56 protein-coding genes and 1 riboswitch (2 of these 57 running past the window's edge) are annotated in these 54,849 nt (G+C 72.5%); of the genes, 29 read left to right on the top strand and 27 right to left on the bottom strand.

Annotation, left to right across the window (positions count from 1 at the left end; genetic code table 11):
- Positions 1–67, top strand: the end of a protein-coding gene (locus ACFC0Z_RS31145) for a FecCD family ABC transporter permease (protein WP_376445046.1). Its footprint begins 986 nt before the window's first position; 67 of the gene's 1,053 nt are visible here — the last part of the coding sequence; the start codon falls outside the window, past its left edge; it ends in the stop codon at positions 65–67.
- Between the two features lie 2 nt (positions 68–69).
- Positions 70–867: an ABC transporter ATP-binding protein gene (locus ACFC0Z_RS31140; RefSeq protein ID WP_376445043.1), complete on the top strand. Its 798-nt coding sequence runs from the start codon at positions 70–72 to the stop codon at positions 865–867.
- A 428-nt stretch (positions 868–1,295) separates the two neighbouring features.
- Here ACFC0Z_RS31140 and ACFC0Z_RS31135 read toward each other — a convergent pair whose 3' ends face one another.
- Positions 1,296–2,156 (bottom strand): hypothetical protein, encoded by an 861-nt coding sequence (locus ACFC0Z_RS31135; protein WP_376445040.1) that lies wholly within the window; start codon positions 2,154–2,156, stop codon positions 1,296–1,298.
- Positions 2,157–2,229: 73 nt separating this feature from the next.
- Between ACFC0Z_RS31135 and ACFC0Z_RS31130 the strand changes: the two genes are divergently transcribed.
- Positions 2,230–4,767 carry a helicase-associated domain-containing protein gene (locus ACFC0Z_RS31130; RefSeq protein ID WP_376445037.1) on the top strand — a complete coding sequence of 846 codons (2,538 nt, stop codon included), beginning with the start codon at positions 2,230–2,232 and terminating at the stop codon, positions 4,765–4,767.
- A gap of 18 nt (positions 4,768–4,785) precedes the next feature.
- Here the strand turns inward: ACFC0Z_RS31130 and ACFC0Z_RS31125 are convergent, their stop codons facing one another.
- Both ACFC0Z_RS31125 and ACFC0Z_RS31120 read right to left on the bottom strand, forming a co-directional pair.
- Positions 4,786–5,130 (bottom strand): type II toxin-antitoxin system PemK/MazF family toxin, encoded by a 345-nt coding sequence (locus tag ACFC0Z_RS31125; RefSeq protein ID WP_376445035.1) that lies wholly within the window; start codon positions 5,128–5,130, stop codon positions 4,786–4,788.
- 2 nt (positions 5,131–5,132) lie between these two features.
- The gene (locus ACFC0Z_RS31120; RefSeq protein ID WP_376445032.1) at positions 5,133–5,369 is read right to left on the bottom strand and encodes a hypothetical protein; all 237 of its coding nucleotides are present in this window, start codon (positions 5,367–5,369) and stop codon (positions 5,133–5,135) included.
- 236 nt (positions 5,370–5,605) lie between these two features.
- On the opposite strand from ACFC0Z_RS31120, the gene ACFC0Z_RS31115 reads away from it, so the two are divergent.
- A complete protein-coding gene (locus tag ACFC0Z_RS31115) occupies positions 5,606–7,246 on the top strand; it encodes a DNA repair helicase XPB (RefSeq protein WP_376445029.1) in 1,641 nt (546 codons plus the stop codon).
- Here ACFC0Z_RS31115 and ACFC0Z_RS31110 read toward each other — a convergent pair.
- Positions 7,243–7,428, bottom strand: a complete 186-nt coding sequence (locus tag ACFC0Z_RS31110; protein ID WP_376445026.1) for a hypothetical protein — start codon at positions 7,426–7,428, stop codon at positions 7,243–7,245. The genes ACFC0Z_RS31115 and ACFC0Z_RS31110 overlap by 4 nt on opposite strands.
- A 339-nt stretch (positions 7,429–7,767) precedes the next feature.
- On the opposite strand from ACFC0Z_RS31110, the gene ACFC0Z_RS31105 reads away from it, so the two are divergent.
- The 5 genes from ACFC0Z_RS31105 (at position 7,768) to ACFC0Z_RS31085 (ending at position 12,590) form a co-directional block, all read left to right on the top strand.
- Complete coding sequence (locus ACFC0Z_RS31105; RefSeq protein WP_376445096.1) at positions 7,768–9,789, top strand: HelD family protein; 2,022 nt, start codon at positions 7,768–7,770, stop codon at positions 9,787–9,789.
- Positions 9,786–10,193 (top strand): VOC family protein, encoded by a 408-nt coding sequence (locus ACFC0Z_RS31100; protein ID WP_376445023.1) that lies wholly within the window; start codon positions 9,786–9,788, stop codon positions 10,191–10,193. Before ACFC0Z_RS31105 ends, ACFC0Z_RS31100 begins: the two co-directional genes overlap by 4 nt.
- Before the next feature lie 188 nt (positions 10,194–10,381).
- Positions 10,382–10,852: a hypothetical protein gene (locus tag ACFC0Z_RS31095; protein ID WP_376445020.1), complete on the top strand. Its 471-nt coding sequence runs from the start codon at positions 10,382–10,384 to the stop codon at positions 10,850–10,852.
- Positions 10,853–10,854: 2 nt separating this feature from the next.
- Positions 10,855–11,583, top strand: coding sequence for a hypothetical protein (locus ACFC0Z_RS31090; RefSeq protein ID WP_376445017.1), 729 nt, complete (start codon positions 10,855–10,857; stop codon positions 11,581–11,583).
- Positions 11,584–11,600: 17 nt separating this feature from the next.
- Positions 11,601–12,590: a transporter substrate-binding domain-containing protein gene (locus ACFC0Z_RS31085; RefSeq protein WP_376445015.1), complete on the top strand. Its 990-nt coding sequence runs from the start codon at positions 11,601–11,603 to the stop codon at positions 12,588–12,590.
- Here the strand turns inward: ACFC0Z_RS31085 and ACFC0Z_RS31080 are convergent.
- From ACFC0Z_RS31080 to ACFC0Z_RS31070, 3 genes are all read right to left on the bottom strand, one after another.
- Positions 12,587–13,492, bottom strand: a complete 906-nt coding sequence (locus ACFC0Z_RS31080) for a phosphotransferase (protein ID WP_376445012.1) — start codon at positions 13,490–13,492, stop codon at positions 12,587–12,589. The genes ACFC0Z_RS31085 and ACFC0Z_RS31080 overlap by 4 nt on opposite strands.
- Positions 13,493–13,630: 138 nt before the next feature.
- On the bottom strand, positions 13,631–14,329 hold the full coding sequence (locus tag ACFC0Z_RS31075; RefSeq protein ID WP_376445009.1) for a copper homeostasis protein CutC: 699 nt from the start codon (positions 14,327–14,329) through the stop codon (positions 13,631–13,633).
- A gap of 70 nt (positions 14,330–14,399) precedes the next feature.
- Positions 14,400–15,392: a hypothetical protein gene (locus ACFC0Z_RS31070; RefSeq protein WP_376445007.1), complete on the bottom strand. Its 993-nt coding sequence runs from the start codon at positions 15,390–15,392 to the stop codon at positions 14,400–14,402.
- 166 nt (positions 15,393–15,558) lie between these two features.
- Here ACFC0Z_RS31070 and ACFC0Z_RS31065 point away from each other — a divergent pair, with 166 nt between their 5' ends.
- The 4 genes from ACFC0Z_RS31065 (at position 15,559) to ACFC0Z_RS31050 (ending at position 19,567) form a co-directional block, all read left to right on the top strand.
- The gene (locus ACFC0Z_RS31065; protein ID WP_376445004.1) at positions 15,559–15,846 is read left to right on the top strand and encodes a cation transporter; all 288 of its coding nucleotides are present in this window, start codon (positions 15,559–15,561) and stop codon (positions 15,844–15,846) included.
- A 43-nt stretch (positions 15,847–15,889) separates the two neighbouring features.
- Positions 15,890–18,172 (top strand): heavy metal translocating P-type ATPase, encoded by a 2,283-nt coding sequence (locus ACFC0Z_RS31060; protein ID WP_376445002.1) that lies wholly within the window; start codon positions 15,890–15,892, stop codon positions 18,170–18,172.
- 119 nt (positions 18,173–18,291) lie between these two features.
- On the top strand, positions 18,292–19,248 hold the full coding sequence (locus tag ACFC0Z_RS31055; RefSeq protein WP_376445000.1) for a hypothetical protein: 957 nt from the start codon (positions 18,292–18,294) through the stop codon (positions 19,246–19,248).
- A 13-nt stretch (positions 19,249–19,261) separates the two neighbouring features.
- A complete protein-coding gene (locus tag ACFC0Z_RS31050; protein ID WP_376444998.1) occupies positions 19,262–19,567 on the top strand; it encodes a hypothetical protein in 306 nt (101 codons plus the stop codon).
- 13 nt (positions 19,568–19,580) lie between these two features.
- Here the strand turns inward: ACFC0Z_RS31050 and ACFC0Z_RS31045 are convergent, their stop codons facing one another.
- Both ACFC0Z_RS31045 and ACFC0Z_RS31040 read right to left on the bottom strand, forming a co-directional pair.
- A complete protein-coding gene (locus ACFC0Z_RS31045) occupies positions 19,581–20,363 on the bottom strand; it encodes an MBL fold metallo-hydrolase (protein ID WP_376444995.1) in 783 nt (260 codons plus the stop codon).
- Positions 20,360–20,953, bottom strand: a complete 594-nt coding sequence (locus ACFC0Z_RS31040) for an NADPH-dependent FMN reductase (RefSeq protein ID WP_376444992.1) — start codon at positions 20,951–20,953, stop codon at positions 20,360–20,362. Before ACFC0Z_RS31040 ends, ACFC0Z_RS31045 begins: the two co-directional genes overlap by 4 nt.
- A 128-nt stretch (positions 20,954–21,081) precedes the next feature.
- On the opposite strand from ACFC0Z_RS31040, the gene ACFC0Z_RS31035 reads away from it, so the two are divergent.
- The 3 genes from ACFC0Z_RS31035 (at position 21,082) to ACFC0Z_RS31025 (ending at position 23,520) form a co-directional block, all read left to right on the top strand.
- A complete protein-coding gene (locus ACFC0Z_RS31035) occupies positions 21,082–22,185 on the top strand; it encodes an MFS transporter (protein ID WP_376444989.1) in 1,104 nt (367 codons plus the stop codon).
- 71 nt (positions 22,186–22,256) lie between these two features.
- Positions 22,257–22,772 (top strand): cupin domain-containing protein, encoded by a 516-nt coding sequence (locus tag ACFC0Z_RS31030; RefSeq protein ID WP_376444988.1) that lies wholly within the window; start codon positions 22,257–22,259, stop codon positions 22,770–22,772.
- 85 nt (positions 22,773–22,857) lie between these two features.
- A complete protein-coding gene (locus ACFC0Z_RS31025; protein ID WP_376444985.1) occupies positions 22,858–23,520 on the top strand; it encodes a TetR/AcrR family transcriptional regulator in 663 nt (220 codons plus the stop codon).
- On the opposite strand, the gene ACFC0Z_RS31020 is transcribed toward ACFC0Z_RS31025, so the two are convergent.
- From ACFC0Z_RS31020 to ACFC0Z_RS31000, 5 genes are all read right to left on the bottom strand, one after another.
- On the bottom strand, positions 23,471–24,760 hold the full coding sequence (locus ACFC0Z_RS31020; RefSeq protein WP_376445094.1) for an amino acid permease: 1,290 nt from the start codon (positions 24,758–24,760) through the stop codon (positions 23,471–23,473). The genes ACFC0Z_RS31025 and ACFC0Z_RS31020 overlap by 50 nt on opposite strands.
- A gap of 135 nt (positions 24,761–24,895) precedes the next feature.
- Positions 24,896–25,543: a LysE family transporter gene (locus ACFC0Z_RS31015; protein WP_376444983.1), complete on the bottom strand. Its 648-nt coding sequence runs from the start codon at positions 25,541–25,543 to the stop codon at positions 24,896–24,898.
- Positions 25,540–25,854 (bottom strand): DUF2087 domain-containing protein, encoded by a 315-nt coding sequence (locus ACFC0Z_RS31010; protein ID WP_376444980.1) that lies wholly within the window; start codon positions 25,852–25,854, stop codon positions 25,540–25,542. The genes ACFC0Z_RS31015 and ACFC0Z_RS31010 overlap by 4 nt, the downstream gene beginning before the upstream one ends.
- Before the next feature lie 80 nt (positions 25,855–25,934).
- Complete coding sequence (locus tag ACFC0Z_RS31005; protein ID WP_376444977.1) at positions 25,935–26,219, bottom strand: antibiotic biosynthesis monooxygenase; 285 nt, start codon at positions 26,217–26,219, stop codon at positions 25,935–25,937.
- A gap of 164 nt (positions 26,220–26,383) precedes the next feature.
- Entirely contained in the window at positions 26,384–27,829 is a 1,446-nt protein-coding gene (locus tag ACFC0Z_RS31000) for an MFS transporter (protein ID WP_376444974.1), read from the bottom strand.
- A gap of 163 nt (positions 27,830–27,992) precedes the next feature.
- Here ACFC0Z_RS31000 and ACFC0Z_RS30995 point away from each other — a divergent pair, with 163 nt between their 5' ends.
- The 4 genes from ACFC0Z_RS30995 to ACFC0Z_RS30980 all read left to right on the top strand — a co-directional run bounded on the left by ACFC0Z_RS30995 (position 27,993) and on the right by ACFC0Z_RS30980 (position 32,728).
- Positions 27,993–28,670 carry a hypothetical protein gene (locus ACFC0Z_RS30995; protein ID WP_376444972.1) on the top strand — a complete coding sequence of 226 codons (678 nt, stop codon included), beginning with the start codon at positions 27,993–27,995 and terminating at the stop codon, positions 28,668–28,670.
- A 176-nt stretch (positions 28,671–28,846) separates the two neighbouring features.
- Positions 28,847–30,085, top strand: coding sequence for a Cmx/CmrA family chloramphenicol efflux MFS transporter (locus tag ACFC0Z_RS30990; RefSeq protein ID WP_376444969.1), 1,239 nt, complete (start codon positions 28,847–28,849; stop codon positions 30,083–30,085).
- Positions 30,086–30,307: 222 nt separating this feature from the next.
- Positions 30,308–30,721: a DUF3052 domain-containing protein gene (locus ACFC0Z_RS30985; protein WP_376444967.1), complete on the top strand. Its 414-nt coding sequence runs from the start codon at positions 30,308–30,310 to the stop codon at positions 30,719–30,721.
- Positions 30,722–30,823: 102 nt separating this feature from the next.
- Complete coding sequence (locus ACFC0Z_RS30980; protein ID WP_376444964.1) at positions 30,824–32,728, top strand: MFS transporter; 1,905 nt, start codon at positions 30,824–30,826, stop codon at positions 32,726–32,728.
- A gap of 404 nt (positions 32,729–33,132) precedes the next feature.
- On the opposite strand, the gene ACFC0Z_RS30975 is transcribed toward ACFC0Z_RS30980, so the two are convergent.
- The 3 genes from ACFC0Z_RS30975 to ACFC0Z_RS30965 form a co-directional block, all read right to left on the bottom strand.
- Positions 33,133–33,330 carry a hypothetical protein gene (locus ACFC0Z_RS30975; RefSeq protein ID WP_376444961.1) on the bottom strand — a complete coding sequence of 66 codons (198 nt, stop codon included), beginning with the start codon at positions 33,328–33,330 and terminating at the stop codon, positions 33,133–33,135.
- 517 nt (positions 33,331–33,847) lie between these two features.
- A complete protein-coding gene (locus ACFC0Z_RS30970; RefSeq protein ID WP_376444958.1) occupies positions 33,848–34,147 on the bottom strand; it encodes a DUF4031 domain-containing protein in 300 nt (99 codons plus the stop codon).
- Positions 34,148–34,166: 19 nt separating this feature from the next.
- On the bottom strand, positions 34,167–34,523 hold the full coding sequence (locus tag ACFC0Z_RS30965) for a hypothetical protein (RefSeq protein WP_376444956.1): 357 nt from the start codon (positions 34,521–34,523) through the stop codon (positions 34,167–34,169).
- A gap of 113 nt (positions 34,524–34,636) precedes the next feature.
- Here ACFC0Z_RS30965 and ACFC0Z_RS30960 point away from each other — a divergent pair, with 113 nt between their 5' ends.
- From ACFC0Z_RS30960 to ACFC0Z_RS30950, 3 genes are all read left to right on the top strand, one after another.
- A complete protein-coding gene (locus ACFC0Z_RS30960) occupies positions 34,637–35,554 on the top strand; it encodes a MurR/RpiR family transcriptional regulator (protein WP_376444954.1) in 918 nt (305 codons plus the stop codon).
- Positions 35,555–35,698: 144 nt separating this feature from the next.
- Positions 35,699–36,637, top strand: a complete 939-nt coding sequence (gene murQ, locus ACFC0Z_RS30955; RefSeq protein WP_376444951.1) for an N-acetylmuramic acid 6-phosphate etherase — start codon at positions 35,699–35,701, stop codon at positions 36,635–36,637.
- A gap of 47 nt (positions 36,638–36,684) precedes the next feature.
- Entirely contained in the window at positions 36,685–38,226 is a 1,542-nt protein-coding gene (locus tag ACFC0Z_RS30950; protein ID WP_376444949.1) for a PTS transporter subunit EIIC, read from the top strand.
- A gap of 90 nt (positions 38,227–38,316) precedes the next feature.
- Here the strand turns inward: ACFC0Z_RS30950 and ACFC0Z_RS30945 are convergent, their stop codons facing one another.
- Positions 38,317–39,837 carry an alpha/beta hydrolase gene (locus ACFC0Z_RS30945; protein ID WP_376444947.1) on the bottom strand — a complete coding sequence of 507 codons (1,521 nt, stop codon included), beginning with the start codon at positions 39,835–39,837 and terminating at the stop codon, positions 38,317–38,319.
- A gap of 139 nt (positions 39,838–39,976) precedes the next feature.
- On the opposite strand from ACFC0Z_RS30945, the gene ACFC0Z_RS30940 reads away from it, so the two are divergent.
- The 3 genes from ACFC0Z_RS30940 (at position 39,977) to ACFC0Z_RS30930 (ending at position 42,410) form a co-directional block, all read left to right on the top strand.
- The gene (locus tag ACFC0Z_RS30940; RefSeq protein WP_376444945.1) at positions 39,977–40,753 is read left to right on the top strand and encodes a transporter substrate-binding domain-containing protein; all 777 of its coding nucleotides are present in this window, start codon (positions 39,977–39,979) and stop codon (positions 40,751–40,753) included.
- A 225-nt stretch (positions 40,754–40,978) separates the two neighbouring features.
- The gene (locus ACFC0Z_RS30935) at positions 40,979–41,740 is read left to right on the top strand and encodes a class I SAM-dependent methyltransferase (RefSeq protein ID WP_376444942.1); all 762 of its coding nucleotides are present in this window, start codon (positions 40,979–40,981) and stop codon (positions 41,738–41,740) included.
- Positions 41,741–41,783: 43 nt separating this feature from the next.
- A complete protein-coding gene (locus ACFC0Z_RS30930) occupies positions 41,784–42,410 on the top strand; it encodes a GNAT family N-acetyltransferase (RefSeq protein ID WP_376444940.1) in 627 nt (208 codons plus the stop codon).
- Here the strand turns inward: ACFC0Z_RS30930 and ACFC0Z_RS30925 are convergent.
- The 5 genes from ACFC0Z_RS30925 to thrC all read right to left on the bottom strand — a co-directional run bounded on the left by ACFC0Z_RS30925 (position 42,407) and on the right by thrC (position 47,185).
- Complete coding sequence (locus ACFC0Z_RS30925; RefSeq protein WP_376444937.1) at positions 42,407–42,877, bottom strand: SRPBCC domain-containing protein; 471 nt, start codon at positions 42,875–42,877, stop codon at positions 42,407–42,409. The two genes, ACFC0Z_RS30930 and ACFC0Z_RS30925, sit on opposite strands and share 4 nt — an antisense overlap.
- A 123-nt stretch (positions 42,878–43,000) precedes the next feature.
- Positions 43,001–44,623: a chaperonin GroEL gene (gene groL, locus ACFC0Z_RS30920; protein ID WP_376444935.1), complete on the bottom strand. Its 1,623-nt coding sequence runs from the start codon at positions 44,621–44,623 to the stop codon at positions 43,001–43,003.
- Positions 44,624–44,945: 322 nt separating this feature from the next.
- Complete coding sequence (locus tag ACFC0Z_RS30915) at positions 44,946–45,149, bottom strand: cold-shock protein (RefSeq protein WP_015035246.1); 204 nt, start codon at positions 45,147–45,149, stop codon at positions 44,946–44,948.
- 400 nt (positions 45,150–45,549) lie between these two features.
- Entirely contained in the window at positions 45,550–45,825 is a 276-nt protein-coding gene (locus ACFC0Z_RS30910; protein WP_376444932.1) for a MoaD/ThiS family protein, read from the bottom strand.
- A gap of 52 nt (positions 45,826–45,877) precedes the next feature.
- Positions 45,878–47,185: a threonine synthase gene (thrC, locus tag ACFC0Z_RS30905; protein WP_376444929.1), complete on the bottom strand. Its 1,308-nt coding sequence runs from the start codon at positions 47,183–47,185 to the stop codon at positions 45,878–45,880.
- A gap of 17 nt (positions 47,186–47,202) precedes the next feature.
- Positions 47,203–47,347: riboswitch (SAM riboswitch) on the bottom strand.
- A gap of 120 nt (positions 47,348–47,467) precedes the next feature.
- Here thrC and ACFC0Z_RS30900 point away from each other — a divergent pair.
- From ACFC0Z_RS30900 to ACFC0Z_RS30890, 3 genes are all read left to right on the top strand, one after another.
- A complete protein-coding gene (locus ACFC0Z_RS30900; RefSeq protein WP_376444926.1) occupies positions 47,468–48,409 on the top strand; it encodes a glucosyl-3-phosphoglycerate synthase in 942 nt (313 codons plus the stop codon).
- Positions 48,410–48,564: 155 nt separating this feature from the next.
- Positions 48,565–50,478, top strand: a complete 1,914-nt coding sequence (locus ACFC0Z_RS30895) for a hypothetical protein (protein WP_376444924.1) — start codon at positions 48,565–48,567, stop codon at positions 50,476–50,478.
- 96 nt (positions 50,479–50,574) lie between these two features.
- Positions 50,575–51,936 (top strand): trehalose-6-phosphate synthase, encoded by a 1,362-nt coding sequence (locus tag ACFC0Z_RS30890; RefSeq protein ID WP_376444921.1) that lies wholly within the window; start codon positions 50,575–50,577, stop codon positions 51,934–51,936.
- Between the two features lie 142 nt (positions 51,937–52,078).
- Here the strand turns inward: ACFC0Z_RS30890 and ACFC0Z_RS30885 are convergent, their stop codons facing one another.
- The 4 genes from ACFC0Z_RS30885 to ACFC0Z_RS30870 form a co-directional block, all read right to left on the bottom strand.
- On the bottom strand, positions 52,079–53,137 hold the full coding sequence (locus ACFC0Z_RS30885; protein WP_376444919.1) for a hypothetical protein: 1,059 nt from the start codon (positions 53,135–53,137) through the stop codon (positions 52,079–52,081).
- 131 nt (positions 53,138–53,268) lie between these two features.
- The gene (gene otsB / locus ACFC0Z_RS30880) at positions 53,269–54,120 is read right to left on the bottom strand and encodes a trehalose-phosphatase (protein ID WP_376444916.1); all 852 of its coding nucleotides are present in this window, start codon (positions 54,118–54,120) and stop codon (positions 53,269–53,271) included.
- Positions 54,121–54,191: 71 nt separating this feature from the next.
- The gene (locus ACFC0Z_RS30875) at positions 54,192–54,446 is read right to left on the bottom strand and encodes a DUF3263 domain-containing protein (RefSeq protein ID WP_376444913.1); all 255 of its coding nucleotides are present in this window, start codon (positions 54,444–54,446) and stop codon (positions 54,192–54,194) included.
- A 12-nt stretch (positions 54,447–54,458) separates the two neighbouring features.
- Positions 54,459–54,849 carry the end of an extracellular solute-binding protein gene (locus ACFC0Z_RS30870; protein WP_376444910.1) on the bottom strand. Its footprint extends 881 nt past the window's final position, so the window shows 391 of its 1,272 coding nt (coding positions 882–1,272); its start codon lies beyond the right edge, outside the window; its stop codon occupies positions 54,459–54,461.

The raw sequence follows: 54,849 nt of genomic DNA, 5'->3' as shown, positions 1-54,849 counted from the left end.
CGTCGGCGCCCCGTATCTGATCTGGCTCATCGTGCGGAGCCGAGCTGTTGGTGGAGGTAAGGCGTGACCATGACCAGGTTGACCGCGAACCGGCTGACTCTCGCGTACGAGGACCGGACCGTCGTCGAATCCCTCGACCTCGCCGTCCCCGACGGCAAGGTCACGGTCATCGTCGGACCGAACGCCTGCGGCAAATCGACCACCCTGCGGGCGCTCGGACGACTGCTCAAGCCGGCGGGCGGGGCGGTCCTCCTCGACGGGGAATCCCTCGCGAAACTGCCGACGAAACGGATCGCCCAGTCGATCGGCCTGCTCCCGCAGACCCCCGTCGCCCCCGAGGCGATCACCGTCGCCGACCTCGTCTCGCGCGGCCGCCAGCCGCACCAGGCCTGGTGGAAGCAGTGGTCCGAGGAGGACGAACGGGCCGTCGTCGACGCCATGGCCCGAACGGACGTCACGGCGCTCGCGGACCGGTCCGTGGACGAGCTGTCCGGGGGGCAGCGGCAGCGGGTCTGGATCGCGATGGCGCTCGCGCAGGAAACGGACCTGCTGCTCCTCGACGAACCGACGACCTACCTGGACATCGCGCACCAGGTCGAAGTCCTGGACCTCGTGCGCCGCCTCAACCGGCTGCGCGGCCGGACGATCGTGCTCGTCCTCCACGACCTCAACCAGGCCGCCCGGTACGCCGACCACCTCGTCGCGATGAAGGCGGGGCGGGTGGTGGCGGAGGGCGCGCCGGGGGATGTCGTGACGGCGGAACTGGTGCGGGACGTGTTCGGACTGGAGTCGGTGGTGGTTCCGGATCCGGTGACGGGGTCGCCGCTGGTGGTGCCGGGGGTGCCGTGGGAGGTGGGTGGGGAGTAGGGGGTGGGGGGCGCCTGCGGGTCCGGGGCGCCTGCGGGTCCGGGGGCCGCTGCGCGGGGCCTTCACCCCACCCCGCCCCTTCCCGAAACCGGGGGCAAGCCCCCGGACCCCCGTACGGCCTGACGGCCGTGCCCTCAAACGCCGGGCAGGCTGAGATTTCCCGCCCTGCGGGCGGAAATCCAGCCGCGCTGGCGCTTGATGCGCACTTCAGCCCCGCCGGCGTTTGAGGCGCGGGGTCCGGGGCGGAGCCCCGAGTGCTTCAGCCCGTCGGGCATCAGCGGACCCGGGCCCGGGGCGGAGGCCCTAACGCTTCAGCCCGTCCGGCGTTTGAGGACCGGGGTCCGGGGCAGCGCCCCGGTTTCGGGAAGGGGCGGGGTGGGGTGGAGGCCCCGCGCAGCGGCCCCCCGCCAACCCGCCCGCCCGCACCCTCACCGTCTCCGCGACCTCCACACCAAGAACAGCGCCGACGCCACCGCCGCCCCCCGCAGCACCCACGGCCACGTCTCCGCGATCGCCGCGCTCATCGCCGGGCCGCCCGCCGCCACCGGTTCGCCCCAGCGGCCGCCTACGCGGCCCCAGATCCAGGCGATGCCGGCCGTCGCCGACAGGCCGGGGAGGACGAGGACGGCGGTCTTGATCTCGGCGGGGGTCAGGCGGCGGGAGGCGTACGCCAGGATCCAGCCCGCCGCCAGGGCGATCAGGGAGCCGTAGATCGCTCCGCCCAGGAGCAGCAGGGCGGCCAGGAGGACGAAGGGGTTCGAGAAGCGGGGCAGGCGGCGGCCGCCGGTGGGGAGGGGGAGGGGGGAGGGGTCCTCGTGGTCCTCGTACTCCTCCTCGTCCTCGGGCTCCTGCTGGGGGTTCCCGCGGCGCAGTCTCGTCCTCAGGCGCCTCCACGCGCTCCGCCGTTCGGCGGAACCTTCCTCCTCCTGTGACTCGTCCTCCTCCGGCTCCGGCTCCGGCGCGAAGAACAGGTCCGGGCGTTCGATCCCGCCCTCGAAGCCGAGCTTCTCCTCGCCCTCCGTGCTCCACCAGTCCGGCTGGCGCGGGGCCGGGACCGATGTCGGGGCGCGGTCCACCACCTCGTCCGGTGTTCCCAGCTCGCCGAGGATTCCCCGTACCGTCTCCTCCGATTCCGAGGAGTCCGCCGCGCCCGCCCGCCTCCGGTCGATCTCGCTCCGCAGCGTCGACACCAGCCGCATCCGGTCGCTCTCCGGCAGCTCCCGCTGCTGCGCCAGGTCGCCGACCCTGCTCAGGTAGTCGTAGACCAACTGGTCGTTCTCGAACCCCACGGTGCCCCTCCCCAGCCGGTTCGCCCGGTACGGACCCGACGGTAGCGCGCGGGCAGGGGCTAACGTGGTGCGGATGGGGATCGGTGAGCTCGACCGGGAGGCGCACGTGCCCGAAGCAACTGGCGCCGCAGCCGCGGCCGCGCCGCGCACGCTCGCGGAGGCGCTGCGCGCGCGGGGCGACGAGGGGCTCGCCGCGCTGCTGCGCGCCCGGCCGGATCTGCTGAGTCCCGTGCCGAACGATCTGACGCAGTTGGCGACCCGTGCCGGCACGCGCGGTTCGGTCGTGCGGGCGGTCGAGCGGCTGGACCGGTTCGCGCTCCAGACGGCCGAGGCGCTCGCGGTGGCCCCGGACCCGACCCCGTACCCCGTACTCCTCGCCCTGCTCACCGGCGACGAGCCCGAGCCGGCGATCGAGGCCGCGCTGCCCGGCGCCGTCGCCCTGCTCCGCGAGCAGGCGCTCGTGTGGGGTGACGACGAGCGGCTGCGGCTCGTGCGGACGGCGCGGGAGCTGCTCGCGCCGTCGGCGCAGCACCCGTCCCCGACCGGTCTGGGGCCGACCGTCGCCGAGGCGACTTCCGGGATGTCCCCGGGCCGTGTGCAGGAGATCATCGAGGCGGCCGGGCTGCCCGCGACGCACGACCCGGTGTCGGCCGTCGCCGCGCTGACCGCGCTCTTCACGGACCGCGTCCGCATGGGCGCGCTTCTCGACACCGCGCCGCCGGAGGCCCTGGGCGTCGTCGACCGGCTGGTCTGGGGACCGCCGTACGGCGAGGTCACGGCCAATCCGGCGCCGCCCGTGCGCTGGCTGCGGGACCGTGGCCTGCTCCTGCCCGTGTCGGCGCGGACGATGGTCCTGCCGCGTGAGGTGGCGCTGCACCTGCGCGGGGGGCGGGCGCACCGCGCGCCCGAGCCGGTGGCTCCGGAGCCGCTGGTCTCGCGCGAGTACCGTCCCCAGGTTGTGGACAGTGCCGCCGCCGGTCAGGCGCACGTCGCCCTCGCGACCGTCGAGGAGCTCCTGAAGTCCTGGGATCTCGGCGGCCCGCCGGTCCTGCGGGCGGGCGGCATGGCCGTACGGGACCTGAAGCGGGTCGCGGCCGAGCTCGACGTGTCCGAGCGGATCGCCGCGTTCTGGATGGAGCTGGGGTACGGGGCGGGGCTGCTCGCCTCCGACGGCGAGGCCGACGAGCGGTACGCGCCGACGCCCGCCTACGACGACTGGCTCGACCTCCCGCCCGCCGAGCGGTGGGCCGCGCTCGTCACGCCCTGGCTAACCGCGACCCGCACCGCCGGGCTCGTCGGCGGCCAGGACGCGAAGGGGCGGACGCTGTCCGCGCTCGGCCCCGACCTGGACCGGTCCGCCGCGCCCGAGGTACGCCACCGGGTGCTGCTGCTCCTCGCGACCCTGCCGCCCGGCTCCGCCGCCGATCCGGAGTCGCTGCTCGCGCGGCTGCGGTGGGAGCGGCCGCTGCGCGGAGCAGGGGACGCGGGAGGGGCGGATCTGCGGTCGGATCTGCGGTCGCTCGTCGCCGGCTGGACCCTCGAAGAGGCCGAGCTGCTCGGGCTCACCGGGCGCGGCGCGCTCTCCGGACCCGCCCGCGCCCTGCTGAACCTGCCGCTCGCCGAGGCCGCCTCGGCCACCGACGAGGGCGGCGGCGTCGAACCGTCGGTCGCCGCGACCCGGGCGGCGACGCTGCTCGCGCCGCTGCTTCCCGAGGCCGTCGACCACGTCCTCCTCCAGGCCGACCTGACGGCCGTCGCGCCCGGGCCGCTGCGGCGGCCCCTCGCCGACGCGCTCGGCGTCCTCGCGGACGTGGAGTCGAAGGGCGGTGCGACGGTCTACCGCTTCACTCCCGGTTCCGTGCGGCGCGCGCTCGACTCCGGGCAGACCGCGACCGACCTGCACGCCTTCCTCGCCGCGCACTCCCGGACGCCCGTCCCGCAGCCGCTGGCCTATCTCATCGACGACGTGGCCCGGCGGCACGGCCACCTGAAGGTGGGGGCGGCCTCGGCGTACGTGCGCTGCGACGACGACACCGTCCTCGGCGAGATCCTCGCCGACCGGCGCTCGGCCCACCTGGGCCTGCGGCGGCTCGCGCCAACGGTCCTCGCGGCGCAGGCCGACCCGGTGACGCTGCTCGACGGGCTGCGGGCCCTCGGCTACGCGCCGGCGGCCGAGTCCGCCGAGGGCGACCTCCTGATCGCCCGCGCCGACGCGTACCGCACCTCGGCCCGTACGGCCCCGGTGCCCGTCCCCGACGGCCCGCCCACGCCGGACGCGACCCTGCTCGGCGCGGCGGTGAAGGCGATCCGGGCGGGCGACCGGGCGGCGACGGCGGTACGCAAGGAGCCGGCCGCCCCCACGACCTCCGGCGGCCTGCCCCGCACGTCCGCGGCCGAGACCCTGGCGACGGTCCAGATGGCGGCGATGACGGGCACGGCGGTCTGGATCGGGTACGTCAACGCGGAGGGCGCGGCGAGCCAGCGGGTCATCGCCCCCGTACGGGTGGAAGGCGGCTTCGTGACGGGCTACGACCACACGGCCGACGAGGTCCGCACGTATCCGCTGCACCGGATCACGGGGGTGGCGGAGCTGGCGGACGACCAGGTCTGAGGGCGACCGGGTTTGGGCTCAGTCCAGTTCGAGGACGACGCGCACCCTCGCCTCGACGGCGGCGAGTTCCGAGGGCGCGAGCAGCCCGAGCATGCGGCGCAGTCGCGGCTTGCCGACAGTGTGCAGTTCGGTGCAGTCGACGTACGACTCCGCGTACTTCTTGAGGCCGCTCTCCGGGCCGACGGCGACGTGCGTCTCCTCCGGCCCGGACGTGCCGGTGACCAGCGCGACCGTGACACCGGCGAGGCGTCGGGAGATCCTGTTGGCCGTCAGCACGACCACGGGGTGCGGCCCGGTCGGCTGGGGAAAGGCGCAGGCCCACACCTGGCCGCGCAGCGGAGGCATCGAGAGGGTCGGCGTCACGCTCAGAACTCCGCCGTGTCCGCTGCCGCGAGGTCCGCCTCGGTGACCAGTTCGTCGAGCAGCGGGCCGGGGGCTCCGCCCTCCCCGTAGAACCGGGCGATGTTCCGCGCCGCCTCGATCTGGCGGGCCTCCCTGTGCAGGAGCCGGATGGCCTCCCGCAGTGCGTCCGAGGTCGATTCGAGGCGCAGTATCGCCATCGTCTCCCGCAGGTCCGCCCAGTCCTGCCGGGAGAGCCTCACCTGGGCAGGGCTGCCGGCCGTCTCCGCCGCTCGTGCGGCCGCTCGTCCAGACGCTTGTCCAGCCGCTCGTTCAGCCGCTCGTTCAGCCGCCATGGGAATCGACTCCCCGCCTCGCGTAATACATCTGTCATACGGGTACCTCGCGAGCATCCCACGCACTGCCCCGCATCGGCAACCATGCTGCACACTGGAGGATTGGCCGTCGTCGGAGCGGCCCGGGAAGGATCTGATCGCGCGTGAACGGTCCACTCATCGTCCAGAGTGACAAGACGCTGCTCCTGGAGGTCGACCACGAGCTCGCCGAGGCGTGCCGCCGGGCCATCGCGCCGTTCGCGGAGCTGGAGCGGGCGCCCGAGCACATCCACACGTACCGGCTCACGCCGCTCGGGCTGTGGAACGCGCGGGCCGCCGGGCACGACGCCGAGCAGGTCGTGGACGCGCTCGTCGAGTACTCCCGCTACCCCGTGCCGAACGCCCTGCTCGTCGACATCGCCGAGACGATGGACCGGTACGGGCGGCTGACCCTGTCCAAGCACCCGGCGCACGGGCTCGTGCTCACCACCACCGACCGGCCGGTGCTCGAAGAGATCCTGCGGTCGAAGAAGGTGCAGCCGCTGGTCGGCGCCCGGATCGACCCGGACACCGTCGTCGTGCACCCCTCCGAGCGCGGGCAGATCAAGCAGACGCTGCTCAAGCTGGGCTGGCCGGCCGAGGACCTCGCCGGGTACGTGGACGGGGAGGCGCACCCGATCGAGCTCGCGGAGGACGGCTGGACCCTGCGGCCGTACCAGCGGCAGGCCGTGGACGGCTTCTGGCACGGCGGTTCCGGCGTCGTCGTGCTGCCCTGCGGCGCGGGCAAGACGCTCGTCGGCGCCGGCGCGATGGCCGAGGCCAAGGCGACGACGCTGATCCTCGTCACGAACACCGTCTCGGCCCGGCAGTGGAAGGCCGAGCTGGTGAAGCGGACCTCGCTGACGGAGGACGAGATCGGCGAGTACAGCGGGACCCGGAAGGAGATCCGGCCCGTCACGATCGCCACGTACCAGGTACTGACGACCAAGCGGAAGGGCATCTACCCGCACCTGGAGCTCTTCGACTCCCGCGACTGGGGTCTCGTCGTCTACGACGAGGTCCACCTGCTGCCCGCGCCGGTCTTCAAGTTCACCGCCGACCTCCAGGCACGGCGGCGGCTCGGGCTCACCGCGACCCTCGTCCGCGAGGACGGGCGCGAGTCCGACGTCTTCTCGCTCATCGGGCCCAAGCGGTTCGACGCGCCGTGGAAGGAGATCGAGGCGCAGGGCTACATCGCGCCGGCCGACTGCGTCGAGGTCCGGGTGAACCTCACCGACTCCGAGCGGCTCGCGTACGCGACGGCCGAGCCGGAGGAGAAGTACCGCTTCTGCGCGACGACGGCGACGAAGCGGAAGGTCACGGAAGCGCTGGTCAAGAAGTTCGAGGGGCAGCAGATCCTCGTCATCGGCCAGTACATCGACCAGCTCGACGAGCTCGGCGCGCACCTCGACGCGCCCGTCATCAAGGGCGAGACGTCGAACAAGGAGCGGGAGCGTCTCTTCGACGCGTTCCGCAACGGCGAGATCAGCGTGCTCGTGGTGTCGAAGGTCGCGAACTTCTCCATCGACCTGCCGGAGGCCACGGTCGCCATCCAGGTCTCGGGCACCTTCGGCTCCCGCCAGGAGGAGGCCCAGCGCCTGGGACGGGTGCTGCGCCCGAAGGCGGACGGTCACCAGGCGCACTTCTACTCGGTCGTCGCGCGGGACACGATCGACCAGGACTTCGCGGCGCACCGGCAGCGGTTCCTGGCGGAGCAGGGGTACGCGTACCGGATCGTCGACGCGGACGAGCTGCTCGCGCCCTAACGGATGTGCGTGGGGCGGGGGTCTCTGACTCCCGCCTCCGGCGGGCCGTAGTCGCCGAGGAGGGCGACCGAGACGGCCGCGCCGCCGAAGGCGCGTATCGCCCGGAGGGTCCTGGCCAGGGCGTGGGGCCGGAGGCGGGGTCGGGGTCGGGTGGTCACGAGGGTGAAGGTCGTCGCTGCCATGTCTCCATGATGGAATCCGGACATTCCGAACACATCGGCCTGGGGTGGGAATCCTCGTACGCCTCACGTCGGACGCCGTCCCCTAGGGGGTGTCTTGGCGGATGACGTTCGCCCCTCCCACCCGCACCGCGTTACACTCGTCGGCTCCCCCGCCTCCCGTTTCACGGAGCGCCGCCGCCCGGTCGGAAACCGGCGGCCACCTTGTCGTGTCCGTGTAACCACCTGCTCGGAGGCTTCGTCGTGTCCACACCCGCACCCGTACCCGATACCGATTCCGGTGCCGATCCGCTCGCCCGGGAGCGCGCCCACCTCGCCTCCTCCCGTGCCGCCCTGCGCGCCATGCGCGAGGACGTCGAGGCGCTCGACATCAAGGACGTCACGGCGAACTGGGTCAACTCCCTCGTCCTCGGGCGGCAGATCGAGGACCGGATCAAGGCGCTCGCCGACCTCGCCGACACCCCGCTGTTCTTCGGCCGGCTCGACTACCTGCACACCACGCAGGAGGGCCAGCGCTTCTACATCGGCCGGCGGCACGTCCACGACGCCGACGGCGACCCGATGGTCATCGACTGGCGCGCGCCGGTCTCGCAGCCGTACTACCAGGCCTCGAAGAAGGACCCGCAGGACGTCGGGCTGCGCCGCCGCTTCGGGTACACGGGCGGCGAGCTCACCGCGTACGAGGACGAGCACCTCTCCGACCCCTCCGAGCTCGAACACACCAGCCGCCTGCTCCAGGCCGAGATCGAGCGGCCCCGCGTCGGCCCCATGCGGGACATCGTCGCCACGATCCAGCCCGAGCAGGACGGGATCGTCCGCTCCGACCTGGCCGGCACGGTCTGCGTCCAGGGAGGCCCGGGGACCGGCAAGACCGCCGTCGGCCTGCACCGTGTCGCGTACCTGCTGTACGCGTTCCGGGAGCGGCTGGCCCGCACCGGCACCCTCGTCATCGGGCCGAACCGCTCCTTCCTCCAGTACATCGAGCAGGTCCTCCCCGCCCTCGGCGAGCTGGACGTCCAGCAGGCGACCGTCGACGACCTCGTCGCGCACGTCGAGGTGCGCGGTACGGACGAGGCGGCGACCGCCGTCGTCAAGGGCGACGCCCGCATGGCGGAGGTCCTGCGCCGCGCCCTGCGCTCGCACATCGCGATGCCGACGGAGGCGCTGATGGTCGTGCGCGGCTCGCGGCGCTGGCGCGTCCCCGCGTACGAGATCGAGGAGATGGTCCGGGAGCTGACGGACCGTGACATCCGTTACGGGGCCGCCCGCGAGGCGCTCCCGCAGCGGATCGCGCACGCCGTCCTCGTCCGGATGGAGGAGGCGGGCGAGGCGCCCGACGACCGGGTGCAGAACGCGGTCGCGCGGAACACGGCCGTGAAGGCCGTCGTGAAGGAGTGCTGGCCGCTCGTCGAGCCCGCGAAGCTGGTGCTGCGGCTCCTCTCCGACGCGGAGTTCCTGGCCGAGCACGCCGACGGCGTGCTCACCGAGGACGAGCAGAAGCTGCTGCTCTGGGCGAAGCCCGCGCGGAGCGTGAAGGCCGCGAAGTGGTCGGCGGCGGACGCCGTCCTCATCGACGAGGCCCGCGACCTGATCGAGCGGACCCACTCGCTCGGCCACGTCGTCCTCGACGAGGCCCAGGACCTGTCCCCCATGCAGTACCGGGCCGTCGGCCGCCGCTGCACCACCGGCTCCGCGACCATCCTCGGCGACCTCGCGCAGGGCACGACCCCGTGGGCGACGGAGAGCTGGGCGCAGGCGCTCGCGCACCTGGGGAAGCCGGAGGCGCTCGTCGAGGAGCTGACCGCCGGCTTCCGCGTGCCGCGCGAGGTCATCGCGTACGCCTCCCGGCTCCTCCCCCACATGTCGCCGGGGCTCGCCCCCGTCGCCTCCGTACGGGAGAACCCGGGCTCGCTGGAGATCCGCGCGGCCACCGGGGACACCGGGGACACCCTGGACGCCGGGGACACCCTGGACGCCGGGGACACCCTGGACGCCGGGGACACCCTGGACGCCGACGTGGTCGCGGCCTGCCGCGACTCCCTCGCCCACGAGGGCTCCATCGGCCTGATCGCCGCCGACGCGCGGATCGCGCCGCTCGCGGAGGCGCTGACGGCCGCCGGGCTCGCGTACCTCTCCCCCGGCGAGGAGACGAGCGCCGAGTCCCGGCTGACACTGGTCCCCGCCTCGCTCGCGAAGGGCCTGGAGTACGACTACGTGGTCCTGGACGAGCCGGCGGCGGTCGTCGACGGCGAGCCCGACGAGCGGACGGGTCTGCGGCGGCTGTACGTGGCGCTGACGCGTGCCGTGTCCGGCCTGACGATCGTTCACGCGGCGCCGCTGCCGACGCAGTTGGGGGAGCTGTGAGCCCCTCCGCGCCCGTCGGCGCCCTGCACCACGTCGAACTGTGGGTGGGCGACCTGGCCGTCGCCGAGACGAGCTTCGGGTGGCTCCTCGGCGCCCTCGGGTACACGCCCTTCCAGCACTGGGAGGGCGGCCGGAGCTGGGCGCTCGGCGGCACGTACCTCGTCGTCGAGCAGTCCCCGGCGCGTACGTCGGACGGCCACGACCGGCTCCGCCCCGGCCTCAACCACCTGGCCTTCCACGCGGGCGACCGCGCCGCCGTCGACGCCCTCGCGGCGGCCGCCCCGGAGCACGGCTGGCGGCTGATGTTCGCCGACCGTCACCCGTACGCGGGCGGCGAAGGCCACTACGCGGCCTACCTGGAGAACGGGGACGGCTTCGAAGTGGAGCTCATCGCGTCCGTTTGAAGCGGGGATCGAACCAGGGATCGAATCGGGGGAACCCGCTCCCGCCTGCGGGTTCTCATGATCCACCAACTTCCTTCACAACGCCCTGAATTGGACACTGCGCGACCCCTCGGCGAGGGCTTACCATCACTCTGCGCTCACCGAGATTCCCGTGCACCGCGTGCACGAACGGAACACCTGGGGGACCTGTGTCAGAACTGCTCACTGTCACCGCGGAAGTCGCTCCCTACCTCTCCACCTTCTTCGGCACCCTCGGCGGGGCGGTGGCGACCACCGCCGTCCAGCGCGTCGCCGACGGAAGCGTGGACGCGGGCGAGGGCTTCCTCCGCCGCCTCGTCCCCTGGGGCGACCGCACCGATCCGGAGCTCCTCGACGAGGACGAGGAGCGCCAGGCGGACGCGGGCCTCTCGCGGCTCGACGAGGACGAACGACGCGAGCTGGCCGGGGTGCTGACCGACTGGCTGGCCGAGGCGGAGGAGGACGGGGTCGTGCCCGATCCGGAACGGCTGGTGGAGCTCGTACGGGAACGGGAGACCGACCCGGAGGCCGCGGCATTGGCCCCGCCCCCGGCCGTCACCAAGACCTACACCACCTCCGGCCCGAACTCGCCGATCATCGACAAGGTCGGCGACAACGCCACGTTCAACTTCGGCACCTGACCATGGCCGGAACAGACGGAAGAGGCGGCAGAGGAGGCCGGGGCGACCGAGGCGGCGGGGACGAGAGCTACAGCACCAACGGGAGCAACTCGCCGCTCATCGTGCCCCGGGGCGACAACACCGTCATCAACTTCAAGTTCATCCAGCGCCTCCTGGAGGCGCTGCCCCTCCTCGTCGCCATCGCCGTCGTCGCGTACACCGTCCAGACCTGGCCCGGCGGCCCGCAGAACCAGTACGTCCTCTTCTACGGGTTCCTCGTCGTCGGCTTCGTCTGCTCCGTCGCGTACGCCGTCCGGGGCCAGGGGTGGCTCGTGCTCACCCTGGCCCTGGGCGGCACCCTCCTCGCCTTCGGCACCCACGCGTACGTCGCCCGCAACGGCGAGGTCTCCGTCACCGTCACCGCCCCGGACCGGCTCACCCCGTCCGTCGCCCACGAGATCGTCATGGTCGCCCCTGCGCCCGACAAGGTCCGTGACCGGCTCCGGATCACGCTGGCCTTCTACGACGTCGACCCCGACGCCCCCACCTGTGTCCACCGGACGACCGGGACCCTGTCGGCCACCACCGCCGGCGTCACGCCCAGTTCGGTCCTGGTCACGGCCGACTCCCCCGTCGTCGACCTCGACCTCGGGGGGAACCAGGGGGCAGTAGTCCTCTCCCTCGTCCCGCACACCGACCCGAACTGCGCCATGCGCCTCGGGACCGTGACGGGCACTCTTCACAACCGCTGAACCCCGGAGGTACGTGCGTGAGCGTCACCCACAAGGCGGGACGTCGGTCCCTCGGACTCCGGCTGGGGGCGCTCGTCTTACCCGCGCTCCTCGCCGCGGGCTGCGCCACCACCGGGGGCACCGGCACCGCGCCTCCCACCCAGTCCCAGCCGGACCCGGCACCGGCGCCGCTGGACCCGTCGGACCGGGCGATCCTCGCCGAGGGCCAGACCATCCGGCTCGGGATGAAGAGCGACCAGCCCGGCACCGGCTTCATGCGGCACGCCAAGCAGTTCGAGGGATTCGACCTGGTGATCACCAGTCAGCTGGTGACCCTGGTCGGCCTCAACTCCGCGTCCGTCAAGCCCACAGCGGTCGGGTCCGCGGACCGGATCCCGGACCTCCAGAACAAGGATCTCGACCTGGTCGCCGCGACCTTCTCCATCACGTCCAAGCGCACCATGGCGCGCCCCGCGGGCGACGGCCTCGACTTCGTGGGCCCGTACGCCACCACGTACCAGGGCATCCTCGTCCGGGCCGAGGACAAGGACCGCTACCGCACCCTCGCCGACCTCGACTACAAGCAGGTCTGTGTCTGGGGTGACACGACGTCGAAGAACGAGCTGGACAAGCCCGCGTACGAGAAGATCCGCAAGCTGCCCCTGACGGACGCCGGGGAATGCGTCCAGGCCCTCAAGAAGGGCGAGGTGGACGCCGTCTCCACCGACCGGCTGATCCTCTTCGGCTTCGCGCACGCCGACCCCTCGGTCGTCGTCGCCCCGAAGATCAAACTGGGCGACCCCAACCAGTACGGCATCGCCATGCTCCGCACCCCCCGCCACCTCAAGGACTGCCAACGGCTCCGGGAGGCCCTGAAGCAGTACCTCAGCGGCAACGACTGGGACCGCGACTTCCGCGACAGCTTCCCCTCCATCGCCGAGGAGGACCTCATCAGGGCGCGCCCCAAGGCCTCCGAGGTCGACGCCCTGTCCTGCCGCGAACGCCCGGGGAACGCGCCAGCGAGCTAGGACCTGTCCGGCCCCTGTGCCGGGAACTCCGGAAGCGCCTGGGACCACGTGCGGTGGGCGACGGCGGCGAGGACCGGGTTCTTCTCGCGGTAGTACGCCTCCGTCACCAGGCCCCAGCTCAGGGCCCAGCCCCGGCCGCGGGCCCAGGTGGTGTCGTCGACCTCGGCGGCCTCGCGGAAGGCGGGGCGGGTGTCGGGGGTGAGGAGGGACCAGGCCGGGAGCAGGTCGACGGCCGGGTCGCCCGTGCCGAGGCCGCCGAAGTCGATGACCGCGCTGAGGCGGCCCTCGTGGGTGAGGACGTTGCCGGGGAGCAGGTCGGCGTGGATCCAGACGGGGGCGCCCTCCCACTGCGGGAGGCGCCGGACCGACTCCCATGCCTCCGTCGCCCGCTCCGCGTCGACCGTGCCGTCGGCGGCGAGCGTCCGGATCGCGCCCGGCGTGGCGCCCTCCTCCCAGTCCATGACCGTGCCGCCCCGGAAGGACTCCGGCGCGCCGGTCGCGTCGAGGGCGCGGAGCGCGGCCGTGAAGCGGCCCAACTGCTCGGCGGCGTGCGGGAGGTCGGCGATCGGGGCGGTGAACGCGTCGGAGCCTTCGAGCCACGCGTACACGGCCCATTCCAGCGGGAAGCCCTCCCCGGGCGCGCCGAGCGCGAGCGGCGCGGGGACGGGGAGCGGGAGGTGGGGGGCGAGGCGCGGGAGCCAGCGGTGCTCCATGGCCGACTGCCCCGCCGCCCAGTCCGCCTTCGGCAGCCGTACGACGAGGTCGTCGCCCAGGCGGAACATCGCGTTGTCCGTACCGGCCGAGGCCACCTCCCGTACCGGGAGGTCCGCCCACGCGGGGAACTGGGCGGCGAGCAGGCGCCTCACGAGGTCGGTGTCGGTGGCGATGCCGGAGGTCGTCATGGGGGTGAGGCTAGGCGGGGGCCTTCCCGTACGGCCACGGGTTTTGCGGGCGGCCACGGGTTTGCGACGGCCACGGGTTTTGCGACGGCCACGGGTTTTGCGACGGCGCCGCCGTCGTGGGCCCCACCCCCTGCGGGGCTACGCGTCGACCGCCTCGCGCCACACCCGTACCGCGTCCGCCGAGACCGGGGCCGTCCAGCCCTGGGGGCGGGCCGCGCCGCCGATGTGGAAGGCGTCGAGGCCGGCGGCGCGCAGTTCGGGGAGGTGGTCGAGGCGCAGGCCGCCGCCGACGAGGATGCGGGCCTCGTAGCCGGGCTCGCCCGCGCGGGCGGCCTCGGCCTTGAGGGTGGCGAGGCCGTCGTCGACGCCCGTCGCCGAGCCCGCCGTCAGGTAGGTGTCGAGGCCGGGGAGGTCGGCGAGGCGCTTGCGCAGGCCGTCGCGGTCGGTGGTGCGGTCGATCGCGCGGTGGAAGGTCCAGCGGCAGCCGTCGAGGACGGCGATGAGGCGCTCGACGGCGACGAGGTCGGGCTCGCCGTCGACGGTGAGGAAGCCGAGGACGAACTCGTCCGCGCCCGCCTCGCGGAGCTCCGCGGCACGGGCGACGAGGGTGTCGATGCCCTCGGGGCCGCCGGCCGAGAAGCCGTCGGTGAGGCGGAGCATCACGCGCAGCGGGATGTCGACGGCGGCGCGGATGGCGGCGAAGTCGGCCACGGACGGGGTGAGGCCGTCGGCCGCCATGTCCGTGACGAGTTCGAGGCGGTCGGCACCACCGGTCTGGGCAGCGACCGCGTCCTCCACGTCGAGGGCGATCACCTCAAGGACTGCACGGTTGCTCATCGCTGCCCATTCCTCCATGAATGACGGCTACAGGTCGGTCTACGCCTACAGGTCTAGTCCAATGACCAGACTAGCCGTGCGCGTGGCCCGATGCACCGTCCCTGGACACCTCGGGAGCGGGAACGTTCCCGCGACCCGTGTCCGCACCCGTGTCCGCACCCGCGTCCGCACCCGTGTCCGCGTCCACAGCTGCGCCCGCGCCCGCGGTGACCGTGAAGGCCGCCGTGCGGACCTTCCCCTCGTGCTGGAAGTCCAGAAACAGACGGTACGTCCCCGCGCTGGGCGCCGTCGCGGTGAAGGAGACGTCCGGGCCGGGACCCCCCTCGTTCGGGTGTACGTGCAGGTAGGCGAGGTCGCCGTCGCGGAGGGCGACGAGGTGCCCGTACGCCCCGAGGTACGGCTCCAGGTCGGTGACCGGCTTCCCCGCCTTGGAGACGGTCAGCCGCAGCTCGCCCGCCTTGCCCGGGTCGAGGGTGCCGCCGAGGCGGACCCGGTAGCCGTCGACGTCCGCCGTCGGCGCGACGGCGGGCAGCGGCTTCGGGGCGAAGGCCCCCGGTACGGCGAGGTCGGCGCCGAGCGTGACGGCCCCGGCGCCCGGGGCGGCGGGCGTGAAGTCGGCGAAGGCCTTGTAGGCGCCGGCGGCGGGAAGGTCCGCGTCCACCGACCAGGTGCCGTCGGCCGCCCGGACCGGGTGCAGGTGGCGGAAGGTCGTGAGGTCGCGCGAGGCGACGATGAAGTGGAGCTGCTTGCCGTGCTCGGTGGCGAAGGCGGTGACCTTCTCGCCGGCCGCGTCCTTGATGGCGAACCTGAGGGTGCTCTTGCCGCGCGCGGGGGTCGGGGTGTCGAGCGCGAGGGTGTAGCCACCCTCGGAGACCTGGAGGCCGCCGGGGAGGTCGGCGGGGGCCGACGCCCCCGTCTCCCCGGCCGCCGCCTCCGCGTGCTCCGCGTGCGTCGCCTCCCGCGGCTCGTCGACCGGGCCGACCGCCTGGCCCACCCCGTACGCGGCGCCGAACGTCGCGGCGAGCGCTGCGGCGAATGCGGTGATCTTCACTCCGGTGTTCATGGCTGCTCTCCCGTAGGGCGTAGAGACCTTCGACTGCACTTCACGATACCCCTGGGGGGTATAAATTCAAGTGCGGTCGACCCTTGCACACCACACCCCTGGGGGGTATACATTGACACCGAAGCCGAGATACCCCCCAAGGGTATCCAGACAAGGGAGACACACCATGGGTTCCTGCTGCACCCCCGACAACAGCTGCTCCACCGCCACCGACGGCACCACCACGGTCACCATCGTCGAGAGCACCACCACGGCCTACGCGGTCTCCGGCATGACCTGCGGCCACTGCAAGACCGCGATCACCACCTCCGTCAGCGCCCTCGCCGGCGTCATCTCCGTGGACGTCGACGTCACCGCCGGCCTGGTCACCGTCACCACCGGCGGCGCACCGGACGACGCCGCCATCGCCGCCGCCATCGACGACGCGGGCTACGAGCTCACCGGCCGCGCCTGACCCGCACCCGCCCCCGAACCACCGCCCACGAGGAGCAGCACTCATGACCACGACCGCCCCGGGCACCGCCACCGCCCAGGTCGAGCTCGCCATCGGCGGCATGACCTGCGCCTCGTGCGCGGCCCGCATCGAGAAGAAGCTCAACCGCATGGACGGGGTCGAGGCCACCGTCAACTACGCGACCGAGAAGGCGAAGGTCACCTTCGACGCGGGCGCCGACGTCGACGTCGCCGCCCTGATCGCCACCGTCGAGGCCACCGGCTACACCGCCAAGGAGCCGGAGCCGCCGAAGAGCGAGGCCCCCGGAGCCCCCGAGGGCCCCTCCGACGAGGAGATCGCCGACGCCGAACTCCGGCCGCTCAAGCAGCGCCTGATCACCGCCGTCGTCCTCGCCGTGCCGACGATCCTCATGGCGATGGTCCCGGCCTTCCAGTTCGAGTACTGGCAGTGGCTGAGCCTCACGCTCGCCGCGCCCGTCGTCACGTACGCCGCCTGGCCCTTCCACAAGGCCGCCTGGACCAACGCCAGGCACGGCGCGGCCACCATGGACACGCTGATCTCGGTCGGTACGAGCGCCGCGTTCCTGTGGTCCGTGTGGGCGCTGTTCTTCGGCACCGCCGGTACGCCGGGGATGACGCACCCCTTCGAGTTCACGATCGCCCGCTCCGACGGCGCCGGGAACATCTACCTGGAGGCCGCCGCCGGCGTCACCGCCTTCATCCTGGCCGGCCGCTACTTCGAGGCCCGCTCGAAGCGGAAGGCGGGCGCGGCGCTCAAGGCGCTCCTCCAGCTCGGCGCGAAGGAGGTCACCGTCCTGCGGGGCGGCGGCGAGGTCACCGTACCGACCGCCGAACTCCAGGTCGGGGACCGCTTCCTGGTCCGCCCCGGCGAGAAGATCGCCACCGACGGCACCGTCGTCGAGGGGTCGTCGGCCGTCGACGCCTCCATGCTGACCGGCGAGTCCGTCCCGGTCGAGGTCTCCGTCGGCGACTCCGTCACCGGCGCCACCCTGAACGCCGGGGGCCGCCTCGTCGTCGAGGCCACCCGCGTCGGCGCCGACACCCAGCTCGCCCGCATGGCGAAGCTCGTCGAGGACGCGCAGAACGGCAAGGCCGCCGCCCAGCGCCTCGCCGACCGGATCTCCGCCGTCTTCGTCCCGGTCGTCATCGCACTCGCCCTCGGCACCCTCGGCTTCTGGCTGGGTACGGGCCAGGGCCTCACCGCCGCGTTCACCGCGGCCGTCGCCGTCCTGATCATCGCCTGCCCCTGCGCCCTCGGCCTGGCCACCCCGACCGCCCTCATGGTCGGCACCGGCCGCGGCGCGCAGCTCGGCATCCTCATCAAGGGCCCCGAGGTCCTGGAGACCACCCGCAAGGTCGACACGATCGTCCTCGACAAGACCGGCACCGTCACCACCGGCCGTATGACCCTCCTCAAGGTCCACACCGCCGACGGCACCGACGAGACCGACGTCCTGCGCCTCGCCGGCGCCCTGGAGCACTCCTCCGAGCACCCGATCGCCCAGGCCGTCGCCACCGGCGCCGCCGCCCGGGTCGGCACCCTGCCCACCCCCGAGGACTTCGCCAACGTCCCCGGCCTCGGCGTCCAGGGCATCGTCGACGGCCACGCCGTCCTCGTCGGCCGCGAGCGGCTGCTCGACGAGTGGGCGATGACGCTCCCGCCGAAGCTGAAGACCGCGAAGGACACGGCCGAGAAGGCCGGGAAGACCGCCATCGCGGTCGCCTGGGACGGCGAGGCCCGCGCGGTCCTCGAAGTCGCCGACGCGGTGAAGGAGACCAGCGCCGAGGCCATCCGGCGGCTCCGCGCCCTCGGCCTCACCCCGATCCTGCTCACCGGCGACAACACGGCGGTCGCCGAGGCCGTCGCCGCCGAGGTCGGCATCGACGAGGTCATCGCGGAGGTCATGCCGCAGGACAAGGTCGACGTCGTCAAGCGCCTCCAGGCGGAGGGCCGTTCGGTCGCCATGGTCGGCGACGGCGTCAACGACGCCGCCGCGCTCGCCCAGGCCGACCTCGGCCTCGCGATGGGCACCGGCACCGACGCCGCCATCGAGGCCGGCGACCTGACCCTCGTACGGGGAGACCTGCGGGCCGCCGCCGACGCGATCCGGCTCTCCCGCAAGACGCTCGGCACGATCCGCTCGAACCTCTTCTGGGCCTTCGCCTACAACGTGGCCGCCCTGCCGCTCGCCGCGGCCGGACTGCTCAACCCGATGATCGCGGGAGCGGCCATGGCCTTCTCCTCGGTCTTCGTGGTCGGCAACAGCCTCCGCCTGCGGGGCTTCCAGGCGGCGGACAAGGCCTGAGGATCCATCCCCGTCATGGGGGTCCTGCCGTCCTTGTGACGTCAGGACCCCCATGAGACGGTGAACGCCACACGGGGACGCGTGCGCCAACACGCGTACGAGGAGGGGGAGTTCACGCCATGGGAACCACCGAGGACCTGTACCGGCTCCTGATCGACCAGTACCTCACCAAGGTCGAGGCCCGGCAGGATGCGTACTACGCGGTGGCCACCGGCCTGCGCTCCTACGCCGACCTGATCGGGAACAACGCGGGCGACGCGAACCTCGCCGTCCAGCGCCTCCTGTCCAGCGGCAGCGGCGAGGCGATGGACGCCCTCGCCGCCCACTGGGCGAAGGTCCTCGGCCACGACACGCAGTCGATGGCGGACGCGGCCCGGCTGACGGCCGACGTGGCGACGACGATCGGCGCCGCCATCGAGACGGCCAAACTCCAGAACATCGAGATCGCCGCCACCTGCGCCGCGGAGTGCACCGCCACGATCGTCGCGGGCGCCCTCACCTTCGGCGCCTCCCAGCCCGTCGTGAACGCGGCCTTCGCCAAGGCCCAGTACGCGTCACAGACCCTCGTCGTCGGCTGCCACCGCCGCATCTCCGCCGACCTGGCCTCGCTCCAGAGCACCCCGTCCGTCGCGGCCCTCCCCACGATCGTCACGGACCTGGCGTCGGGAGTAGGCGGGGGCACGGGCGGGGGCGGGGGCGCGGGCCAGGACTCCGGCCGCGCCTGGGGCAACACCCTCCCCGGCACGGGCACGGGCGGCACGACCCTCCGCGTCGACCACGCCGAACACGAACGCGCCGCCGGCCGCCTCCGCGAGGAGGCCGTCGAGGTCTGGGGCACCACCGCCGGCACCATCCAGGGCTGCCAGGGCGACCACAACAACGCCGCCAACAGCGGCACCCTCGGCGCCGCCATCGGCGGCGTCCTCGGCCCGGTCCTCCAGAACCTCTCCTCGGCCACCACCGAGTTCGGCGCCCACCTGGACGGCGCACTCGCCGACGCGATCCTCCAGATCTCCCTCGACCAGCAGTCCACGGACGGCGACCTCAAGCAGCGGATGTCGGATCTGGACCGCTAGCTAGGCTGAGGACATGAACAGATCACTGTCGTCGCTGTCGCTGTGGTCGCGGGACTCGTTCCTGTCCGTCGGGTCCGTGGGGTCGGTGCTGTCCGTGGGATCGGTCGGGTCCTTCCTCTCCGTCGGGTCGGTGGGGTCGGCGCTGTCCGTGGGGTCCGTCGGGTCCTGGGTGAGCGTCGGGTCGCTGCTGTCCGCGCGGTCGGCGTGGTCGGTGATGTCGTACCGGTCGCGGTGCGGGGTGATGGCGGCCGGAGCGGGAGCGGTCGCGGCGGGGGTCGTAGCGGTGGGTGCCGTGCTCGCCGTACGGGCCCGGGGCTAGGGGTCGGGCGGCCTTAGAGCGGCTCCTCGACGCCCGGGGTCAGGCGGCGGAGGCGGCCGGTGAGGTCCGGGGTGGCGAAGGCCTCGTCGATGCGCGCCGGGTCCTCGGCGAAGTGGTCCCAGCCCTCGAAGTGGAGCGGGATCACCGTGCGCGCGCCGAGTGCGCGGGCGAGTTCGGCGCCGTCGCGCGCGCTCATCGAGAAGGCGCGGTCGCCGGTGGACGGGAAGTGGGCGTCGCCGAGGTGGAGGAAGGCGATGTCGACGGGGAAGTGGTGGCCGATCGCCGTCAGGGCGTCGTGGCGGACGGTGTCCCCCGAGAGGTAGAGGTGGACCGTCGCGCCGTTCTCGTCCTCGTAGGCGAGGACGAAGCCCGTCACCGGGCCCGTCACGTGTTCCGTGCCCTCCGGGCCGTGCCGGGCCGGGGTCGCGGTGACCGTGACCGTGGTGGCGCCGGCCGTGACCTTGCGGCTCTCCCAGGGGGCGAGCCCCTCCGCGCGCCCGCCGAGGCGGTCGGCGGCCTCCGGGGTGGTGAGGACGGCGGCGGCCCGTTCGAGGACCTCGCGGCCGGTGTGGTCGAGGTTGTCGGCGTGCTGGTCGTGGGAGAGCAGCACCAGGTCGACGGGCGGCAGCCGGTCTGCGGTGACCGCCGGGCCCGCCGTGCGGCGGAGGGGGCGGGCGGCCGGGTAGTCGGTGGGGGCGGGGTCGAACGCCGGGTCCGTGAGGACGGTGAGGTCGCCGATCCGGAGGAGGACGGTGGCGGTGCCGATGTACGTGACGGTGTTCGTCGTTGCGGTCATGACGCCGCTGCCTCGATCTTCGTCTGGAGCTCCGTCAGGAGGCCGCGGAGCAGGTCGATCGTGATCTCGTCCGTCAGCTGACCGGCCTCGTCGAAGCGCTCGTGCGAGCGGAAGACGTGGACCTCGGGCTTCACGACGACGTCGCTGTCCGTCCAGAGGAAGAGCTGTCGCAGCGCGAGCTGCGCGCGGACGGTGCCGAAGGCGGTGGGCGCGGCGCCGAGGATCGCGGTGGGCTTGCGGTGCAGGGGGAGGCCCTCGGTGCGGGTCCAGTCGGTGCTGAGCCAGTCGAGGGCGTTCTTGAGGACGCCGGGGACGCCGTAGTTGAACTCGGGCGTGGCGATGAGCAGGCCGTCCGCCTCCGTGACCCGGCGGCGGAGGTCCTGGACCACGGCCGGGCGGAGCTCGGGGGTGTCGAGGTCCATGTCGTACGGCGGGATCGAGCGGAGTTCCTCGTAGATCTCGATGTCCTGGCCGGTGTTGAACTTCTGGGCGGCGCGGAGGAGCTGGGTGTTGTGGGAGTCGGCGCGGAGCGAGCCGGAGAGGGCGAGGATCTTCGACGCGGTCGTGGACGCGGTCGTGGACGCGGTCATGGGAGCTCCTTGGAGGCGAGGCGGGGTGGGCCGTGCTCGATGACCAGAAAGCTAAACCGATCGGTTCAGTCTGTCAACAGAACGGTTCAGTCTTGACGGTGAACTGAATCGTGTAGTTCATTGAAGCCATGGTTCACGCCACCGCCACGCCGCGGGCCCTGGCGCCCTCCGCGCCCTCCGGCCCCCTCCTCGCCCTCCTCGCCGCACCCGCCGCCATGGGTGTCTCCGGCCCCACCCTCGCCCTCCCCGAAGCCGCCCGCGCGCTCGCCGTCTCCCCCGGAGCGGCGGCCTGGCTGATGACGGCCTACGGCATCGGCATGGCCGTCGGCACCCCCCTGCTCTCCGCCGCCGGCGGACGGCGCGGACCCGCCCGGACCGTCCAGGCCGGCGCCCTCCTCGTCCTCCTCGGCGCCCTCCTCGTCGGCCTCGCCCCGAACCTCCCCCTCGCCGTCGCCGGCCGCGCCCTGGAAGCCGTCGGCGCGGCCGGACTCAACGTCGCCGCCTTCCAGTTCGCCGCCCGCGACCACTCGGGCCGCGCGCCCGGGATCGTCGCCATCGGCAGCGCGGTCGGCGGCACGACGGGGGTCTTCCTGGGAGCCGCCGTCGCCGAGGTGCTCGGCTGGCGCTCGGCGCTCGTCCTGCCGGTGCTCGGGCTGCTCGCCGTGGGGCCTGTGCTGCGGGGGAACGGGTGGGGCCGGCCGGTGGGCGGGCCCGCGCGCGAAGGGCGCAGCCCCCGTACCCCCGCCTTGCCCGTGGACGTGCTGCGCGCGCCGGGATTCCGCACCGCCGCCGGGCTCATGCTCGGGCTCGCCACCGTCAACTTCGCGATTCTGTACGGAGCTCCGCGCCGCGTCGCCGACCTCACCGGCTGGGGCCCGACCGGTACGGGCGCGGCCGCCTCGGTCGCCGCCCTCCTCGGGGCGCTGCTCTCCTGGTGGCTGGTCCGCGCCGCGCCGGGACTCGGCACGCGCCGCGTACGGCTGATCCTCGTGGGCGGGGCCGCGACGGCGGCGGCGCTGGCCGGGTTCGCGCCGTGGGCGGTGGTCGTCCTGGCCGGTTCGGCGGCGAGTTCGCTGGTCACCGCCGGCGGTCAGGGGCTGCTGACGGGCCCGGCGGCGGAGGGCCTCCCGGAGGAGCGGCGGGGGACGGCGATCGGGCTGTTCAACCTGGCGTTCCTGATCGGGGTGGCGGTGGGGCCGGCGCTCGCGGAGGGGTTGCTGACGACGAGTTGACGGCGACGAGGACCTGACCCGTACGGACGATCACCGACGCAAACGAACGAACACCTTCCAAGGAGCAGACGATGTCGCTCATCCGCCCCAGCCACCCCGCCTATCCCGCCGCCCGCTACCTCGGCGGCGACCAGGGCGAGATCAACGCCCGCTTCCGTCCCGCCTCCACCCCGGCCGACCTCGTCTCGGGGACGGGCCCGGGCGCCACCACGTACCACTACCTGTCGACCTCGGCCTCGACCGACGGCGACTACGGGCTCTACCGCGTCGACATGGGACCGCGGGCCGGCGGCCCGAGCACGCACTTCCACAAGGCGATCTCGGAGGCGTTCTTCGTACTCTCCGGCAGCGTGCGGCTCTTCGACGGCGAGCGGTGGGTCACGGCCCGCTCCGGCGACCACCTCCACGTCCCCGTCGGCGGCCTGCACGGCTTCCGCAACGACGCCGACGACCCGGCCTCGATGCTCATGCTGTTCGCGCCGGGGGCGCCCCGGGAGGGGTATTTCGAGGCGATCACGCGGCTGCCGGACATGAGCGAGGAGGAGCGGCGGGAGTTCTGCGAGGCCCACGACAGCTTCTTCGTGTGAGAGGCTCGCCGGGCTTTGCAGACCGAACGGTTCAGTTCATATACTGGACGGCCCCCCTCCGCCTGACGACGTTAAGGAACCGCCCATGGGAGCCGAAGTCGACGAGTACGGCATCCCGATCATCCCGGACCCCGCCGACGCCGCCTCGCGCAAGCGCCAGGCGATCATCGACGCGGCCCTCGCCGAGTTCCTCGCCGAGGGGTACTCCGCGGCCTCCATGGACGCGATCACCCGGGCCTCCGGGGTCTCCAAGGCGACGATCTACAAGCACTTCGGCAGCAAGGAACGGCTCTTCCTCGCCGTCATCGGCGGCGTCCTGCCGAAGACGTACGCGGACCTGGAGCCCTCCAACTCCACCCTCGCCGACGCTCCCGACCTGCGCGCCGCGCTCGTCCGGCTCACCACCGACTGGGCGCGGATCCTGCTCCGCCCCGACATCATGTCGCTGCGGCGCCTGGTCATCGGCGAGATCGACCGCTTCCCGCAGCTCGGACAGCTCTGGTACCGGGTCAGCTACGACATGAACAACGGCCCGCTCGTCGAGGCCTTCACCGAGCTGACCGCGCGCGGCACCCTCGCCGTCCCCGACGCGAAGCTCGCCGTGCAGCAGCTGGTGGCGACGACGGTGGGCGTGCCGCAGCTCGTCCACACCTTCTCGCCGGACGCGGAGGTCGACGACGCCGAGCTGACACGGGTGATCAGCTCGGGAGTGGATCTGTTCCTGGCGCGGTACGCGACCTCCGCCTGACCCGCTTCCCCCACGCGAGGAGGAGCAGCGCCGCCGCCCACGCCCCCGTCGTCAGGATCTGCGTGCGGCTGGCGGCGTCGCCGAGCATGAACACCAGCACCCCGCCGATCCCCGCCAGCGCCACCACGGCCCGTACGGAACGCCCGCGCAGGCGCCAGTGGGAGGCGGCGATCAGCGCCCACACGACGAGGATCGCGGCGCCGATCGAGTTCAGCAGGAACGGGAAGACCGTCCGAGGCCAGAGCAGGCTGAGGACGACGGAGACGAAGCCGAAGGCGGCCGAGGCGAGCACGGCGGTGTACGGGACGCCGGTACGCGTCCTCGCGAGCGCGCGGGGCGCGTCGCCGCGGGCGACGAGGGCGTGGAGCATGCGGGAGGAACCGTAGATGTTCGCGTTCATCGCGGACAGCAGCGCGACGAGGACGACGGCCTTCATCAGGTCCTCGGCGCCGGGCACCCCGATCCGCCCCATGACGGCGGCGTACGGGCCGTCGGCGGTCACGGCGGGATCGTTCCACGGGACCAGCGCGACGATCACGGCCATCGAGCCGAGGTAGCAGACCGCCACCCGCCACATCACGGCCCGCACGCCGCGCCGGACGGCGCGGACCGGGTCCTCGCACTCGGCGGCGGCGATCGTCACGGTCTCCAGGCCGCCGAACGCGAAGACGGCCGCGACCGTACCGACGGCGACGCCGTACCAGCCCTCGGGCAGGAAACCGCCGTGACCGAGGAGGTGCGCCGTCCCCGGCGAGTCCTGCCAGGGCGACAGCCCGAACAGCACCACGGCCCCGAGAACGAGGAACGCGACGATCGCGGCGATCTTCAACCCGGCGAACCAGAACTCCAGTTCGCCGAAATGCCGCACACCGGCGAGGTTGCTCGCCGTGAACACGCTCATGAAGAGGGCGACCCACGCCCAGCCCGGCACCCCCGGCACCCAGCCCTCGACGAGGTGCGCCGCACCGACGGCCTCGGCGGCGACGCTGACGACGAGCAGCGCCCAGTACATCCAGCCGGCCAGCAGCCCGGCCCACGCCCCGAACGCCGACCGCGCGTGCTCGGCGAACGAACCGGAGACCGGGCGGGCGGCGGACATCTCGCCGAGCATGCGCATCACGAGGACGGTCAGGACGCCGGCGAAGGCGTACGAGACGAGGATCCCGGGCCCGGCGGCGGCGATGCCGAACCCGGATCCGACGAAGAGCCCGGCACCGATGGCGCCGCCCATGGCGATCATGGCGAGATGCCGCTGGCGCAGCCCCGTACCCAGAGCGTGGTCGACTACCTGGTCAGTCACGATTCCCCCGAACTGTTGACGACAGCGTGGGATCTTGACCGAAAAGGACCGGGCAAGGCAACCGGAAGCGGCGCCTCACATCACCAGCCGCACGGCCAGCACCAGAATGAGCCCGCCGGAGGCGAGCGCCGTCACCAACCGCCCCCTCGGAGAGGTGACAAGATGCCCAAGGACGGTCCCGCCGACGGCGAGGAGAAGCTGCCAACTCGCGGAGGCCGCAAAGGCGGCGGCGACGAAGACGGCGGCCTCGGCCGTCCCGGTGCCGGTGCTTCCACCGAGTCCACCGAATCCACCGAGTCCACCGAGGACGAGGGCGGTGAAGTACAGCACCGTCATGGGGTTGAGCACGGTGATGCCGAGGAAGGCGAGAAAGGCCCGCCGGGCCGAACCGCCGCCGCCCCCACCGGCGGAGTCCTCCCCGCCTCCCGCCCGATAGGCGCGCAGGGCGGCCACGGAAGACCGCAGGGCGAGCACGACGAGAACACCGGCGGAAGCCCAACGCAGAGGCGTGGCAACAGAATTGAGCACCGGAACGAGAGCGGACCCGCCGAGGACCGCGACCAGGGCGTACACCCCGTCGGCGGTGGCGACGCCGAGCGCCGCGCCCACTCCCGTACGCCAGGGACCGCGGGCCGCGACCGCCACCAGATGGGCGCCGACGGCGCCGACCGGAATCGCGATGCCGTAGCCGGCCAGCAGACCGGCCACCACCGCGGCCGTCACGCGACGGCGGTGATCGCGCCTCCGGGGGAGCCGGGCTGCTGCTGTCGACGGTAGGCCGAGCCGTCCTTCGTACGGGCGAGGAAGCCGCCGACCACGAGATAGCGCCGGAGGGCCGAGAAGTCCTCGTGCACGGTGAGCAGGGCCTCGTTCACCTCCCGCTCGCCGTACTCGCGGCCGTCCTCGAACAACGACTCGGCGAGATGCGCGAGAAGCGCCTCGCGGCGGGCGGGCTTGCGCGGGACGGCCTTGAGGCGCCCGTCGGCGGAGAAGAGATCCGCGACGGGGCGGATCCGGGAAACGTCACTGGTCATGGCCACGAAGCCTGACGGCACCCCCCACCGCCCCGCAAAGCATTTTCCCCCCGAGACTCCCCCCCACTCCCCCCACTCCCCTAGTGCCGACGCAACTCGACGTTCACCGCCTGCTGCACGTGCGGGATGACCCGGGGCATGCCACCGCGCTCGAAGATCGGCCGCGCGTTCTCCAGGAACGCGAGGAAGTCCTCCTCGGACTCCCAGAAGTCCACGACCCGCCACCCCCCGCTCCCGTCGGGCCCTGCGGCATGCGCGATGAACCCCTTCGGCGGCCACCACTCGGCGGCGGCGAGCTCCGCGTGGGTCTCCTCGTACTCGGCCTGGGTACGCCCGGGAATCTCGACGGTGATGATGACGGCCATGGGCCTGCTCCTGTACGTGGGGGGGGGAGGGTCGAAATCCCACCCAGCTCACCACCCGCTCCCCCGCCCCGCACCCCCACACGCCCCGAACGAGCGAGCGCCGCCCGGCGGCCGGGGGGCGGCGGTGGGCGGCGCTCGGGGTGGGCGGGGGATAGCGGTCGTCGTCAGGCGGGCTGCCTTGGGGAGTCGGGGGAGGTCGGGGTGGTGGCTGCCGTCTCCGCCGCCAACGCCTTGTCGCTCTTCATGAGGAGGAGGGTGAGGAGGCCGCCTGCCGCCGCGATGATCGCCGCGCCGGTGAACGCCGCCGAGAAGCCGTCCGTCAGTTCGGGCAGGTTGCCGAGCTGGTCGGCGCCCTGGGACATGGCGACGGCGGTGAGGGCGGCGAGGCCGAGGGCGGAGCCGACGTTGTAGGTGGTGTTGACGATGCCGGAGGCGAGGCCGGCCTGTTCCTGCGGGGCGCCGGACATCGCGGCGATCATCGCCGGGATGTAGGCGAGGGACATGCCGAGCGCGGCGACGAGCGAGGCCGGGAGGACGTCGACCAGGAAGGTGCCGGTCGGCGGGACGGCGGCGAGCCAGACCAGGCCGGCCGCGAGGACGAGGAGACCGGTGCCGACGAGCGGCTTCGCGCCGACCTTCGCCATCAGGCGGGCGGTGACGGCCGTCATGAAGATCATGAGCAGGACGGTCATCGGCAGCAGCGCGGCGCCGGAGGCGAACGCCCCGTAACCGAGGACCTGTTGGAGGTACAGGTTGAGGAAGTACCACATCGGGATCCACGCGGCGCCGAGGAGCGTCATCGCGAGGTTGGCGGAGCCGAGGCGCGGGACCCGCCAGATGGCGAGCGGCATGAGGGGCTCGCGTACGGACTTCTGGATGAGGAGGAAGAGGGTCAGGAGGGCCGCCGCACCGGCCAGTTCGAGGATCGTGGCGGTCGAGCCCCAGCCGGCTTCGGGGGCGCGGACGACCGCGAAGACGGCGAGCGCGAGACCGGCGGTGACGGCGACGGCGCCGAGGACGTCGACGGAGCCGCGGCGGGACCCGACGTCCGGGAGGAGCCGGGTGGCGGCGAGGGTCGCGAGGCCGATCGGGATGTAGATGACGAAGACCCACTGCCAGGCCGCCCACTCGGTGAAGACGCCGCCGAGGAAGACGCCCGCGGTGCCGCCGGCGGGGGCCGCGGCGCCGTAGAGGGCCATGGCCTTGCCGAGCTCCTTCGGGTCGTGCATGAAGAGCATCATGAGCAGGGTCATGGCGGAGGGGGCGATGAGCGCGCCGCCGACGCCCTGGACGGCGCGGCCGGCGATCTCGACCCAGGCGGTCTGCGCGGCGGCGGCGAGGACGGAGCCGCCGATCATGACGGCCCAGCCGGTGACGAAGATCCTGCGGGCTCCGACGAGGTCGGAGAGGCGTCCGCCGAGGAGCAGCAGGCCGCCGAAGACGATGACGTAGGCGTTGAAGACCCACTGGAGCTCGCCCTGGGTGAAGCCGAGGTCCTTCTGCATCTCGGGGAGTGCGACGCCGATGATCGAGGTGTCCATGATGACCATGAACTGCGCGGCGGCGAGCACGACGAGTGCCCACCAGCGCCGGGGATTGACGGGTGACATGGCTGGCCCTTCGCTCGTTTCCGGCTTCCACGGATACCCCCTAGGGGTATCTGTGCGGAGCAACGTAGCATACCCATGGGGGGTATGTAAGGGTGAGGCGCGAGAAGGGTGAGGGAGTGTCAGGGAGAGGGACTCCGCGTCCCCCGGCGGGCACAATGCGTCCATGACCGTCGAGGACGACCACACGCACCCGGAACTGCTCCGGCGCTGGAACGCCACCCTGCTCGCGGCCCGCGCCGGCCGCGAGGGCCCCGACCCCGGCCCGTACGGCCGCAACCTGCTCGCCCGCTGGGCCGAGCCGCAGCGCGCGTACCACACGGTCGACCACCTGCGGGCCGTCCTGGACCGCGTCGACGAACTCGTCGACCAGGGCGGGGAGGGCGGCGAGCTGGAACTCGTACGCCTGGCCGCCTGGTTCCACGACGCGGTGTACCGGCCCGACCGCTCCGAGAACGAGGAGCGGTCCGCGGCCCTCGCGGAGAAGGCGCTCACCGAGGCGGGGCTGACCGAGCACGAGGTCCACGAGGTCGCCCGCCTGGTACGCCTCACGATCACGCACGACCCGGCACCCGGCGACCTCAACGGCGAGACGCTCTGCGACGCGGACCTCGCGATCCTCGCGACGGACGCCGACACCTACCGGGGGTATGCCGACGCGGTCCGCACCGAGTACGCCTTCGTCCCGGACGAGGCCTTCCGGGCGGGACGGGCCGCCGTCCTCCGTCAACTCCTCGCACTGCCACGGCTGTTCAGGACGCCGTACGGGGCTGCCGCCTGGGAGGAGAAGGCGCGCGCGAACCTGGAGCGCGAGCTGGACGAGCTCACCGTGCGGGAGGCCTGAGGCCCCGACCGGCCGTCCACCCCCTCCCGCCCCCCGTCTCGCATCGCGAGACATTCCCGGCACGGGGAATGTCAGGAACAAACCGCCCGTTGACGCATGTCATGCCGCCTTCCTCTGCCGAGCCCGGTTCCCCGGCCCCTACCCCTATCCCCGCCCCCGCCTCCGCCCCCGCCCGCATGCCCCTGGCCGTCTACATCCTCGGCCTCGCCGTCTTCGCGCTCGGCACGAGCGAGTTCATGCTGTCCGGCCTCCTCCCGCCCATCGCGGAGGACATGGACGTCTCCATCCCCCAGGCCGGACTGCTCATCTCCGCCTTCGCCATCGGCATGGTCATCGGCGCGCCGCTGCTCGCCGTCGCCACGCTGCGGCTGCCCCGCAAGACGACGCTCGTCGCGCTCATCACCGTCTTCGGGCTCGGGCAGATAGCCGGGGCGCTGGCGCCCACGTACGAGATCCTCTTCGCGTCCCGCGTGGTCAGCGCGTTCGCGTGCGCCGGGTTCTGGGCCGTCGGCGCGGCCGTCGCCATCGCGATGGTGCAGGAGAACCAGCGGGCCCGCGCCATGGCCGTCATGATCGGCGGGCTCTCCATCGCCAACGTCCTCGGCGTCCCCGCCGGCGCGTTCCTCGGCGAGCACCTCGGCTGGCGCTCCGCCTTCTGGGCCGTCGCCGCCGCCTCCGCCGTCGCCCTCGTCGGCGTCGTGACCCGCATCCCGCACATCCCGCTGCCCGCGACGAAGCCCCGCCTCAAGCGGGAGCTCACCATCTACCGCGACCGCCAGGTCCTGCTCTCGATCGTCGTCACCGCGCTCGCCGCCGGCGGCGTCTTCTGCGCGTTCTCGTACCTCGCCCCGCTCCTCACCGACGTCTCCGGCCTCGACGCCGGCTGGGTCTCCGGCGTCCTCGGGCTCTTCGGCATCGGCGCGCTCGTCGGCACGACGATCGGCGGCCGGGTCGCCGACGCGCACCTCTTCGGCGTCCTGCTCAGCGGCATCACGGCCTCGACGGTCTTCCTCGTCGCGCTCGCCCTCCTCGCCCCCAGCCCGGCGGCCACGATCGTCCTGACCTTCCTCCTCGGCGTCTCCGCCTTCTACACGGCCCCCGCGCTGAACGCCCGCATGTTCAACGTCGCCGACGCCGCCCCCACCCTCGCGGGCGCCACCACCACCGCCGCCTTCAACCTCGGCAACACCGGCGGCCCCTGGCTCGGCGGCTCGGTCATCGACGCGGGCCTCGGCTACACCGCCACGGCCTGGGCAGGCGCCGCCATGACCATCACGGCCCTCGCGGTCACCTTCCTCTCCCTGCGCCTCACGAAGCGGCCGTCGCGGGTGGTGGCGTCGGGTACGGGCGCGGGTACGGGCGCGGCTTCGGGTGAGCACGTACCGGGCGAGGCAACGGCGACCACGACCGGTTGACCCGGTGCCCCAGGTGACCGGGTGACCCGGTGCCCCAGGTGACCGGGTGACCCGGTGCCCCAGGTGACCGGGTGACCCGGTGCCCCGGTGACCGGGTCGCCAACGCGGTCGAGGCGTACCGCGTCCGGGTGGTCTTGTCCCTGCCTTCACCGTTCCGCCGCACCGAGGGCGGACCGAGGCGCGACCATGGCACGGCCGCCCAGACAAGCAAGGGAACGCCAGATGACAAGCACGGCAAGCATCGCGGACAAGCTCGGCATCGAACCGGGCGCGGTCGTCCAGGAGCTCGGCTGGGACGAGGACTGTGACGACTCGCTCCGGCCCGTGGTGGAGGAGCGCACCGGCAGGGAGCTCCTCGACGAGCAGGCGACCGAGACCGTGGGCGTGGTCCTGCTGTGGTGGCGGGAGGACGACGGCGACCTGACGGACGCGCTCGTCGGCGCACTCGGCCCGCTGGCGCGGAACGGGGCGATCTGGGTCCTCACCCCCAAGGTCGGCCGCCACGGATACGTCGAGCCCTCCGACGTCGCCGAAGCCGCCATCTCCGCGGGCCTGTCCCGGACCTCCGCCGTCAGCGTCGGCGAGGACTGGTCCGGCACCCGCCTCGTCCCCTCGAAGACGGCCCAGCCGCGTTGATCACGAGCTGAGCGGAGAAGCGGGCGCTTCCCGTATGCCGATCCAAGCGGTCTCGTGAAACGTCGGCGGCGCCCCGGAAGCGTGCTCTACCTTGAGTGATCCGTGCACGCATCCGGGGGGATCACCGCCGCCGTGGAACAGCTGACGGGGGAGGACCCCGCCTACATAGGTCCGTACCGGCTCATCGCCCGCCTCGGCGCGGGCGGGATGGGGCTGGTGTATCTGGGCCGCTCCGACCTCGGCCGTACCGTCGCCGTCAAGGTCGTCCAGGCCGAGCACGCCCAGCATCCCGAGTTCCGGCGGCGGTTCGCGCGCGAGGTGGCCGCCGCGCGGCGGGTCGGCGGGGACTGGACCGCCGACGTCCTCGACGCCGACACCGAGGCCGCCGTGCCGTGGGTGGCGACCCAGTACATCCCGGGTCCGGACCTCACCTCCGTCGTCGCCCGCGACTTCGGGCCGCTGCCCGAGCACTCCGTCCGCACCCTCGCCAACCGGCTCGCCCTCGCCCTCCAGGCCGTGCACGCGGCCGGACTCATCCACCGCGACCTCAAGCCCTCGAACGTCCTCGTCACCGTCGACGGCCCCCGCGTCATCGACTTCGGCATCGCGCGGGCGATGGACAGCCTGGCGGGCGACAGTCTGCACACCCGGACCGGGATGCTCATCGGCTCCCCCGGGTTCATGTCCCCCGAGCAGGTCCGCGGGCTCGAACTCACCCCCGCTTCCGATGTGTTCTGCCTCGGCGCGCTCCTCGTGTACGCCGCCACGGGACGTCTCCTCTTCGGCGCCACGGACACCGGCCTGAACGCCCACCTCTTCCGCGTCGCCGAGGAGGAGGCGGACCTGACCGGCGTACCGGACGCGCTCGTCGACCTCGTCCGCGCGTGCCTGGAGAAGGACCCGGCGAAGCGGCCGACGCCGAGCGAGGTGGCGGCGCGGACCCACGCCGTCACGGGCGAGGGCGAGTGGCTTCCCGGGACCGTGCTCGCGCAGCTCGGGCGGCGGGCGGCGCACCTGCTCGATTACGCGCCCGCCGGGGCGGCCGTCGCGGTGACACCTACGACGCCCGCCGTGCCCGCCGCGCCCGCCGCGCCCGTCGTCGCCGTCCCGCCGCCTCCCGCGTACGCGCCCACCGCTCCCGCGTACGCCCCGGCCCCTGCTCCTTCCGGGGCCGCCCCCGGGCGCGGACTGCTCGCCCTCGCGTTCGCGCAGTTCGTCGTCCTCGTCGAGGCGGCGTTCTCCGGCCTGGCGATGATCTGGCACGGCGCCCGCTACGACCTGGGGCTCCCCGCCGAGGACCTGAAGCTGTCGGACACCGTCTACCTGGACGTGATGCCCGTCCTCTACCCGCTCGCCTTCCTCCTCGTCCTGCCCTTCGGCGCCCGCCTCGCCGGCCGCGCCGGGCGCAAGACGGTGCTGGTCTCCGGCCTCGTCGGCTTCGCCGTCGCCTCCGCGATCGGCGCGAGCGCGACCGGCTCCGGCATGTGGATGACGGCCCGCGTGCTGCAAGGCGTCTTCGCGGCGCTGGTGACGGCGTCCGTGCCCGGCCTGATGGGCTCCCTCTCCGGCCCCCGCAAGGCCTTCGGCACCTACGCCGCCGTCGCGGGTCTGGGCCCGGCGCTCGGCGTGCTGTGCGCGTGGCTGCTCCCGTGGGGGTGGGAGTGGCGCTGGTGGATGTACGCCACCGTCTCGCTCACCCTCGTCGCCGTGGCGCTCGTCGCACCCCAGGTGCGCCCCCAGCCCGGTGGCCTCTCCGCGCGGTCCGACGGGCCCGGCGTGGCATTCGCCGTCCTCGGGATCGTCGCCATCAGCGGAGCCGCCCCGTACTTCACCGGCGCCGAGTACCTGCTGGTCGCCGCCGGCGTCCTGCTCGCGGCCCTCGCCTGGCGCCAGACCCTCCTCCCGGGCACCCGCCCGCGCGCCCCGCTCGGCGTCCTCTACGCGGTGGCGGCGGTCAACGGGGTCCTGGCCGTGCTGTTCCTGTCGTCAGGGCACTACCTGTACTAGCGCTGCCCGCGCCAGAACTGCCTGGGCCTGATTCCCGTCGGCCGACGGGAATCAGGCCCTCGAAAGCGTGCATATGGGCACAAAAGTGCGAGATGACTCGCATCGGGACTGCCGAATGATCTTCCCTGGGATTCAAAGGACCGTGATGGTGCAGCTGGAGGGCGCTCGTGCTCACACACTGTGTTGATCCGCAAGGCGCGTTCAACGGCAGCGACCGGCGGTCGGACGGCCCGGAGATCGAACCGCCCATGGCGAGCTCCGCAGACTCCGTGCGATGGTGGTGCCTGCAATACCTCGCGGCAACTTAGCTGAGGTATTCCTAAGTACGGCAAAGGGGCCCCCGGCCTGCAAAACCATGAGGGCCCCCCGCCGTTACTGCGGTGTCGACTCCTGGCAGGTGGTAGTTACCACCGCCAGGGGGCGGCCCAGTCGGGCAGCTGCCCAAGGACCAGCAACGTGCAGTACATGGCCCAGGCGACGGCGGCCCACACCTTGGCCACCTTCAGAACCTGCTCCGAGCGCGGGGACCGCGCCGGCGCCTTGTACGGCTGCGCTCGCGAGGAACGCGCACGCTTCGACTTCTTGCGGACGGCTCGTCCCATTTCGGGGACTCCCCTTTCACCTCAGCTTCCCTGGTGCATCCAGGGCCACCGGGCTTCTCAGCCCGATCGACGCCCAGAAACCCTCTGACCCTGGAGGAAGTTCGGGTGAACCGCTGAGAGAAGTCCACCACATGACCCCGCGTCAGCGATAACGAGCGCCCATTGCGCTCCGTGGTGGCACTCCGTGCCGGGGGTCACTCACCGCTAGCGTTACACGTGACAAGGGGTGAGATAGACGTGTGATTCGCCTCACAGAATTCGCCAAAACCCATACCGGCGGGGGAGTGAAGGCGTTCCCCCAGCGGGAGGCGCGGAGGGCGCCCCATCACCGTGAGTCACGGTCGGTAACAGTTGATGATCATGAGGGGTGCGCGGGTGTCGCGCAGATCACAGATGCCGATTTCCGTATTCTCACTGCTCTTTGACACTTGATCAGGACATAAGAACCTTCATTTCGCCAGCACTCGCCACCCCTCGCCACGGCGATCGGATCAACGCACCAGGCCGAGAAGCCGACTCACGAGCGGTCGTCCCTGGCTTCCTCCGGGGCGGCCGGCGGCCTGTTCTTCGGGCGGCGCAGGCCCGCGTCCGTCAGGCGGCGGAGGAGTTCCTTCGAGCCGACCTCGACCGCGCCGCCCGCGACCGCGTCCGCGTAGCGGTCCGACGGGATGTCGTAGTGGTCGCGTTCGAAGGCGCGCGGCGGGGCGCCGATCGCGGCGGCGAAGGCGTGGAGCTCCTCGAAGGAGACGTCGCTGACCAGGTGCGACCACATGCGGCCGTGGCCGGGCCAGGTCGGCGGGTCGATGTAGAGGGTCATCCGGAGACCACCACGTCTCTCACGTCAGGCCGCCCACCGGCGCGACCACCACGCCCTGCTTCCCGCACACCCAGTGCGGGTCCGGGCCCAGCTCCGGTTCCACGTCGAGGGCGTGCGGGTCGCCCGAGGAGCAGACCGGGCAGAGGGGCCAGCGGCCGTACTGTTCGAGCAGGGCGTCCTGGACGTCCTGGGCGACGAGGCCGGCGACGTACTCCGTACCTTCCGGCCACTGCTCGACCCACCAGCGCCGGTGGGTCACCGCGTCCTCCACCATCGACACGACCTCGGCGGCGGCCACGTCCCGTGCCACCAGGTCGGCCAGTACCAGCGCGCGGGCGGTGTGCAGCGCCTGCTCGACGGGGTCGATCTCATCCATGGACTCATTGTCCCCCGGGGGCGCGAAAGGACGAAGGTCCCCTCCGTTTCCGGGACCCAGTCGGGACCGTAAAGGTCTTGTCGGTCCCGCACCGCCGAAAGTATCTTTCACGTGTGACCAATGAAGTGAAGGAAACTTTCAGGAGCGACGCTCCGCCCGCGCCCGCCGCCCTCGCGGCCAAGGTGCGGACCCTCGCGCCCTCCATGACCCGCTCGATGCAGCGGGTCGCCGAAGCCGTCGCCGGCGACCCGGCCGGCTGCGCCGCCCTCACGGTCACCGGCCTCGCCGAGCTCACCGGGACGAGCGAGGCGACCGTCGTCCGGACCGCCCGGCTCCTCGGCTACCCCGGCTACCGCGACCTCCGGCTCGCGCTCGCCGGCCTCGCCGCCCAGCAGCAGTCCGGCCGCGCGCCCGCCGTCACCGCCGACATCGCGGTCGACGACCCGGTCGCCGACGTCGTCGCCAAGCTCGCCTACGACGAGCAGCAGACGCTCGCCGACACCGCCGCCGGACTCGACACCGTCCAGCTCGGCGCCGCCGTCACCGCGCTCGCCGCCGCCCGCCGCGTCGACATCTACGGCGTCGGGGCCTCCGGCCTCGTCGCCCAGGACCTCGCGCAGAAGCTGCTCCGGATCGGCCTGATCGCGCACGCGCACAGCGACCCGCACCTGGCCGTCACCAACGCCGTCCAGCTCCGCTCCGGCGACGTCGCCATCGCCATCACGCACTCCGGCTCCACCGGCGACGTCATAGAGCCGCTGCGAGTGGCCTTCGACCACGGCGCGACCACGGTCGCGATCACGGGCCGCCCGGACGCGCCGGTCACGCAGTACGCCGACCACATCCTGACCACCTCGACCGCCCGCGAGAGCGAACTCCGCCCCGCGGCCATGTCGTCCCGCACCAGCCAACTGCTGGTCGTGGACTGCCTGTTCACCTGCGTCACCCAGCGTACGTACGAGACGGCGGCCCCTGCCCTCGCCGCCTCGTACGAAGCCCTCGCCCACCGCCACTCCCCCCGGAGCAGATAGCCGCCCGGCCCCCGCCCAACAGCCACACCCCACACACCCACACCCACACCCACACCCACACCCCCCACACCCGCGGGCCCCCCACGGACCGCACCCCGCCCCAACCGCCGAGACACCGTCGTCGACGCACCGAAAGAGCACCCCATGTCCACTCCCACCACGTCCACGTACTCCGAACTCCGCGCCCAGCTCGCCACGCTGAGCACCGAGGCCTTCCGCCCCGAGCTCGCCGAGATCGACCGGCTGTCCACGCTGGAGATCGCCCGGACGATGAACGGCGAGGACCAGGCCGTCCCCGCCGCCGTCGCCCGCGAGCTGCCCGCCATCGCCGCCGCGATCGAGGCCACCGCCGAGCGCATGGCCCGCGGCGGCCGGCTGATCTACATGGGCGCGGGCACGGCCGGCCGGCTCGGCGTCCTGGACGCCAGCGAGTGCCCGCCGACCTTCAACACCGACCCGTCCCAGGTCGTGGGCCTCATCGCGGGCGGCCCGTCTGCCATGGTGAAGGCCGTCGAAGGCGCCGAGGACTCCAAGGAGCTCGCGGTCGAGGACCTGACGGCGCTCGGCCTGACCGCCGACGACACCGTGGTCGGCATCTCCGCCTCCGGCCGTACGCCGTACGCCATCGGGGCCGTCGAGCACGCCCGTACCGTCGGCGCGCTGACCATCGGCCTCTCCTGCAACGCGGACAGCGCGCTCGCCGCCGCCGCCGAGCACGGCATCGAGGTCGTCCCCGGTCCCGAGCTCCTCACCGGCTCGACCCGGCTCAAGGCGGGTACGGCCCAGAAGCTCGTCCTCAACATGATCTCGACGATCACCATGATCCGTCTGGGCAAGACGTACGGGAACCTCATGGTCGACGTCCGCGCCTCCAACGAGAAGCTCCAGGCCCGTTCGCGGCGGATCGTCGCGCTGGCCACCGGCGCGCCGGACGAGCAGATCGAGAAGGCCCTCGCCGCCGCCGACGGGGAGGTGAAGAACGCGATCCTCATGATCCTCGCCGACGTCGACGCCCCCACCGCCGCCGCCCGGCTCACCGCATCCCAGGGCCACCTGCGCGCAGCGCTGCACGCAGCCGGCTGACGCCGCCCGCGCCTCCCCCCACCCCCGTACAGCAAGGCCACCGCACCATGAGCACAGACGACAAGAACCGCGCCATCGCCGCCGCGATCCTCCCCCTCGTCGGCGGCGCCGAGAACATCAGCTCCGTAGCCCACTGCATGACCCGCCTCCGGCTGGGCCTGCGGGACCGCTCGCTCGTCCAGGACGAGGCCCTCAAGGCCCTGCCCGACGTGATGGGTGTGGTGGAGGACGAGACGTACCAGATCGTCCTCGGCCCCGGGAAGGTCGCCCGCGTGACCCCGGAGTTCGAGGCCCTGATCGCCGAGGCCCCGAAGCCGGAAACCCCCGCCGCCTCGGGCGCCTCCGGCGCCGACGACCTGGCCGCGCAGGGCGCCGCGATCAAGGCGGCGCAGAAGCAGAAGAACGCCACCCCGTTCAAGCTGTTCCTGCGCAAGATCGCGAACATCTTCGTCCCGCTGATCCCCGCCCTCATCGGCTGCGGCATCATCGCCGGCCTCAACGGCCTGCTGATCAACCTCGGCTGGCTGCCCGGCGTCACCCCCGCGCTCGCCGCCATCGCGAGCGGCTTCATGGCCCTCATCGCGGTCTTCGTCGGCTACAACACGGCGAAGGAGTTCGGCGGTACGGCGATCCTCGGCGGCGCGGTCGCCTCGATCATCGTCTTCGCGGGCGTCGCGAAGATCGACGTCTTCGGCCAGACGCTCTCCCCCGGCCAGGGCGGCGTGCTCGGCGCGCTCGGCGCGGCGGTCCTCGCGGTGTACGTGGAGAAGTGGTGCCGACGCTGGGTCCCCGAGGCCCTGGACGTCCTGGTCACCCCGACCCTCACCGTCCTGATCTCCGGCCTGGTCACGATCTACGGCCTGATGTTCGTCGCCGGTGAGATCTCCACGGCGATCGGCGAGGCCGCGAACTGGCTCCTCGCCAACGCGGGCGCCGGCGCCGGCCTCCTCCTCGGCGGCCTGTTCCTCCCGCTCGTGATGCTCGGCCTGCACCAGGCCCTGATCCCGATCCACACCACGCTGATCGAGCAGCAGGGCTACACGGTCCTCCTCCCCATCCTCGCGATGGCGGGCGCCGGCCAGGTCGGCGCGGCCATGGCCGTCTACCTCAAGCTCCCCCGCAATGGCTCGATCCGCCGCACCATCAAGTCCGCCCTCCCGGCCGGCTTCCTGGGCGTCGGCGAGCCCCTGATCTACGGCGTCTCGCTCCCCCTGGGCCGCCCGTTCATCACGGCCTGCGTCGGCGGCGCGGCGGGCGGCGCGTTCATCGGCTTCTTCTCGATGCTCGGCGCCTCGGTCGGCTCCACCGCGATCGGCCCCTCGGGCTGGGCCCTCTTCCCCCTCCTCGACGGCAACAAGGGCCTCGGCGAAACGATCGCCATCTACGCGGGCGGCCTCCTGGTCGGCTACGCGGTCGGCTTCCTCGCCACCTACTTCTGGGGCTTCAACAAGGGCCTCCTGGAGGAGTTCAACGTGGACACGGAGGCACAGGCGGCGACGGCGACCCCCGCGGTGAGTGAGGGCGCGGCGGCCACCCCGGCCACGACCACCCCGGAGACGAAGCCGGAGCAGGAACCGGTGAAGGTCTGACACACGACGCCGCACGCGGCGCCACACACAGCGGTACGGGGAAGGGCCCGGCGGCACACAGCCGCCGGGCCCTCGCGCGTCCCCGACCCGTCACCGGCAGAGCACGTCCCGCGCCGGGCGCACGCCCTCCGTCAGGTAGCGGGTGACCGTCGTGTCGCCGCACGCGTTGCCGTTGCCCAGGTAGACGCCGTGGCCGCCGTGGTCGACGGAGACGAGGCGGGCGCGGGCGCCGAGGGCCGCGCGCATCTTCAGGCCGTTGGCGTACGGGGTGGACGGGTCGCGGAGGTTCTGGATCATCAGGATGTTGGACGGGCCCCGGTCGGTGATGCGGACCGGCTTCTCGGCCGCGCCGCCCTTCCAGAAGGAGCAGGGCGTGATGTTGGCCGGCATGCCGGCCGTCAGGGGGTGGCGGGCGCGGTCGGTGGCGACCGCGCGCTCGTACGCCGGGACGGACGCCGGCCAGTTCACGTCGTTGCAGATCACGCCGACCGTCACGGCCGCCGCGTCGTCCGGCATCGCGCCCGCCAGCTCGCGCGGGAGGACGGGCTTGCCGTCCGGGTCGGAGGCGTCCGCCACGAGGCGGGCGAAGGCGGGGAAGGCGGCGTCGGAGTACAGGGCCTGCTGGAGGGCCTGGAGCAGCATCGTCCCCGTGAGCGGGACGCCGGGCGCCGCGGGCTCGCCCGGCAGGACCGTGGCGTGCGGCTCGCGGTCCAGGCGGGCCGCCAGGGCCAGGACCCGTCCCCGTACGTCCTCCGGCCGCTCCGCGAGCCGCAGCCCCTCGGCCGCCCGGTCCGGGTGCGCGGCCCAGGCCGCGAAGTCCGGGAAGCGGTCCTCGGCGCCCCGGGCCATGCCTTCGAGCCAGCCGCGCGCGACCCGCTTCGGGTCCGGGTCGTTGCTGCTGTCCAGGACCCAGCGGTCGGTCCGCTCCGGGTACCTCTCGGCGTACGCGGCCGCCACGTACGTCCCGTACGACACGCTCCACGCCGACAGCTTCCGCTCGCCGAGCGCCTGCCGCAGCCGCTCCATGTCCCGTACCTGGTTCGCCGTCGTCAGCCCGCGCAGCATCGCGCCGCCGTTCCGGGCGCACGCCTCCGCGATCCGCTTCGACCGGGCCACGTTCGCGTCGATCCCGCCGTCCGCCCCCGGCCACGACCGCAGCGTCACCATCCACCGGTCGCCCTCGTCGAGCCCGCACCGCGCCTTCGCCGAGCCGCCGATCCCGCGCGGGTCGAACGCCACCAGGTCGTACGCCCCGGCCGTCTCCCGCTCCAGCGCCGCGCCCTTCTGCGCGAGCCGCTGCACCCCGGAGCTCCCGGGCCCGCCCGGGATCACCATGAGCGCCCCGCGCCGCGCCTCGGGCCGCGTGCTCGCGATCCGGGAGACCGCGAGCCCGATCTGCTCGCCGTCGGGGTCGGCGTAGTCCAGCGGTACGGAGAGGGTGGCGCACTCCTGCCCCGGCAGCGGCCGCACGGTGGGCGCGCACGCGCCCCACGCGAGCCCGGGCGCGGACTCCGGCGCCGCCACGGCGGCGGGGCCGGAGAGGGCGACACCCGCGACGGCGGTGGCGGACAGGGCGAGGAGGAGGGCCTTGCGACCGCGATTCGTTGTCATGCGCACAGCCTTCCGGAACCGGCTCCGGCGCCCCATCCGGCAGGCATGCGGACGGTGGGTGGGGGCAACCCCCGGGCGGGCGGGGGGCGTTCCGTGCGGGCGTTGGCGTCGTGGAGGGACCTGGGAGATCATCCGCCCCATGACCACCACCCCGGACTCCGCCAACGCCGCAGCCAACACCTCCGGCACCACCGGCACCGCCGCCGACCTCACCGCCATCGCCGCCGACCTCGCCCCCACCGGCACCCTCCGCGCCTCCGTCAACCTCGGCAACCCCGTCCTCGCCCAGGGCACCCCCGACGCGCCCTCCGGCATCACCGTCGACCTCGCACGGGAGATCGGCGCCCGCCTCGGGCTCCCCGTCGAGCTGCTCTGCTTCGACGCGGCGCGGAAGTCCTTCGACGCGATGGCGGAGGGCCGGGCCGACCTCTGCTTCCTGGCCGTGGACCCGGCACGCGAGAAGGAGGTCGCGTTCACGGCCCCGTACGTCGTCATCGAGGGCGTGTACGCCGTCCCGCGCGACTCGGCGCTGACCACGGTGGACGAGGTCGACGCCCCCGGCGTCCGTATCGGCGTGAAGCAGGGCTCGGCCTACGACCTGTTCCTGTCCCGCTCCCTCGCCCACGCGACCGTCGTGCGCGGCGACGAGGGCGTGGACGTCTTCCGCGCCGAGGGCCTGGAGGCGGGCGCGGGCATCCGGCAGCCGATGACGGCGTACGCCGCCGCCCACGCGGAGCACGTACGCCTCATCGAGGACCGCTTCATGGAGATCCGCCAGGCGGTCGGCACCACGGTCGACCGCGCCCCCGAGACCGTCGCCTTCCTCCGCGAAACGGTCGAGGACCTGAAGGCGAACGGCTTCGTCGCCGACTCCCTCGCCCGCGCCGGCCAGGACCCGGCGCTGGTCGCTCCGTAAGGACGGATTCCGGTCGAGAAAGCGTGCCGGGCGGGGCCTAAAAGGGCCCTTTCCGGCCCCTCAGGGGACCTGTGCGGAGGCGTACGCCCTCCCCCGCACCCCCGGGGTCCAGCCGCCTCGCGGCGGGCCGCCCAGGGCCCTCCCCGACCCTCCCCACACCACCTCTGACCTGCACTTTCTCCCCCAACTCCCCTATCCTGGAGACCTACTTGGAGGGGGATTTCCATGGACCGCAACAGCCTCGCCCGCCGTGACATCCGCACGGTCGAGGACGTCCTGAGCCTGCTCGACGGGCTCTTCGCGCCCGATGCCGACCGGTGGTCGGAGGACGGGGCCGGCTGGTGGGACGGGTTCTACGCGGACCGGGACAAGCCGGTGCCGTTCTTCGTCCCCAAGCCGGACGAGAACCTCGTCTCGTACGCGGAGAGGGGGCTGCTCCCGAAGGGCGGGCGGGTGCTCGACCTGGGGTGCGGGCCCGGCCGGAACACCGTCTACCTCGCCTCGCTCGGATACGAGGTCGACGCGGTCGACCTGTCCGCCACCGCCCTCGCCTGGGCGGCGGAACGGGCCCGTGAGACGGGCGCGGAGGGCGCCATCAGGTTCGTGAACGGGAACGCCTTCGCCGCCGACGGGATCGACGAAATCGACGGCCCGTACGACCTCGTCTACGACTCCGGCTGCCTCCACCACCTGCCCCCGCACCGCCGCGTCAGCTACCTCGCGCTCCTCGGCCGCGTCCTCGCGCCCGGCGGGCACTTCGCGCTCACCCAGTTCGCCGCCGGCGAGGGCGGCATGGGCTCGGAGCTGCCGGACGCCGACTTCTACCGGAAGGGGCGGCTGGACGGCGGACTCGCCTTCACCGCCGACGAGTTGCGCGCGCTCTTCGCCGACCTGAACGAGGTCGAGATCCGGCGCATGCGCGACGAACCGGCGGAGTCGGAGCGCTTCGGGGAGTCCTTCCTCTGGACGGGGCTCTTCCGCCGCTGACCCCGGCCGGATTTCATGATCATCTCGGGTGCACAATGGCCGCATGTCAAAGACGACTAATGCACCCAACCACCCCAACAGCCCCAACTCCCCGAAAACAGCCACCCTCGACGACGCCGACTCCGTCAGCCGCTCCCTGGCCCGCGCCTTCCACGACGACCCGATGATGGGGTTCTTCTTCCCCGACGCGGCCACCCGCGAGGAGACGCTCGGCCGCTACTTCTCCACCCTCTTCACCCGCCAGTACGCCCAGAACGCCGTCTGCGAACTCACCGAGTCCGCGGCGGCGTTCTGGGTTCCGGCCGAAGCCGCCGAGAAGGCCGCGCCCGATGCCGGCACCATCGCCGAGCTCACCGCCCTCCTCGGCGACACCGCGCCCCTCTTCGGGCAGGCCGTCGCCGCCTCCGAGGCGCACACCCCCGAGGAACCGCACTGGTTCCTGGCCGTCATCGGCGCCGACCCGGCCGCCCAGGGCCAGGGCCACGGCGCCGCACTCCTCCGCTCCGGCCTCGCCCAGGCCGACGCGGCCGGCCTGCCCGTCTACCTGGAGTCCTCGAAGGAGAGCAACCTCCCCTTCTACGCGCACTTCGGCTTCGCCGTGCGCGAGGAACTCCGCCTGCCCGGCGGCGGCCCGAAGCTGTGGTCGATGTGGCGCGAGGCGCAGGTCTAAGCCCCCTTCAGGTACGCCGCCAGCCGGTCGTACTGCTCCCGCACGCCCGCCTCCATCCCCGCCGCGAGCGCCTGGTCCCTGATCTCGTTCGAGGGCCAGACCGACGTACTGGTCAGCGCGGTCCCGCCGTCGGGCGTCGCGTCGAAGGTGAGGGTGACGCGGACCGGATCGGCGTCCGGCATCTGCTCGAAGACCTCCGTGTAGTCGAGCCGCTCGGCCGGGACGACCTCCTCGTACGTACCGGAGAAGACGATCTCCTGGCCGTCGGGCGCGGTCTGCCCCCAGCGCCAGGCGCCGCCCACCCGCAGGTCGACGTCGACGACCGTCGTGGTCAGCGCGGAGGAGCCGTACCACTCCCGTACCTGCTCGGGGCGCGTCCACGCCTCCCAGAGGCGGCCCGGCGGGGCGTCGAAGGTGCTGGTGATGACCAGCTCCCGGTCGGACGGTGTCGTCAGCAGCGTGACCATGAGAGCGATCCCTTCCGAGGGGGGCTTCCCCTCCAGGATCCACGGAACGCCCGAGGGCGGCACCCCCACACGGGGAGTGCCGCCCTCGGTCGCGTTCAGCGATGAACCACCGATCCCTGGGGATCAGAAGTCCATGTCACCGCCCGGCATGCCGCCGCCGGCGGGCGCGCCCGCCTTCTCCGGCTTGTCGGCGATGACGGCCTCGGTGGTGAGGAACAGCGCGGCGATCGACGCGGCGTTCTGCAGCGCGGAGCGCGTGACCTTCGCCGGGTCGATGATGCCCTCGGCGATGAGGTCGACGTACTCGTTGGTCGCGGCGTTGAGGCCGTGGCCGACGGGCAGGTTGCGGACCTTCTCCGCCACGACGCCGCCCTCGAGGCCGGCGTTGACGGCGATCTGCTTCAGCGGGGCGTCGAGCGCCTTGCGGACGATGTCGGCACCGGTGGCCTCGTCACCCGAGAGCTCCAGCTTGTCGAACACACCGTCGGCCTGGACGAGGGCGACGCCACCGCCGGCGACGATGCCCTCCTCGACGGCCGCCTTCGCGTTGCGAACGGCGTCCTCGATGCGGTGCTTGCGCTCCTTGAGCTCGACCTCGGTCGCGGCACCGGCCTTGATGACGGCCACGCCGCCGGCCAGCTTCGCGAGGCGCTCCTGGAGCTTCTCGCGGTCGTAGTCCGAGTCGGAGTTCTCGATCTCGGCGCGGATCTGGTTCACGCGACCGGCGACCTGCTCGCTGTCACCGGCACCGTCGACGATGGTGGTCTCGTCCTTGGTGATGACGACCTTGCGGGCGCGGCCCAGCAGGTCGAGGCCCGCGTTCTCCAGCTTGAGGCCGACCTCCTCGGAGATGACCGTGCCGCCGGTGAGGATGGCGATGTCGTTCAGCATGGCCTTGCGACGGTCGCCGAAGCCCGGGGCCTTGACCGCGACGGACTTGAAGGTGCCGCGGATCTTGTTGACGACCAGGGTCGACAGGGCCTCGCCCTCGACGTCCTCGGCGATGATCAGCAGCGGCTTGCCCGACTGCATGACCTTCTCCAGGAGCGGAAGGAGGTCCTTCACGGAGGAGATCTTGGAGTTGACGATCAGGAGGTACGGGTCGTCGAGGGACGACTCCATGCGCTCCATGTCGGTGGCGAAGTACGCCGAGATGTAGCCCTTGTCGAAGCGCATACCCTCGGTGAGCTCCAGCTCCAGACCGAAGGTCTGGGACTCCTCGACGGTGATGACGCCTTCCTTGCCGACCTTGTCCATCGCCTCGGCGATGAGCTCGCCGATCTGGGTGTCGGCGGCGGAGATGGAGGCCGTGGAAGCGATCTGCTCCTTGGTCTCGACATCCTTCGCCTGCTCGAGCAGGGCGCCGGAGACGGCCTCGACGGCCTTCTCGATGCCGCGCTTGAGGGCCATCGGGTTGGCACCCGCGGCGACGTTGCGGAGGCCCTCGCGGACGAGCGCCTGGGCGAGAACGGTGGCGGTGGTCGTACCGTCGCCGGCGACGTCGTCCGTCTTCTTGGCGACTTCCTTGACCAGCTCGGCGCCGATCTTCTCGTACGGGTCCTCGAGCTCGATCTCCTTGGCGATGGAGACACCATCGTTGGTGATCGTGGGGGCGCCCCACTTCTTCTCGAGGACGACGTTGCGGCCCTTGGGGCCGAGGGTGACCTTGACGGCGTCAGCGAGCTGGTTCATGCCGCGCTCGAGACCGCGCCGGGCCTCCTCGTCGAACGCGATGATCTTGGCCATGTGAAGTGGTCCTCCCGGACATGGGGTGGATAACGCTCCAGGACCGCGCCGACGCCCGCGACGGACGGCCTCCGCGACTCCGCGTGGTTCCTTGCCCCACCCGGACGGCGACCTCGTCTGCCCGATCCTCGTAGCACTCTCACCTTCCGAGTGCTAACGCCAATGATTAGCACTCGCCCTAGGAGAGTGCAAGCGACTCTCGATGATCGGGACGCACTCATGGGAGAGGGGTGCACCGCTCCGGGAACGCGTGAGGGGCCCGTATCCCCTCAGGGATGCGGGCCCCTCGACGGCGTTGCGTCGGTGGCCGATCGCGCCGCGCTCAGACGGCGAGCTTGACCATGTCCGCCTGCGGACCCTTCTGGCCCTGCGAGATCTCGAACTCGACTCGCTGTCCCTCTTCGAGGCTGCGGTAGCCATCCATCTGGATCGCGCTGTAGTGGACGAAAACATCCGCACCACCGTCGACCGCGATGAAGCCGTAGCCCTTCTCCGCGTTGAACCACTTGACGGTGCCCTGAGCCATGCCTAACTCCCCTATTACTGGCCCTTGCGCGGGCCCCGCACTTCGCGGAACCCGGGTCAGACCCTGCGCCGGAACGCGTCGACCGCCGCTGAATGTATCTGCCCAACTGCCCTCCGCAACAGGCCATTCGGGCGAGAATTCTGGGCACTGCTGAAAGGGGAATTGGGGATAATCCCCGGGCTTCCGGGGCAAGTCGGGCCCGGCAAAACGCGCAGAACGTACACAACGCTCACGCACTTTGGCTGCTTCCTGACGTGCAAGGACGCATTCTCATATGCGGGCGGCACGGGCAGCGGAGGGGGCTTCCCCAACTCTACCCCGCTCAACCATGCAGAATTGCCCCTTCCGCTTTATGGCGCGGAAGGGGCAATTCACGAAACTCGGAACGACTCGGAAGTGATCAGCCGCCGGCGACGGCCGGGATGATCGAGACGCCCGCGCCGGCCGGCGTGGCCGTCTCCAGGCCCTGCTCGAAGCGCACGTCGTCGTCGTTCACGTACACGTTCACGAAGCGGCGCAGCTTGCCCTGGTCGTCCAGGACGCGGGCGGCGATGCCCGCGTGGTTCTTCTCCAGGTCCGCGATGACCTCGGCGAGGGTCGCGCCCTCGGCCTGGACCTCGGACTGGCCGCCCGTGTAGGTGCGGAGGATGGTGGGGATGCGGACGTTCACGGCCATGTCTTCGTACCTCTCGGAGACGCTTGCAGAGCGACGCTTGCGGAGCGCGGGATCAGTGGGCCAGGCCCGCGTCGCGGAACGCGTCCAGGCTCGGGCGGATGGTGGCGGTCGCCTGCGAGGTCTCGGCCACCGCGTCCAGGGTCTTGAGGCCGTCGCCGGTGTTGAGGACGACGGTCGTGAGCTCCGGGTCGAGGAGACCGGCCTCGACGAGCTTCTGGGTCACGCCGACGGTCACGCCGCCCGCGGTCTCCGCGAAGATGCCCTCGGTCCGCGCGAGCAGCTTGATCGCGTCGACGACCTGCTCGTCGTTCACGTCCTCCACCGCGCCACCCGTCCGGCGGGCGATGTCGAGGACGTACGGGCCGTCGGCCGGGTTGCCGATCGCGAGCGACTTGGCGATCGTGTTCGGCTTCTGCGGGCGGACGACGTCGTGGCCGGCCTTGAAGGCGGCCGACACCGGGGAGCAGCCCTCGGCCTGGGCGCCGAAGATCTTGTACGGCTTGTCCTCGACGAGGCCCAGCTTGATGAGCTCCTGGAGACCCTTGTCGATCTTCGTGAGCTGCGAGCCGGAGGCGATCGGGATGACGAGCTGGTCGGGGATGACCCAGCCGAGCTGCTCGCAGATCTCGTACGCGAGCGTCTTGGAGCCCTCGCCGTAGTACGGGCGCAGGTTGACGTTCACGAAGCCCCAGCCCTCGCCGAGCGGGTCGCCGATGAGCTCCGAGCAGAAGCGGTTGACGTCGTCGTAGTTGCCCTCGATGCCGACGAGGTCGCCGCCGTAGACGGCGGCCATGACGACCTTGCCCTGCTCCAGGTCGTGCGGGATGAACACGCAGGAGCGGAAGCCGGCGCGGGCGGCGGCGGCGCCGACGGCGCCGGCCAGGTTGCCGGTGGAGGAGCAGGAGAGGGTGGTGAAGCCGAAGGCGCGGGCGGCTTCGAGCGCCTGGGCGACGACCCGGTCCTTGAAGGAGTGGGTCGGGTTGCCGGAGTCGTCCTTGACGAAGAGCTTGCCGGGGGCGACGCCGATCTCGCGGGCGAGGTTGTCGGCCTGGACGAGCTTGGTCCAGCCGGGGTTCAGGTTCGGCTTCTCGGCGACGTCGGCCGGGACGGGCAGCAGCGGGGCGTAGCGCCAGATGTTGGCGGGGCCGGCCTCGATCTGCTTGCGCAGCGCCTCGGGGTCACCGGTGGGCAGGTCGTACGCGACTTCCAGCGGTCCGAAGCACAGTTCGCAGGCGAAGATCGGGCCGAGGGCGAAGACCTCGCCGCATTCGCGACAGGAAAGTCCGGAAGCGGGACCGAGGTCGACGGGGGAAGCGGCGGCGTTGTCGGTACCGGGGGAAGCGACAGTCTGTACAGCCATGGAGGCGAGGCCCTTTCTCCTCATCTTTCGCATGACGAATTTTTCGCCATGCGACGGATTTGGCACCTTCCCTAGCCGGGGGCCTCGCGGATACGAGACAAACCGACTGGAGGGTTGCCGGGGCTTCAACGGGCCGTTTCCCTCTGCCCCTCTGGATGAGCGGTATTCGATTGTGGAACGCGGTCGGCACCCCGACGTGCATCGGGGATCCGCGTTGCTCAAGACTGTAACCGAAGGCCTGGGCGCTCGGACGGGCCGTCCGTACCGCGAGATGGAGATCACGTGCTGGAAGAGGTGGAGCGCTGGCTGGCCCGGCGGTCCTGGTCCGTGGCCGACCGGCCGATGGAGCGGATCCTCGCCGCCAAGCGCAACACGAAGGTCAGCGTGGTGCTGCCCGCGCTGAACGAGGAGGCCACGGTCGGCGACATCGTCGCCGTGATCCGCCGTGAGCTGATGAGCGCGTCCGTGCCCCTCGTCGACGAGCTCGTGGTGATCGACTCGGGCTCCACCGACCGTACGGCGGAGGTCGCCGCGGCGGCCGGCGCGCGGGTGGTGGCGCGGGACGAGGTCCTCCCCCGGCTGCCGGCACTGCCCGGCAAGGGCGAGGTGCTCTGGCGGTCACTGATGGTGACGAGCGGGGACGTGATCTGCTTCGTCGACGCGGACCTGAGGGACTTCTCGGCGGACTTCGTGACGGGCATCGTGGGCCCGCTCCTGACCGACCCGGACGTCCACTTCGTGAAGGCGATGTACGACCGGCCCTTCGGAGACACCCCTGGTCAGGGCGGCCGGGTGACGGAGCTGGTGGCGCGCCCGCTCCTCAACCTCCACTGGCCGCAGCTGGCCGGCTTCGTGCAGCCGCTGGGCGGCGAGTACGCGGCGCGGCGCGAGCTGCTCGAACGCCTGCCCTTCCCGGTCGGTTACGGAGTGGAGCTGGGGCTCCTCGTCGACGCGCTGCACACGGTGGGCCTGGACGGGCTCGCACAGGTGGACGTCGGCGTGCGCAAGCACCGCCATCAGGACGGGCAGGCGCTGGGCCGGATGGCCGCGGCGATCTACCGGACGGCGCAACTGCGGCTCTCCCGCGGGCACCTCGTACGGCCCCGCCTCACGCAGTTCGAGCGCGGCGAGAAGGGCTTCGTCCCTCGGACGTACGACGTGGACACGGAGGAACGGCCCCCGATGGCCGAAATCGTGGAGTACGCACACCGCCGCGTGGCGTAACATCGCCACGCGGTCCGTTTTACCTACATTGCCCTCTTATGCGCAGTACACAAGAGGAACATAAGAGAAGTAGCGGGGCCAGAAGCAGAAGCCTTCGGGGGACAGCGGCGGCGACCGGCCTTGCGGTCGCGTCGCTCGCCTTCGCCTTCTTCCCGATGGGGCAGGCCAACGCCGACGTGGTCGAGCCCTTCGGGAAGCGGTACGACGAATCGCTGTACGGCGACTTCACGACCATCGGCAACACCGTCATGGGCTGCCCGACCGACCCCGCCGACCTGGCCGCGCGCTGCGCGATCGCGAAGAACGGCGAAGGCTCGGACAACAACAACACCTTCGTGATGCAGCGGATCGACCTGGGCGGCGTCGGGGACACCGGCTACGGCTCCAGCATCGGCCACGTCAAGGTCCCCGAGGGCGCGGAGGTCGCGTACGCCCGCCTCTTCTGGGGCGGCAACGACGGCACGTACCGGGGCCCGAGCGGCGCGGCGCTCAAGCGCTGCGACATCACCGGCGCCGACGCCGTCCCCTCCCCCGGCGACCCGGCGACGACCAACCCGGTCATCAAGGTCGGCTCCGGGGCCCCGGTCCCGGTCGCGATCGACACCATGGTCACCGACCCGGCCACCACCAGCGGCCCGCACTACTACACGGGCGAGTCGGACGTCACCGCCGCCTTCGCGGGCGTCTCGGGGACGGACGCGCAGGTCGCGGTCGGCAACCTCTGGGCGCCGAACGGCAAGGGCTGCGTGGCGGGCTGGTCCCTGACCGTCGTCCACAAGTTCCCGGGCCCCGACCCGGTCAAGGCACCCGAGCGGCGGAACGTGTACGTGTACGGGGGCCACGTCCTCCAGCGGTCGACCTCGCCGGCCACCACCGTCACCGTCGACGGCTTCTACCGGGGCCCCGGCAAGGTGCGGGCGAGCGTCACGGCGTACGAGGGCGACTGGAACACCCCCGGCGACAAGTTCCTGGTCGACGGCCAGAACGTCACCGAGTCCCACACGGGCAACACGAACAACTTCTTCATCAGCGAGGACGACGGCGCCGTCGCGCCGAACACGGTCAACAACCTGAGCATCGACGCGAAGGCCTTCGACATCCCGGACGGCGCGGTCAAGCCGGGCGCGACCAAGGCGGACCTGACGTTCTCCACGAACGGCGACACGTACGTGCCCTCGGGCCTCGCCTTCTCGGTGCCGGTCCCCGACCTGGAGATCACCAAGACGGCGAGCCCGCAGAAGGTGAAGCCGGGCGACACCCTCACGTACACGGTCACCGCGAAGAACATCAGCGAGATCGACTACCCGAACGCGAAGTTCACCGACGACCTGACGGGCAACCTCGACGACGCCGACTACGCCGGGGACGCGAAGGCGGACCTGGGCGAGGCGACGTACACGGAGCCGAAGATCAGCTACCTCGGGACCATCCCGGCCGGGGAGACGGCGACGATCACGTACTCCGTGAAGATCAAGGACCCGGTGGCGGGCGACGGAAAGCTCCGCAACAGCGTCGAGGTGGAGACCCCGCGCTCGAACTGCGGCACGGGCAGCGAGGACCCCTCGTGCGTGGTGACCCCGGTCCTGGAGGACACGGGGGCAACGCCGACGCCGACGAGCCCGACCCCGACGGACCCGACGACGGAGCCCACCCCCACGGACCCGACGCCGACGGACCCGACCACGGAGCCCACCCCGACCGACCCGACTCCCACGGACCCGACGACGGAGCCCACCCCCACGGACCCGACCCCGACGGACCCGACGGCGACGCCGACGGACCGGACCCCGACGCCGACCGACCCGCCGACGTCGACGTCCCCGAGCGCGTCGGTGTCCCCGACGGCTTCCGCCTCTACGTCCCCGACGTACCAGCCGACGTACCAGCCGACGTCCTCCCGCACCTCCCCGCCGCCTCCCCCGGCCCCCGGGCCGCAGGGCGGCTCCGGCGGGCAGATGGCGGAGACGGGCAGCAACGGCGAGCGGCTGTGGCTGCTCGGCGCGCTGGGCGTGGCGCTGGCGGCGGCCGGCCTGGTGGCGAAGGCGGCCATGCGCGGCCGACGCGACTGACGAGTAACCCCTGACCTGCGGCAACGCAGGGTGGCCGAATCAGCCCGTCTCGTATACGTACGTTTGAGCGTTTACGGGACGGGCTAGGTTCGCCATATGGCTACCGTTCTCGTGGCATCCAACCGTGGCCCGGTCTCGTACGCGCTCCGGGACGACGGAGAACTCGACGCCCGCAAGGGAGGCGGCGGCCTGGCCTCCGCCCTGAGCGGCATCAGCTCCCCGGACAACCTCTGGGTGTGCGCGGCGCTGAGCGAGGCCGACCGGGAGGCGGTGCGCAGGGGCGTCGCGGAGCCCGGCGTGCGGATGCTGGACATCCCGCCGGACGTCTACGCGGACGCGTACAACGGCATCGCGAACTCGGTGCTGTGGTTCCTGCACCACCACCTGTACGACATCCCGCGCGAGCCGGTGTTCGACGCGGAGTTCCGGCGCCTGTGGGAGTCGTACCGCGCGTACAACACGGCGTTCACCGAGGCGCTGGCGGCGGAGGCGGCGCAGGGGGCGGCGGTCCTGGTGCAGGACTACCACCTGGCGCTGGTCCCGGGGCAGCTCCGCGCGGTGCGCCCGGACCTCAGGATCGCCCACTTCACGCACACCCCCTGGGCTTCGCCCGCCTACCTCCGGATGCTCCCGGACGACATCCGCGAGGAGCTGCTGCGGGGAATGCTGGGCGCGGACGAGCTGGGCTTCCACACGAGGGCGTGGGCGAAGGAGTTCCGGGCCTGCGCGGAGCCGCTGGGCCTGTCCCGGACGCACGTGGCGGTCCACCCCTTGGGCGTGGACGCGGACGACCTCCGGAAGATGGCCCACACCCCCGAGGTGGACGACCGGCTGGCCGCGCTGCGCGCGGAGGTCGGCCCCCGGAAGACGATCGTCCGCGTGGACCGCACGGAACTCTCGAAGAACATCCTGAGAGGCCTGCTGGCCTACCGCGAGCTCCTCACCACCCACCCCGAGTGGCGCGACAAGGTGGTCCACCTGGCGTCGGCGTACCCGTCGCGCCAGGACCTGGAGTCGTACCGCGCGTACACGGAAGCGGTACGAACGCTGGCCGACGAGATCAACACCGACTTCGGCACCCCGACCTGGCAACCGGTCCTGGTCTCGGTGAAGGACGACTTCACCCGCTCGCTCGCGGCGTACCGCCTGGCGGACGTGGCGCTGGTGAACCCGGTGCGGGACGGCATGAACCTGGTGGCGAAGGAGATACCGGTGGTCTCGGAGCAGGGCTGCGCCCTGGTCCTCTCCACGGAGGCGGGCGCGTACGAGGAACTCCACGAGGACGCCCTCACCGTGAACCCCTTCGACGTCTCCGCCACGGCGGAAGCCCTCCACCGGGCCCTCACGATGCCCCCCGCGGACCGCACCGACCGCACCAAACGCCTCGCGGCCGCCGCGACCGCCTTCCCGCCCCAACGCTGGTTCCTGAACCAGCTGTCGTCCCTGCGGGACCGCTGAGGACCGCTGAGGATCGGTGCGGACCGCGGAGGACCGGCGCGTCAGCGAGGAACGACGGCTGGCCGTCGGCAGCGGGGAGGAGGACCTGACCGGGGTCGTGGATCTGCTCCTCGCCCGCGCCGGACGTCTCTGACCTCGCCGCTCAGGAACCGTTCGCGTGGAGCGTCTGGTGCGTGACGTTGGTGGCGCCGGGGCTCTTGAGGTTGTTGTTGACGCTGATGTTGTTGAACATCGGCAGGACGCCGCTGAGGCTGATGGGCAGGAGCGAACCGCCGCCCGTGCCTCCGCCGTTGCCGCCGCCCGGCTGTTCGTACGTGATGGTCACCGCGGCCGGGCCGGTGGCCTGGCCCGAAGTGCCGCCCGCCGGAACGCGGTTGGAGCCGCCACCACCGCCGCCGGGCCCGGCGGCCCCGTCGGTGATCCCTTCGCAGCCGCCTCCGCCACCGCCGCCGAACCAGCCGGCTCCGCCGCCACCGCCGGAGAAGGGGTTGCCGCCGTTGCCGCCGGTACCGGCACCGCCGGGGGTGCCGGGCGCGGGAGGTCCGGGCACGGGACCGTCGGGGCATGCCACTCCACCCGCGCCGGGCGTCGTCTGCGTTCCCCCCTCTCCCCCTGCGCCGCTGCCGGGCCTGCTGCCACCCGTCTGGCCGGTGACCCCGGCGTCCCCTCCGGTCAACTCGGGAGCGGGGGAGAACTCGACGCCGACTCCGCCGCCTCCGCCGCCGCCCGCGACGATGAGCCGGGGGTCGGTGGCGCTGACGCCGGTCAGGGTGCAGCCCGGGCTGGTGGAGTCGCAGGTCCGCACGTCGCTGGCTCCGCCGCCCCCGCCGCCGCCTCCGTCGCCACCCGACACGCCGCCGCCCGTGTCGACGTTGACGTACAGGGTGGTCGTGCCCGCCGGCACGTTGACGGTTCCGGTGACGGTCGAGCCGTCGCCGCCCACTCCCCCGTACTGGCCGTTGTCCCCGGCGGCGCCCGTGGCGGTGACGGTCAGCTGGGTGACACCGGCGGGGACGGTGAAGGGCTGGTTCGCGCCAGGGGTGAAGGTGACGCTCACGGGAGCCGCTGCCGCAGGCGCGGCCAGCGGGCCCAGCAGCGCCACGGGAAACGCGGCGGCGGCGAGCAGGACCGCGCCGCGTCTGGCCGGGGTCGGACCGCCTCGTCGTGGGGACGGGGCCGCAGAGGGCTTGGGGTGGGTCACGTCGGGCTCCTCGTCACGGGATGCCGAAGGGGGCCTCGATCAACCCACAGGGGGCGCGGCGGAGTCCCCGGACACACCGGCGGGTACGCCGTGCGGGCCGAATAGTCCTCAAGTCGGAGAAGATCCGGGCCTCAGGGCTTCCGTACCGCCCGCGCCAGTTCCGTGAGGAAGCCGACGACGCCCGGCGGGCCGTCCACCGACAGGTCCGCGCGGTCCGCGAGCTCCTCGACCTCCGAGGAGCCGCTGCACACCAGCAGGCCCGGCATGCCGTCCGAGCGGAGCTTCTCGACTGCCGCGAAGGCGGGGAGGTCGCCGAGGTCGTCGCCCGCGTAGAGGACGGAACCCGCGCCCGCCTCCCGTACGAACTTCCCGAGCGCCACTCCCTTGTCCATGCCCGGCGGGCGGAGCTCCAGGACCATGCGGCCCGGCTCCAGGACGAGCCCGTGGTGGGTGGCGAGGTCGCCGAGGGGGCCCTTGAGGGCCTCGAAGGCGCCTTCCGGGTCCTTCGCGCGGCGGGTGTGGACGGCGACCGCGCGGCCCTTCTCCTCGATCCAGACGCCCGGCCACGCGCCGAGGCGGTCGAGGAAGCCGGGGAGTTCGGCGCGGACCGAGGCGACGCCGGGGTGCGGGGCTGCGGCCCGTACGGTTCCGGTGACCGCGTCCCAGCGCTCGGCGCCGTAGTGGCCGAGGACCGTGAGGTGTTCGAGGCCGGGGACACCGGCGAAGCCGCCGTACCGTACGGCGACCCCTGCGGGGCGGCCGGTCACGACGACGACCGAGCGGACCTCGGGGGCGAGGGCGGCGAGCGCCTCGACGGCGCCGGGGTGGGCGCGGGCCCGCTCGGGGTCGGGGACGATCTCGGCGAGCGTGCCGTCGAAGTCGAGGGCGACGACGGCTTCGGAGGGCCGTGCGAGGAAGGCCGCCAGGCCCTCGCGGCCGGCGGGGGTTGTCGGGGTGGTCGGGTGCGGGAGGCTGTTGACCATGTCCACGACCCTAGCGAGGGTCCCGGCTCACGTCAGCGTGACCGGAGTCATCCCTCCGGTCCCTCCTGCCCCTACCGCTTCCCCCGTCGCTCGTCCCTCACCCGCCTCAGGCGGTTGACCGTCACGGGGTCGTGGGCCAGCGCCCTGGGGTCGTCCAGGAGCGCGTTGAGGAGCTGGTAGTAGAGCGTCGGCGAGAGCCCGAGGCGCTCGCGCACGGCCCGCTCCTTGGCCCCGGGACCGGGCCAGGAGCGGCGCTCGACGGCGAGGAGGGCCCGTTCGCGTTCGCCGAGGCCCTCGTCGCCCTCACCCGCCGTCTCTTCGCTCATACGCTCAACCTATTACTCGGCCGCCTCCGCCGCCGTCGCCGCCTGTCCGATCTGGGCGAGCACCTCCGCCGGGCGGCCCGCCGGGGTCACCGCCCTGCCGATGTTCTGCTTGATCCGCTCGCTGACCGTGGCCCAGGAGGTCTTGCCGACCGGCGGGAGCTGCGCGTCCGGCAGGGCGGCGAGGAACTCGTGCAGGTGGGCGTACTTCGGGTCGCTCTCCATGGTGGTGGAGGCGCTGACCGTGACGGGCAGCAGGTCGTTGTCCCCGGCGAACTTGAGGACGTTCTCGTCGCTGAAGACGAAGTCGAGGAAGGAGCCGATCTCCGCCCGGTGGCCGTTCTCCTTGAAGCCCATGATCCAGTCGGCCACGCCCATGGAGCTGTCGGGCTTGCCGTCGATGCCG

The organism is Streptomyces sp. NPDC056144, assembly GCF_042264145.1.
Classification (GTDB): Bacteria; Actinomycetota; Actinomycetes; order Streptomycetales; family Streptomycetaceae; genus Streptomyces.
The sequence above is the reverse complement of the archived record's forward strand: the minus strand, read 5'-3'. Positions and strand labels throughout refer to the sequence as shown.

Bases quoted from the DNA above. Each gene is read 5' to 3' on its own strand.
- ACFC0Z_RS31140 (WP_376445043.1), top strand. From the start codon at position 70: ATGACCAGGTTGACCGCGAACCGGCTGACTCTCGCGTACGAGGACCGG.
- ACFC0Z_RS31130 (WP_376445037.1), top strand. From the start codon at position 2,230: ATGGGGATCGGTGAGCTCGACCGGGAGGCGCACGTGCCCGAAGCAACT.
- ACFC0Z_RS31110 (WP_376445026.1), bottom strand. From the start codon at position 7,428: ATGGCAGCGACGACCTTCACCCTCGTGACCACCCGACCCCGACCCCGC.
- ACFC0Z_RS31105 (WP_376445096.1), top strand. From the start codon at position 7,768: ATGCGCGAGGACGTCGAGGCGCTCGACATCAAGGACGTCACGGCGAAC.
- ACFC0Z_RS31090 (WP_376445017.1), top strand. From the start codon at position 10,855: ATGGCCGGAACAGACGGAAGAGGCGGCAGAGGAGGCCGGGGCGACCGA.
- ACFC0Z_RS31080 (WP_376445012.1), bottom strand. From the start codon at position 13,492: ATGACGACCTCCGGCATCGCCACCGACACCGACCTCGTGAGGCGCCTG.
- ACFC0Z_RS31075 (WP_376445009.1), bottom strand. From the start codon at position 14,329: ATGAGCAACCGTGCAGTCCTTGAGGTGATCGCCCTCGACGTGGAGGAC.
- ACFC0Z_RS31070 (WP_376445007.1), bottom strand. From the start codon at position 15,392: ATGAACACCGGAGTGAAGATCACCGCATTCGCCGCAGCGCTCGCCGCG.
- ACFC0Z_RS31065 (WP_376445004.1), top strand. From the start codon at position 15,559: ATGGGTTCCTGCTGCACCCCCGACAACAGCTGCTCCACCGCCACCGAC.
- ACFC0Z_RS31060 (WP_376445002.1), top strand. From the start codon at position 15,890: ATGACCACGACCGCCCCGGGCACCGCCACCGCCCAGGTCGAGCTCGCC.
- ACFC0Z_RS31055 (WP_376445000.1), top strand. From the start codon at position 18,292: ATGGGAACCACCGAGGACCTGTACCGGCTCCTGATCGACCAGTACCTC.
- ACFC0Z_RS31050 (WP_376444998.1), top strand. From the start codon at position 19,262: ATGAACAGATCACTGTCGTCGCTGTCGCTGTGGTCGCGGGACTCGTTC.
- ACFC0Z_RS31045 (WP_376444995.1), bottom strand. From the start codon at position 20,363: ATGACCGCAACGACGAACACCGTCACGTACATCGGCACCGCCACCGTC.
- ACFC0Z_RS31040 (WP_376444992.1), bottom strand. From the start codon at position 20,953: ATGACCGCGTCCACGACCGCGTCCACGACCGCGTCGAAGATCCTCGCC.
- ACFC0Z_RS31035 (WP_376444989.1), top strand. From the start codon at position 21,082: ATGGTTCACGCCACCGCCACGCCGCGGGCCCTGGCGCCCTCCGCGCCC.
- ACFC0Z_RS31030 (WP_376444988.1), top strand. From the start codon at position 22,257: ATGTCGCTCATCCGCCCCAGCCACCCCGCCTATCCCGCCGCCCGCTAC.
- ACFC0Z_RS31025 (WP_376444985.1), top strand. From the start codon at position 22,858: ATGGGAGCCGAAGTCGACGAGTACGGCATCCCGATCATCCCGGACCCC.
- ACFC0Z_RS31020 (WP_376445094.1), bottom strand. From the start codon at position 24,760: ATGATCGCCATGGGCGGCGCCATCGGTGCCGGGCTCTTCGTCGGATCC.
- ACFC0Z_RS31010 (WP_376444980.1), bottom strand. From the start codon at position 25,854: ATGACCAGTGACGTTTCCCGGATCCGCCCCGTCGCGGATCTCTTCTCC.
- ACFC0Z_RS31005 (WP_376444977.1), bottom strand. From the start codon at position 26,219: ATGGCCGTCATCATCACCGTCGAGATTCCCGGGCGTACCCAGGCCGAG.
- ACFC0Z_RS31000 (WP_376444974.1), bottom strand. From the start codon at position 27,829: ATGTCACCCGTCAATCCCCGGCGCTGGTGGGCACTCGTCGTGCTCGCC.
- ACFC0Z_RS30995 (WP_376444972.1), top strand. From the start codon at position 27,993: ATGACCGTCGAGGACGACCACACGCACCCGGAACTGCTCCGGCGCTGG.
- ACFC0Z_RS30990 (WP_376444969.1), top strand. From the start codon at position 28,847: ATGCCCCTGGCCGTCTACATCCTCGGCCTCGCCGTCTTCGCGCTCGGC.
- ACFC0Z_RS30985 (WP_376444967.1), top strand. From the start codon at position 30,308: ATGACAAGCACGGCAAGCATCGCGGACAAGCTCGGCATCGAACCGGGC.
- ACFC0Z_RS30975 (WP_376444961.1), bottom strand. From the start codon at position 33,330: ATGGGACGAGCCGTCCGCAAGAAGTCGAAGCGTGCGCGTTCCTCGCGA.
- ACFC0Z_RS30970 (WP_376444958.1), bottom strand. From the start codon at position 34,147: ATGACCCTCTACATCGACCCGCCGACCTGGCCCGGCCACGGCCGCATG.
- ACFC0Z_RS30965 (WP_376444956.1), bottom strand. From the start codon at position 34,523: ATGGATGAGATCGACCCCGTCGAGCAGGCGCTGCACACCGCCCGCGCG.
- murQ (WP_376444951.1), top strand. From the start codon at position 35,699: ATGTCCACTCCCACCACGTCCACGTACTCCGAACTCCGCGCCCAGCTC.
- ACFC0Z_RS30950 (WP_376444949.1), top strand. From the start codon at position 36,685: ATGAGCACAGACGACAAGAACCGCGCCATCGCCGCCGCGATCCTCCCC.
- ACFC0Z_RS30945 (WP_376444947.1), bottom strand. From the start codon at position 39,837: ATGACAACGAATCGCGGTCGCAAGGCCCTCCTCCTCGCCCTGTCCGCC.
- ACFC0Z_RS30940 (WP_376444945.1), top strand. From the start codon at position 39,977: ATGACCACCACCCCGGACTCCGCCAACGCCGCAGCCAACACCTCCGGC.
- ACFC0Z_RS30935 (WP_376444942.1), top strand. From the start codon at position 40,979: ATGGACCGCAACAGCCTCGCCCGCCGTGACATCCGCACGGTCGAGGAC.
- ACFC0Z_RS30930 (WP_376444940.1), top strand. From the start codon at position 41,784: ATGTCAAAGACGACTAATGCACCCAACCACCCCAACAGCCCCAACTCC.
- ACFC0Z_RS30925 (WP_376444937.1), bottom strand. From the start codon at position 42,877: ATGGTCACGCTGCTGACGACACCGTCCGACCGGGAGCTGGTCATCACC.
- groL (WP_376444935.1), bottom strand. From the start codon at position 44,623: ATGGCCAAGATCATCGCGTTCGACGAGGAGGCCCGGCGCGGTCTCGAG.
- ACFC0Z_RS30915 (WP_015035246.1), bottom strand. From the start codon at position 45,149: ATGGCTCAGGGCACCGTCAAGTGGTTCAACGCGGAGAAGGGCTACGGC.
- ACFC0Z_RS30910 (WP_376444932.1), bottom strand. From the start codon at position 45,825: ATGGCCGTGAACGTCCGCATCCCCACCATCCTCCGCACCTACACGGGC.
- thrC (WP_376444929.1), bottom strand. From the start codon at position 47,185: ATGGCTGTACAGACTGTCGCTTCCCCCGGTACCGACAACGCCGCCGCT.
- ACFC0Z_RS30895 (WP_376444924.1), top strand. From the start codon at position 48,565: ATGGGGCAGGCCAACGCCGACGTGGTCGAGCCCTTCGGGAAGCGGTAC.
- ACFC0Z_RS30890 (WP_376444921.1), top strand. From the start codon at position 50,575: ATGGCTACCGTTCTCGTGGCATCCAACCGTGGCCCGGTCTCGTACGCG.
- otsB (WP_376444916.1), bottom strand. From the start codon at position 54,120: ATGGTCAACAGCCTCCCGCACCCGACCACCCCGACAACCCCCGCCGGC.
- ACFC0Z_RS30875 (WP_376444913.1), bottom strand. From the start codon at position 54,446: ATGAGCGAAGAGACGGCGGGTGAGGGCGACGAGGGCCTCGGCGAACGC.